Here is a 57,671-nt window from a genome sequence, read left to right on the forward strand (position 1 = left end):
TCGGCACAGAGTATGGATGGCGGCGCCGCCAGCCTGCAGCATTTCGTCCAGCAACTGGGCATGCAGATGACCAGCTGGCTGGCCACCACCTTTCTGATCGGCGAATATCTGGCGCCGGAGGCAGAGTCCAGCCCGGTGTTTACTGTGGCTGACGGCATCATCTGGATGTCTCAACAGGTACACCGCGACGCGCTGGTCCGCAAGATCCAGGTGGTCAAGATGCGCGGCCAGGCGCAGGGACTTGGCATACATACCTTCCGCATCAGTGACAGCGGCGTCGATATCTTCCCGCGCGCCATGCTGACAGCAACTGCCAGCAGGGTCAGTATCGACAGCGGACAGCGCCTCTCAACAGGTGTACTGGAACTGGACAGGATGATGGGCGGTGGCGTACCGGCTGGCTATTCACTGCTCGTGGTCGGGCCATCCGGCTCTGGCAAATCGGTGCTGGCGACGCAGTTCCTGGCCGAGGGCGTGCGCAATGGCGAGGTTGGCGTAATTGCGGCGTTCGAGAAGAGTCCGAACCAGCTACTCAGCCATCAACTCAATACCTTGATCGAATCCGGCAAGTTGGGTGTGATCAATACCCGCACACTGGACTTGTCGATCGACGAAATCCTGCACGACTTGATCGTCATGATCAGGCAGATGGGGGCAAAGCGGGTAGTGATTGACTCTTTGTCCGGCTTCGAGCTGGCGCTGGCGCCATCGTTCCGCGACGATTTCCGCGAATCGCTGTATCGCATGATAGCTGTGCTGACGGCAATGGGCGTGACCGTACTGATGACCGCCGAGCTGGAGGACCGCTACGAGATGTTGCGATTCAGTTCCTATGGCAACGCCTTCCTGGCCGACGCCATCGTCATGCAGCGCTACGTGGAGCTGGAAGGCCAGCTAAAACGCGTGATCTCGGTAGTCAAGGTACGTGCCAGCGACCATAGTAAAGACATTCGTTTCTTTGACATCACATCTGATGGCATATCCATCGGGCATCCTTCGACTCAATACGTGGGCATACTCACGGGCAGGCCTGTTCCCTCCCCGGCCGTATCAGGAATTTAGGCACGAATTTGGCTACGCTTCATCGTGGCGATAATCGTACGCAGACAGCCAGCAGAAATTTGGCGTAAAAAAGCCGCATCAGTCCGAAGTCGGATGCGGCTTTCAGCTAACTAAATAAAGCGATTACTTCTTCGCCGCAGTAACAGGCTTCGGATACTTGATCGTCATTTCCTTGAGCAAGTTGTCGGCATGGTCGACTTTTTTCATGACCCACAGCATGTAGCGGATATCGAGGTGGATCGCGCGCGTAATCGCCGTGTCAAAGTACCAATCCTCGGCTTGCGCATCGATGGGCGGCACCTTGCTCGCCTCGATTTCACAGATGAAATCCGCGACATGGGGATTAAAAAGCGGCAGGCTTTGGTTGCGTGGCAGGACTTTGTCGTTAGGCATTTTGCAGGCAAGCAAAGAAATGCAGCACAAGAAGATCAGCGACGCGAGGCGCCGTCTCGTGGCAGCCATGCTGGATTGATTCCTGTCCATTGCGCCCTCCATCGCTGCGGTATTGCGTTACCCAAGATCAGGAATGGAGGCCTCCATCAAATGCCACGTCACCTCGCCCTCTGGCAAATCCAGCAGCCAGTCGCGGCGCGGCTGCGGGAACGGCGCGCCCTGGGTCAGCCAGGCCTGGCGCCAGTATTGATTGACGATGGCCTGCAGCGGATGGTCGGCCGAAACCCACGGTTGCCAGACGCCACTGACCGGACACGCTTGATCGCAAGCGCAGCTCAACCATGGCTCGGGGCGCTCCACCTCGCGCAGCAAGCCGTGCACCGCACGCGGCTCCACTGCCCCATGGTTGTGCCGTAGCGTCAGGCACTGCTCCCACGTTACGGGGCCGTAACGGCTGTTGCCAGCGACATCGAGCACGCTGAAATGGCGGAACGCTTCGCCTTTACGCAACAACCGGGCCGGCTCCGTCAAACCCTGCCCAGCGGCGGGTTGCCAGTATGTCGAAAATGGCGCAGCCGGCGCATCGCTGTGCAAGCCGGCAGGACGCAAAGCATAGTCGACGGGCAGGAAATACGGTTCTTGTAACAGTGAGGCGGAGCTTGGCTTTGGGATGGCGGGCGGCGGACGAACACCCATGGCTGCTTCAAGCAAGCTCTTTCTTTGGCCATCCCAGGGCGGCAGATCGGCCGGTGGCAATGGCAAGATTTTATCGAGGTTCGGGAAGCGGCGATTGGGGTTGAAACCGAGGGCATCACCCAATATTCCATATCTTACGCCGCGAGCCTTATCGATGTACGGAGTAAACATATTAGATAAATCAAAAGGGTGGTCAAATTCTATTTGCAATGCGTTAGCACAATCTTCACAACCAAATTTGACACCTTCATGCAATACCTCTAAAGCACGCGCTTTTGCTTCTGGAGTACTGTCTCCATTTGCGGTCCCATCTGATGATCTTAAAACCACATACAAATAATGTAAATCAAATGCAGCTTGGCCATACCCTTGTGCCAGCGCGCACTCGAGCATTTTGGTCGCCACAGGAATATTGCCCCACATTCCGATACTTGGATGATCCTCTCCAGAGGTCAATTTCTCGCCTAAAAATCCCAGCGATTGAGGGTTTCCCATCTGCGCCGCCTTTTGCCAGAACGCATAAGCCCGGGTGGTATCGCCTGTCACGCCCGTGCCATTCGCATAATACGTCCCCATCCTGTCATAAGCCGCCGGAATGCCCAGTCGCATCGCCTTTTCCACCAACAGCACCGCCTCTTCTTCACCATACAAAGGGTCGCGCCCTTCCACATACAGGCTGGCCAGATTGAGCATCGCCTTCCAGTGCAATCGCTCCGCTGCTTGACGCGTCAGATCAACGATTTTTTTGTAATCGCGGTCTTCCACGAAAATTTCAGGATCTTCCAGGGCGCGCGCTTCAAGAAACCAATCCTCGGCTTGCGCATCGATGGGCGGCACCTTGCTTGCCTCGGTTTCACAGATAAAATCCGCGACATGGGGATTGAAAAGTGGCAGACTTTGGTTGCGTGGCAGGACTTTGTCGTTAGGCATTTTGCAAGCGATTAAAGAAATAATTAAGAGAACTGCCAAGCTGAAAAATGGCAGGTAAAAAAAGTATTTTTGATGACCTTTCATGCTTAGCCCAAACGTATTGTGGAGCTGCGTTTGTCTTCGAGCGGCAGCACAAAGCCTCTCATTTTTTTGAAAATTGCATTTTCAGATTTATCAAATTTTTTCTTGCGATTATTTTTCATCAAGTTAGTCCAATCTTTGAATGCCGTGACAATCTCCGCCTTCGTCCCTCCCCCGCCATCGACCAGCCCGCCGCTATGCATGCGCCATACCCGCTTGCGCAAGTCCCGGGCCACGCGGCAGTCGACGGTAGCGATATTGATTTCGCTGTCGACGGCCATGCTGCGCTGGTTCAGGTTGGCGCTGCCCAGCGTCATGAACACGTCGTCGACCAGCATCAATTTGGAATGGATATAGATTTCACGGTAGCGCCAGCGGTCGTTGTCAAACGCGCTCACATTGAGCATCGCCACCGACACTTTCAGCCCGAATTCGCTCTCGAGCGTCATCGCGCCGGGCTTGTTGATACCGTTGGCATGCTTCACCACGTCGGGCAACTGGACTGCCACCTCGGCGGAAATGCCGAATCCCGCCCTGACACGCTGGGTTTTCGGTCGCTTGTTGTAGTCGTCGATCATCTTGTTTTGCCCCGTCATGCCATCATGCTGCCCCAGCGCCGCCAGCGTATCGTGGGTGCGCGGCACCATCTGCGCCCGCTCGGGGACCGGGATGACGATGAACACGTGCATGACCGGCATGTCTTCAAGACTCTTGCCCGCCTTGGCACTGCCCGCCTTCCAGGCGGCAACGACTTTTTTGCGCTCGTCCAGCAAATGCTGCGCCCAATCTTCATACTGGAAATACTGGTTTTCCACGTACAGGTAGCCGGCCGCCAGGCTGGCCTGGGTCACGGCGCGAAAGTAGCTTTCCCTGATGGTCTTGTCTTGTTCCTCGGGCTGCGTCAGGACGATTTGCACGGTGGAGTCGCCTGGGCCGGCCTCGCGCAACAGCCGCGCCGGTGGGCTGCCCCGTGGCAACTCCCGGCTCACGCTGGCATTGGAGGCCGCATGCGTGCGGTCGCCGGCCGCGCGGTCCCATGCCTTCACGAAATTGTTGTACAGCGCGATGAGCGCCCTGCCGCCGTCGATGCGGCAGGCGTAATCCTGATAGGGCTTCAGCGTGGCGAACCCGCCGTCTGCGGCCATACCCTGCAAGCACTCGCGCCGCGTATCGTCGAGCAGATGGGCCGTCGTATCCCAATAATCGGTCACCGAGTTCAGGCCCATCACATAACCGACGGCCTTCGCCCCTTCCTGGTGATCGAAATCGATCAGGACCGGTTTCTGGTGATGCGTGCCCAGGTATTGCATGCCGGGCTTTTCGATTTCCCCCATCGTCAGGCCGCGCGGCCGGTTTATTTCGGTCGCGATACTCTTGCTGATCGCCGCGCTGTCGCCGTGCCGCAAACGTATCTCCAGGCCGCCAAACAGGCCCCTGAACGCGGCCGCATACCAGCTGTGGCAATATTCTTCGCGTGCCTTCATCGGAATATCCTCGGCCCGGATGAATTCGCCCCAATAACGGTGGCTAAAAACAGGTAGCTTTTTTTTGACCGCCTCCTGCAACATCGCCAGGCTGCTTTTGGCGCTGATATCGTCGGCACGTTGTCCACCAGTTTTCCATGGCGAAGTGCCGTGCGAATAGCCTGGCATGGTGCGCGCTATCGGCGAACCGATATGGTCATACCAGACCAGCAGGCGCACCCTGACGTGACGCCGCGCGGCGGCGATCAGCAAGTCGCCAAAAGTTTCGCCGCGCGGCCAGGTGGCGCTGTTGCCGCGCACCAGTTCCATCCCTGGATCGAAACCCCAGCAGCACAGGTCGATGGACTTTTCCGCCCTGGCGATCTCGCCGGCGATATCGGCGAACCCTTCCTGTCCGCAAATGAACAGCGTCAGCTTGTTGTTATGCGTAATCGGATGAGTGGCCTTGCCCTTCAGGTTGCGGTTTTCCAGCAGCCACTGGAGCGAACTGGTCGCACTGCGGCCGACTTCGTCGATGTGGGTGGTTTCGATGCGGCCGCTCGATTCCGGCATGGTGCTCTCCAGTTTGCGTTATCCAAGGTCAGGAATGGAGGCATCCATCAAATGCCACGTCACCTCGTCCTCTGGCAAGTCCAGCAGCCAGTCGCGGCGCGGCTGCGGGAACGGCGCGCCCTGTGTCAGCCAGGCCTGGCGCCAGTATTGATTGACGATGGCCTGCAACGGATGGTCGGCCGCTACCCACGGTTGCCAGACGCCGCTGACGGGACAGGCCTCGCCGCCAGCGCAGCTCAACCATGGCTCGGGCCGCTCCACCTCGCGCAGCAAGCCGTGCACCGCGCGCGGCTCCACTGCCCCATGGTTGTGCCGTATCGTCAGGCACTGTTCCCACGTTACGGGGCCGTAACGGCTGTTGCCAGCGGCATCGATCACGCTGAAATGGCGGAACGCTTCGCCTTTACGCAACAGCCGGGCCGGCTCCGTCAATCCCTGCCCGGCGGCGGGTTGCCAGTATGTCGAAAATGGCGCAGCCGGCGCATCGCTGTGCAAGCCGGCAGGACGCAAAGCATAGTCGACGGGCAGGAAATACGGTTCTTGTAACAGTGAGGCGGAGCTTGGCTTTGGGATGGCGGGCGGCGGACGAACACCCATGGCTGCTTCAAGCAAGCTCTTTCGTTGGCCATCCCAGGGCGGCAGATCGGCCGGTGGCAATGGCAAGATTTTATCGAGGTTCGGGAAACGGCGATTGGGGTTGAAGCCGAGGGCACGACCAAGTACGCCATAACGTTCCGCCCGCGCTTTATCAATGTACGGAACCAGCATATTTGCAAGATCAAACGGATCGCCGAATTCAATCTTGAGTTTGGTTGCGCATTTCCCGCAGCCGAATGCTACTCCCTCATGTAGCACTTTAAGAGCAAGTGCTTTAGTTTCTGGCGTACGCGGCCCGCTAACTCTCCCTGTAGTCATTCTCGGGGAGGCATACATATAAGATAGATTATATGCAACCGGTCCGTACCCTTGGGAAAATGCACATGCCATCATTTTTATTGCGACGGGAATATTAGCCCAATACCCTGCGCCTTCATTTGCAGGCCCCACATTTAGTTTATCTGACAAAAAATCCATCGCTTGCGGATTTCCCATCTGCGCCGCCTTTTGCCAGAACGCATAAGCGCGAGTGCTATCGCCGTTGACGCCCGTGCCATTCGCGTAATACGTTCCCATCCGGTCATAAGCCGCCGGTATGCCGAGCAGCATCGCCTTTTCCACTAACAGCACCGCCTCTTCTTCACCATACAAAGGGTCGCGCCCTTCCACATACAGGCTGGCCAGATTGAGCATCGCCTTCCAGTGCAATCGCTCCGCCGCTTGACGCGTCAGATCGATAATTTTTTTGTAGTCGCGGTCTTCCACGAAAATTTCAGGATCTTCCAAAGCGCGCGCTTCGAGAAACCAGTCCTCGGCTTGCGCATCGATGGGCGGCACCTTGCTTACCTCGATTTCACAGATGAAATCCGCAACATGAGGATTGAAAAGGGGCAGGCTTTGGTTGCGCGGCAAGACTTTGTCGTCTGGTATTTTGCAGGCAAGCAAAGAAATGCAGCACAAGAAAATCAGCGACGTGAAGCGCCGTCTGGTGGCAGCCATTCTGGATTGATTCCTGTCCATTACGTCCTCCATCGCTGCGGCATTGCGTTACCCAAGATCAAGAATGGAGGCATCTATCAAATGCCACGTCACCACGTCCTCTGGCAAATCCAGCAGCCAGTCGCGGCGCGGCTGCGGGAACGGCGCGCCCTGTGTCAGCCAGGCCTGGCGCCAGTATTGATTGACGATGGCCTGCAACGGATGGTCGGCCGCTACCCACGGTTGCCAGACGCCGCTGACGGGACAGGCCTCGCCGCCAGCGCAGCTCAACCATGGCTCGGGCCGCTCCACCTCGCGCAGCAAGCCGTGCACCGCGCGCGGCTCCACTGCCCCATGGTTGTGCCGTATCGTCAGGCACTGTTCCCACGTCACGGGGCCATAAAGGCTGTTGCCAGCGGCATCCACCACGCTGAAATGGCGGAATGCTTCGCCTTTGCGCAACAGCCGGGCCGGCTCTGTCAATCCCTGCTCGGCGGCGGGTTGCCAGTATGCCGAAAATGGCGCAGTCGGCGCGTCACTGTGCAAGCCGGCAGGGCGCAGGGCATAGTCGGCGGCCAGGAAATACGGTTCTTGTAACAGCGACGAGGCGCTTGGTTTTGGGACCGCTGGCGGCGGACGCACGCCCATGGCGGCATGCAGCAAGGTATCCCTGTCGCCATTCCAGGGTGGCAGATCAGCAGGGGGAAGTGGCAAGACCTTGTCCAGATTAGGAAAGCGTGCATTGGGATTGAATCCCAGTTCACGATTTAGCACCGCGTAACGTTCGCCGCGAGCCTTGTCCACATATGGCGCCAGCATATCGGCAAGATCAAAAGGAGAACCAAATTCAATTGCCAGTGCACTCGCACACTCTGCGCAGCCAAACTTGACTCCCTCATGCAATACATTTAGAGCACGCTGTTTGGTTGCGGGAGTTCGATCACCTATCTCGTCCCCATTCGCAGCTCTTGGGATTGCATATAAATAGTGTAAGTTAAACGCAGCAGGCCCGTATCCTTGAGAAAGCGCACACGCCATCATTTTTACCGCCACAGGAATATTGGCCCAATAGCCAGAAATAGCACCGTCTGTCCCCGCTCTTAATTTTTCTCCTAAAAAAGCCATTGCATGAGGATTGCCCATGACAGCGGCCTTTTGCCAGAAGGCATAAGCCCGGGTGGTATCGCCGTTGACGCCCGTGCCATTCGCGTAATACGTTCCCATCCTGTCATATGCCGCAGGTATCCCGAGCCGCATCGCCTTTTCCACCAATTGAACCGCCTCTTCATTACCATATAAGGGATCGCGCCCTTCCACATACAAGCTGGCCAGATTGAGCATCGCCTTCCAGTGCAATCGCTCTGCCGCTTGACGCGTCAGATCGACAATTTTTTTGTAGTCGCGGTCTTCCACAAAAATTTCAGGATCTTCCATCGCACGCGCTTCGAGAAACCAGTCCTCGGCTTGCGCATCGATGGGGGGCACCTTGCTTGCCTCGATTTCACAGATGAAATCCGCGACATGGGGGTTGAAAAGGGGCAGGCTTTGGTTGCGTGGCAGGACTTTGTCGTTTGGCATTTTGCAGGAGAATAAAGAGATACACAGTAAAACTAACAATACAAAACATGGCAGGCGAATAAATATGCTTTGATGCTGTCTCATGATCACCCCAGACGCATGGTGGAACTTCGACTATCTTCTAATGGCAACAAAAACCCAGTCATTTTTTTGAATTTTGCGCCGCCTTGTTTTGCCAATTTTTTCGTCCGATTGGCCTTCATTAAATTTCCCCATTTCTCAAAAGCATCCACAATCTCCGCCTTCGTCCCTCCTCCCCCATCGACCAGCCCGCCGCTATGCATACGCCATACCCGCTTGCGCAAGTCCCGGGCCACGCGGCAGTCGACGGTGGCGATATTGATTTCGCTGTCGACGGCCATGCTGCGCTGGTTCAGGTTGGCGCTACCCAGCGTCATGAACACGTCGTCGACCAGCATCAGCTTGGAATGGATATATATTTCACGGTAGCGCCAGCGATCTTGGTCAAACGCGCTCACATTGAGCATCGCCACCGACACTTTCAGCCCGAAGTCACTCTCGAGCGTCATCGCACCGGGTTTGTTGATACCGTTGGCGTGCTGCACCACGTCAGGCAACTGGACTGCCACCTCGGCGGAAATGCCGAATCCCGCCCTGACACGCTGGGTTTTCGGTCGCTTGTTGTAGTCGTCGATCATCTCGTTTTGCCCCGTCATGCCATCGTGCTGCCCCAGTGTCGCCAGCGTATCGTGGGTGCGCGGCACCATCTGCGCGCGTTCGGGAACCGGGATGACGATGAACACATGCATGATCGGCATATCGCGCATGGTCTTGCCCGCCTTGGCACTGCAGGCCTTCCAGGCGGCAACGACTTTTTTGCGCTCGGCCAGCAAGTGCTGGGCCCATTCTTCATACTGGAAATACTGGTTTTCCACATACAGGTAGCCGGCCGCCAGGCTGGCCTGGGTCACGGCGCGAAAGTAGCTTTCCCTGATGGTCTTGTCTTGTTCCTCGGGCTGCGTCAGGACGATTTGCACGGTGGAGTCGCCTGGGCCGGCCACGCGCAACAGCCGCGCCGGTGGGCTGCCCCGTGGCAACTCTCGGCTCACGCTGGCATTGGCGGCCGCATGCGTGCGGTCGCCGGCCGCGCGATCCCATGCCTTCACGAAATTGTTATGGAGCGCGATGAGCGCCCTGCCGCCGTCGATGCGGCAGGCGTAATCCTGATAGGGCTTCAGCGTGGCGAACCCGCCGTCCGCAGCCATACCCTGCAAGCATTCGCGCCGCTCGTTGACACCGCCCTGTTCGCGCAGCGTGTCGTCGAGCAGATGGGCCGTCGTATCCCAATAATCGGTCACCGAGTTCAGGCCCATCACATAACCGACGGCCTTCGCCCCTTCCTGGTGATCGAAATCGATCAGGACCGGCTTCTGGTGGTGCGTGCCCAGGTATTGCATGCCGGGCTTTTCGATTTCTCCCATCGTCAGGCCGCGCGGCCGGTTTATTTCGGTCGCGATACTCTTGCTGATCGCCGCGCTGTCGCCGTGCCGCAAACGTATCTCCAGGCCGCCAAACAGGCCCTTGAACGCGGCCGCATACCAGCTGTAACAATATTCTTGGCGCGCCATCATCGGCATATTCTCGGGCCGGACGTACTCACCCCAATAACCGTTGCCTAAAATATGTTTCTTGTTTTTGACCGCATCGTGCAACATCGCCAGGCTGGCTTTGGCGCTGATGTCATCAAAGCGCGGCCCATCGCTTCTCCATGACGAGGCGCCGTGCGAATGGCCCGGCATATTGCGCACCATCGGCGAACCGATATGGTCATACCAGACCAGCAGGCGCACCCTGACGTGACGCCGTGCGGCGGCGATCAGCAAGTCGCCAAAAGTTTCGCCACGCGGCCAGGTAGCGCTGTTGCCACGCACCAGTTCCATGCCGGGGTCGAAACCCCAGCAGCACAGGTCGATGGACTTTTCCGCCCTGGCGATCTCGCCCGCGATATCGGCGAACCCTTCCTGTCCGCAAATGAACAGCGTCAGCTTGTTGTTATGCGTAATCGGATGAGTGGCCTTGCCCTTCAGGTTGCGGTTTTCCAGCAGCCACTGGAGCGAACTGGTCGCACTGCGGCCGACTTCGTCGATGTGGGTGGTTTCGATGCGGCCGCTCGATTCCGGCATAGCGCTCTCCAGTCAGTGTCGTGCATCATTGAACCCAGCGACCGTCGCTGGTATCGTCGAACGCGCGCAAACCGCGGTTCGACAGCGTCTGTTCGCTGTCCGGCGCCGCGCTCGGGTCGAAGCGCGCGCTCGCCTGCAATGAAAACTCTTCCCCATTGCCAAGGACGATGCGATAGCGCGGCGTGCCGTCCTGATGCTCGATCAGGATGCGGCCGAATTCGTCGGTCAAGCCTTGCTCGACTTTGGCATCGCCCTTGTACAGCGTGTAGGGCACGTTGGCATACTGGCCGCCATCCGCGTGGGCCTGGATGGTATGTTGCAACTGCCCTTGCACCGGCGCGACGGACGGTTCCATCTCCGGTTACGGCCGGTTTTTCGGCGCCAGTGTTTCGAGGTTTCCATGAAACAGCGTTGGCGACGCGGTAAAAAACTGCACCTTGTCACTAATTTCAAGCATGCAATTGGCGCCATGCAGGCGCACGCCTTTGCGGCCACGAATATTCACCCAGTCGGCCTGGCTGATCAGCTCCAGCACTTTATTGGCAACGATCTCGACCGCATCGGTTTGCGCCGCGATCTGCACCGGGCCAGCTGCGGCGATCAGTTTCATGCCGGCCTTGTGGACGAACAGGCGCAGCGCTGCGCCTATGCTGGCGAACAGGCCGCCGCTGGCCGCCAGCGAGAGGTTGCGCCCGGAGGTCAAGGCGGTATCCTCGGCGCTGGCGATATGCGTCGATTGCGCGGTCGTCGTTTCGATGCCGGCCGGGCTGGCCAGCACCAGATGGGGCTTTGACAGTTCCGGAAATACGTTTTCGCCACCACCAGCTGCGCCCTTGATCGCCGCATGCTGGGCTTGCAACACATCGGCGGCGGCGCCCTGCTGGGCCGCGCTTTCTTGCGCGCCATGATGCTGCGCCAGGGCGGCAAGCGCCTTGTGCCGTTCAGCAGCCTCGGCCAACCGGCGCAAGGTTTCATCCATGCTCTTGATATGCGAGGCGGCGCCCGGGCGCGCTTCGGTGGTCAGCAACATGCCGCGCCCGGCGCGCGCCACGCCCCAGGCGTCCGACGCCAGTTCCCAGCCCTCGCCACGCGCATCCTTGCGCCCGTTGGCGTCTTCGATGCGGCTGATGCAGCCTAGCGACAATTGGCTATGCTGATGATCGCTGTTCAGCTGCGCCTGGATGCGCTGGTGCGTATCGTCCAGTACCAACTGATTGCCGCGCACGCCGTAGCCGCCGCCAGGCATCAGCTCGGCGCTGCGCCAGCCTCCCAGCATGCGTTGCGCCGGCAAATTCCACGGCGGCGCATGGTTGCCGTTGTACACCGCGCCGACAATCACGGGACGGTCAATATTGCCGTCGAGAAACTGGATCAGCACTTCCTGGCCGATGCGCGGCAAGGCGATCTGGCCGAACGCCTGGCCCGCCCATGGCGTCATGACTCTGATCCATGACGAACTGCCCGCGTCGAACTTGCCCAGCCGGTCCCAGTGGAATTGCACCTTCACCCGGCCCAGCGCGTCAGTATGGATGGTTTCGCCTGCCGGCCCGGTGACAATGGCGGTCTGTACGCCGGGCACCGCACAAGGCGTGCTGTTGAACTGCCGTCCCGGATACCAGCGGATGCTCTTGCGGATGCAGCTAAAACGGTTTTCATAATGCGACTTCGCACCCGTGCCTGCCTGGTAATTGTTGCTGGCGACATGATCGACCGACAGGATCAGGTATTCGCGCGAGCGGATGTCCGGGCGCGCCGCTTCACCTTTGGCTGGCATGGCCTGCGTGCCGCTGAAGTGGCCACTCAGCGTGAAACTGCGCCCGGCCTGGGCGCAGCGGTGATTGCCGCCAGCTTCGAAGTATTGTGCCTGGTGGTTATGCTCCTCCAGGCGGCGTTGCGCCAGCGCTTCACCATCGTCCATGCCGGCGTAGCCATAGCCGGTGTTTTGATACAGTTCATGGGCAAACACATCGCCCTGCTGGTGCAGTGCATGGCCGCTGGCGCGACTGGCGTAAGGATGCTTGTAGTTAAAGCTGGCCAGCGTGAGCGAGCCTGAGGCGATTTTCCGTATTGCCTGCCAATCGCGTATGCCATCGCCCTCCTGCGAGCCCGTACCGCTGCGAAACACCATCTCGTCGTCTTCGCCGGCATGGGGGTCGCCTGGGTCGATGCTGTCGCTCAGCCAGGTATTGTCGCCCAGACAAAGTGTATGTCCGTCGACGCGATGTTCATACCAGTAGTGGATGCCCTGGGCTTCCCAGCACCGGTGCAGATGGTTGTAATCGGTTTCATTATGCTGGTTGGCGCAGCTTAATATCGCTACTTCCTCATGCAGCCGGTTTTGCCAGTCGCGCTGCACATAATGCTCGAAGGTCGTTTCGCTGATATCGATGACGTTGCGTTCGTGAAACGAGACGTTGTCCATGCGCAGCCTGGCAAACGCCAGCCAGGGTTGCAGCACCATCTGGTAGACCGCGAAACCGCCATCGCTGCGCAACAAGCTAAATTCGCCGATATAACCGTTAAAATAGCGCAAGCTGGCGTCATCGCGCACCATCGAAATCGTGACCATGCGTCCCATCATGGCGGTCAGGGGAAGGTGGAGATTGTCGGACAGCAGTTCGACCTCGAAACGGAAGTCGCGTGACATTTCTTCGTGTGCCCGCAAGCTGTTGACCAGCAGCGCGGTATCGGGCGGACCATCGTCGCGCGGAAAATCCATACGCAGCAAGCGGCTTTCCTGGACTTGTTTGCCGCTTGCGAAAAGCCGCGCAAGATCGGCTGCCAGCTCGCCATCGCCCATATTGCCTCCTCCGGATTTGTTTCGCTAGACCATGCTAACCATGGTGGAGGCTGGCATATTGATGGAACTCAAATTAGTTAGCCATGCGCAAAAAAGCCGCATCGGCCCTGCGGCGGATGCGGCTTGTTGAGCGTCGAAACTTACTTCTTCGTCGCCGTGGCAGCTTTCGGATACTTGATCGTCATTTCCTTGAGCAAGTTATCTGCATGGTCGACTTCTTTCATGACCCACAGCATGTAGCGGATATCGAGGTGGATCGCGCGCGTGATCGCCGTGTCGAAGTACCAGTCCTTGGTGATCGATTCATAGGTCGAATCGAAGTTCAGACCGATCAGCTCGCCACGCTTGTTCATCACGGCCGAACCGGAATTGCCACCGGTGGTGTCGGCGCTGGTCAGGAAGTTGACGGGCACGGTGCCCAGTACCGGATCGCGGAATTGGCCATAGCGTTTTTCCTTGACCGCATCGATCAGCGCTTGCGGCGCTTCGAATGGCGCTTTGCCGGTGACTTTCTCGACGATGCCTTCCACGGTGGTGAATGGGCCTTTGGTGATGCCGTCGCGTGGCGAGTATGGCGCCACGGTGCCGTAAGTCATGCGCAGGGTCGAGTTGGCGTCAGGATAAACAGGTTTGCCTTGCGACTTTTTCCAGGCGATCACGGCTTGCATGTATTGCGGAATCACGCGTTCCAGGTTGCCATCGATTTCCTTGCGGCGCTCTTCCAGCGCTTGCGCCACTGGTTGCAGCTTGATCGCCAGCTGGATGAATGCATCGTCGGACTGCTGCATCGCCGCCACGTCCTTGCCCATCCAGGCCAGGCGCTTGGCCGTGTCGGCCAGTTGCGTCTGCTGGTACAGGACAGCGACGGCCGTTGGCGCAGGCAGCAATGCATCCAGGCCTTGCGGATGGCTCTTCGCCACCAGTTGGGCGTAGCGCTTCAAGCCAGCTTCAAAACGTGCCTGGTCGACCTTGTTGACATACGACTGTTCCAGGCGCGCCAAACGGGCCTTGATGAAGGCCAGGTCGCGCTGCTGGTAGCCCGATTCACGTTCTGCATCCGGCTTTTGCTGCTCTTGCGCCAGGCGGTACAGGGTGCGCGCGCTTTTCAGCAGATCGCTATTGGTGGCCACCGACCAGGCAAACTCTTCGTCGCTGAGCGCCATGTCGTTGGCGATCGCCGCGTCCAGTTCGGCCAGCATGGTGTTCGATACATTCGGCTGTTTGGCGTACCAGGCGCGGAACTCGGCATCCTGCACATCCTTGATGGCGGCGATATCCTTGCGCGCGAAACCGTCGAGCAAGCCCTGGGTTTTCTTCAGCACGTTATTGATGCTTTTCACCACACTGGCGTAACGCACGGCGGCCGCTTCGTCACCGGCAGTGGCGTCAGCCATCACGGCCAGGTCGGCTTGCAGCTCAGCTACTTTCAAGGGGAAGGCCGAATCGCGCGCTTCGCGGATTTCCGCTGGCAGCTTGTAGCGGCTGGTGCGGCCAGGGTAGCCGGCCAGCAAGATGCCGTCGCCAGCCTTGATGCCTTCCGCCGAGACCACCAGGAAGTCTTTCGACTTGTACGGCACGTTGTCTGGCGACGGGTCGGCCGGACGGCCATCCTTGCCCACGTAGGCGCGCAGGAACGAGTAGTCGCCCGTGTGGCGTGGCCATTCGTAGTTGTCGATATCGCCGCCGAAGTTGCCGATCTTGTCCGATGGTGCGTACACCAGGCGTACGTCGCGTATCATCATCTGGCGGATGCGGTAGTACTCCAGCCCACGGTGGAAGGCTGGCACGGAGCAGCGGTACATCTTGTCCGTCTCGCATTCGGCGATCAAGTCCTTGATGCGCTTTTCCACCGCTTCGTGGCGGGCGCGGCCCGTCATGTCGGCCGTCAAGCCTTTGAGCACGCGGTCGCTGACGTTTTCCACCTTGTCGGTCACGTAGACCAGGCTGTTCGGGCCGCCCGGCAGCTCTTCGGCGCGGGTCTTGGCCAAAAAGCCGTTGGTGATGTAATTGTGTTCAGGCGTGGAATTACGCTGGATCGCGCCATACGCGCAATGGTGGTTGGTCACCACCAGGCCGGAATCGGATACGAAGGACGCGGAGCAGCCGCCCAGCGACACGATGGCGCTCATCGGATGCTTGCTCAGGTCAGCCAGTTTTTCGGCGGGGATCTCGATGCCCACGCGCTTCAATTCGGCTTTCAGTTGCGGCAGCTGGTACGGCTGCCATTGTCCTTCGTCAGCGTGCGCGACGGTGAACGCGCCCATCAGGGCGATGGGTAATAATAATTTTGTCAACAAAATATGCCCCTCCATAAAAAGCAGGCGAAAGTATAGCCTGTCCCGCCGTCGCAGGGCAGGCAAAAAATTCTCCTGCGACAATTATCAACTTGTTTTCAAGCGCGCTTTCAAGCCGCCGGCCGCAAGGGGATTTGCAGCGATAAACGGCAACCGCTGCCCGAGGCCGGCGCACCGATCACGAACTGCCCACCCAGCGCCGTGACGCGCTCGGCAATGCCGATCAGGCCGAAGCACTGGCTCTTGCGCTGTTGCTGCGGCGTAATGCCGACGCCGTTGTCACTGATCACCACATGGATGGCCCAGGCGTCGACACTGAATTCGATCTCGACAGCGCTGGCCTGCGCGTGGCGCATGACATTGCTGAGCGCTTCTTGCACGATGCGGAACAACACGATTTCAACCTGGCCGTCGATGGCCGTAAACAGCGCTTCGTCGCCGATGCGCAACTGGCAGGCAATGCCGCTGCGCTTGCGAAAATCGCCGACCTGCCATTCGATGGCGGCCTGCAAGCCCAGGTCCAGCGCCATCGGGCGCAATTCATTCATGATGCCGCGCACGCTCTTGATGGTCGTGTCGACATTGCTGAGCACCGCGCCGACGCGGCCATGCAGGCGCGGATGCGAGCCCTCCGTACGCGCGCTGAGCATGGAAATATCGATGCGCAGGGCCAGCAGGTTTTGTCCCAGCTCATCGTGGATATCGCGTGAAATGCGCTTGCGCTCGTCTTCCTTGGCCGTTTCCAGGTGCAGCGCCAGCTGGCGCAGCTGGGCGTGCGACTGGCGCAGCGCGCCATCCATCAACTTGCGCTCGGTGATGTCGCTGTGGGCGACCACCACCCGCAACGGACCTTCGCCCAGGAAACGGCTGACCCTGGCCTGCGACCAGCGCGCGCCGGCTGGCGTGGAAAATTCATACTCGAGAGTGTAGGTATCGGCCAGGCCGGCGATCACCGCGCGGATGCCGCTGGCCAGTTCCTGTCCCGACTTGCGTTGCCAGCGCCTGTCCGTCTCGCAAAACTGCAGATACTGCACCTCACTGGCCGCATGTCCGGCAAACGCGATGCACGCCTGGTTGGCGTGCACGATTTCACCTGCCTGGTTGAGCACCAGCACGCGGTCCGTCAGCGAATCGATGGTGGAGTGAAAAAAGCGTTCCGCATCGCGCAAGGCCACTTGCGCCTGTTCACGCTGGTGTACTTCCAGCTGCAGGTGCTGGTTGGCACGCACCAGTTCGGCGGTGCGGTCGATCACGCGCTGATCGAGTTCGCGGTGCAGTTCGCGCACGGCCGCCTCGGCCAGCTTGCGCTCGGTAATGTCGGAAAACACGCCCACGAAATGGCTGGTCGCACCGTCCTGCGTGCGCATCGGCGTGATCGACAGCGACTCGACGAAGCGTTCGCCATTCTTGCGCCGGTTGACCAGTTCGCCAAACCAGCTACCCTCCTGGCGCAGGCTTTGCCACATCGATGCATAGAATTGCGCTGGATGCGTGCCGCCGCCCAGGAATGACGGGTCGCGCCCGATGGCTTCTTCGGCCAGGTAGCCGGTGATGCTGGTAAAAGCGGGGTTGACGGAAATGATGCGGTTATCGCTGTCGGTCACCATCACGCCTTCGCGGATGGTATCGAGGATGAGAAAGGCGCGCCGCAAGGCCGAGTCGCGCGCCAGCTCGTCGCCTAGTTCGGTCACCATCATGCGCACGGTCGCGCTGTGCGCATCGACATTGGCCTCGATGCGCACAATGACGCCAGTGCGCCCCGGCTCGCCGTCGAACAGCTGCGCCTCCAGCACCTGCCGCGCACCGCTGTCAAACACGGCAGCAAGAAAACGCCGGAACGCGCCTTGCGCCTGAGGTGCAATGAATTGTTCAAAATGCCGTGCCAGCAAGCCATCCTTGTCGCGCCGCAACAAGCCGCAAGCGGCCACGTTGACGCGCGTGATCACGCCTTTGCGGCTCAGCGAGAAATAGCTGACGGGCGCCTGCTCATACAGCTGGGAATAAAGGTCGCGGCTGATTTCAAATGCATTCTTCAACTGCTCCAGTTCAGCCAATGCCACATTCTGCATTTCCAGCTCGATCTGGCTCACTTGCAACTCATGCAGCTGACGCATCATCTCTTCATTCGACAACGATGACGCCGCGGACACCAGTTGCTCCGCCGCCAATTGCTCGGCCTGCTCACGCAACTTCGTGGGGCCAATCCCGCTGTCGAATGCGTCATTCATGACACGCTCTCACCCGTTTCTCCGCCCATGACGACATCGGACTGCATCTGCCGCAGTTGTGCTTCGAGCAGCTTCGATTCCGTGATGTTAATAAAGGTCACGATCACGCCGTCGATCACATTTTCGATGGTCCGGTAGGGCATGATGCGCACGTCGTACCAGCGCCCCGTCTTGGTCGATACATGCTTCTCAGAAAACACCAGGCTACGGATGACTTCCAGTGCATCGTTTTCCAGTTCCGGGTAATCAAGGTCATTGACGATATCGCTCAAGGGGCGCCGCAAGTCTGTTTGAATCAGCTTGTAGATTTGCGTGGCCGGCGCCGTGAAGCGGCGGATGCGCAAGGCGCTGTCGAGGAAAATGGTGGCGATATCCGTGCTGTTGAGCAGATTCTTCATGTCGCTATTGACCAGCGACAAGTCATCGACCTTCGATTGCAGCTCGGCGTTGACCGTGTACAGCTCTTCATTGAGCGACTGCATCTCTTCCTTCGAAGTGGTCAGTTCCTCGTTCGTCGATTGCAGCTCTTCATTGGTCGATTGCAATTCCTCATTGGCCGACTTCAGTTCTTCGCGCGAGGTCTGCATTTCATCGCGCACGGCCTGGATTTCATTGCGCGCCTGCGTCAGCTGCTGCTCCAGTTCCAGCACCTTGGGATTGGGCGAGCGGATACGGCGCGGCTCGGCTACCAGCGTCATGCTGGAAAACGTCACGAAGACCATGCCGCGCAAGGAATCGGGCTGGCTCAGCGCCTCGGCGCTCACATCCACGCCCAGCGACTGGCCAAGATGGTCTTTCACCACCAGCCCCTTCAGGCGCACCACGCCATCGCTTTGCAGCGCCTGCTTGATCAGGCCGGCCAATTCATAGCGCAGGCCTTCGCGCGCCATGGCATGGATATTCCAGTTGGCCTTGCCAGCTGCCGGCTCCAGGAAAGCACCCGTGCGGCCATTGATGTACAAGATGTCCCCATCCTGGTTTAGCAGTGCCGCCGCCGGTGAATACTTCTGGAGCAATAACTGCTCGACATGGGATTGTATCTTTCCAGGCATGCTAGCTTCTCTCGTATCGCTGGGTATGGGGGGCGACACCAATGATACCTTGGTGGGGAAATACGTAGGCAGCCGCTGGCGCGCCAGGTTATCAAGCCGGCGGTACAGCCGGCTCGACGTGATCAGCGGTGCAAATAATTCGGAAAAATGGCCAGGCGTATCGGCGGTACCCAGCAAGAGCAGGCCGTCACGGTTCAAGGCATAATGAAACAAGGGGATCAGCCGCTGCTGCAGCTTGGCGTTCAGATAAATCAGCAGATTGCGGCAGCACAGGATATCGAGCTTGGTAAAGGGTGGATCCGAAATGATATTTTGCTGCGCAAAGATGATCATATTGCGTATCTCTTTTTTCACGTGGTATTCACGCTTGCCAGCCATAAAAAAGCGTTCCAGGCGCTCAGCCGAGACATCGCTGCTGATCGTTTCAGGAAACCTGCCCTGGCGCGCACGGTCGATCGCGTCGCCCGACAGGTCGGTGGCGAAAATCTGCAGGCTATACTTGGACGGCGGATTGATGCTGGCCACCACCTCATGAAACACCATGGCCAGCGAATACGCCTCCTCGCCCGTGGAACAGGCCGGTACCCAGGCCTTGAAAGCGCGTCCATCGGGATGGGCCTCCAGCAATTGCGGCAAGGCCACGGTCTTCAGGTATTCCCACACTTTCTGGTCGCGGAAGAAACTCGTCACGCCGATCAGCAATTCCTTGAACAGCAAATCGATTTCCGCAGGGTTGCTGCGCAAATACACGACATACTCTTCCATCACGCCCATTTGATGCAGGCTCATGCGCCGCTCAATACGGCGCAGCACCGTATTGATCTTGTAATCGGTAAAACTGTTACCCGTATGTTCAGATAGCAGCGCGACGACTTCCTGCAGCGTGTTACGCCCGTTAGGCCCACTACCCGGTGAGCGCAGAAAACTGCTGCGCAACAGATAGGCGACGATCTTTTCCGGCATTTTATCGGGGAAATCGATCAAGTCCACCAATGCGGCGCTAATGGCGCTTTGCGGCATCATGTCGAACTTGGCGGTATCGGGATGCTGGGCAAGGGTCAGGCCGCCTGCCCGCTTGATCGCCTGCAAGCCGCGCGTGCCATCGCTGCCCATGCCGGAAAAGATCACGCCTACGGTCAATTTGCCCCATTCGGCTGCCAGGCTCTCGAAGAAGATATTGATCGGCAGGCGATGCCCGCGCAGCTGCACCGGTTCGCTGAGCACAAAGCATCCATTGAACAGGGTCAGGTCCGCATTCGATGGAATAACGTAAATATGATTTGGCCGCATTTCCATATGATGCGTGATTTCCATCACGGGAATGCTGGTGGCCCGCTGCAACAGTTCAGGCAGCATGGCTTTTTGCGTAGGATCGAGATGCTGGATCACCACATAGGCTATGCCGCTTTCTTGTGGCACATTGGCCAGGAAAGCAACGATGGGATCGAGTCCGCCAGCGGAAGCGCCGATTGCCACCACAGGGAAGATGATGGGAGCGGCCTCGGTAGTCGAAGCAGTGCTATGTTTGCTGCGTGTCATCATCTGCAAGATAGCCACCCTGCCTGATGGAAGGATAGACAAAGATTAATCTTGCATTCTAGCACCCAAGCACTGTATCAAAACCGAATTCGACACAGGCTTTCATGCCTGTGTCGGCTACCACAGCGCCCTTACTGTGCCGGCTGTGCTTGAGCTTGTGTCCCCGGCACATGCCAGCCGCCGCCCAGCGCCTGGATCAGCGCCACGGCCGTGGTCTGGCGGTCCGCTTGCGCCTGCACCAGCGAACGGCGCGCCGACAGCGCCGTCACTTGCGCCGTCACCACGTCCGTATAGCTGACCTGGCCCGCGTTATAGCGGTTCAGCATCTGCTGCTCTACCTCATCGGCGGCGCTCGACGCCACCTTGCGCAACTCGATCTGTTCAGCCAGCGCGCGCGTGGCCGACAACTGGTCTTCCACCGCGCCAAAAGCAGCCAGTACGGTCTGGCGGTAGCGCGCCACGGCCGCATCGCGGCCGGCCTTGGCCGCATCCACGCTGGCTGTGGTAGCGCCCGCATTGAACAGGGTTTGCGTGGCCGACAAACCGAGCGACCACAGGCTGCTCGATGCATTGAACAGGTCGCCCAGCTTGCTGGCGCCGCCGCCATAGGAAGCACTCAGGTCCAAGCTCGGGTAATACGCGGAACGGGCAATGCCGATCTGCTCGTTGGCCAGCGCCACGCGGCGTTCGGCAGCGGCGATGTCGGGGCGGCGCTCGAGCAAGGTCGATGGCACGCCCAGTGGCACGTCCGGCACGACGATATTCCACGGCGCCACGGCCAGGCTGAAATCGGCCGGCGCACGGCCCAGCAAGATGGCGATCGCGTGTTCCAGCTGGGCGCGCTGGCGCACGGCGGTGGACAGGTCGATCTGCGCATTGGCCAGCTGCGTCTGCGCCTGCAGCAGGTCGGACTTGGCGGCAACGCCCGAATTGAAACGGTTGCGCGTGATGTCGAGCACGCGCTGGTAGCCGTCCAGGGTGGAGGTCAGCAGCGCAATTTGTGCATCGGTCTGGCGCAGCGAAAAATAATTGGTCGCCAGCTCACCCTGCGCCGACAGGCGCGCCGAGGCCAGGTCGGCCGCGCTGGCGGCGGCACTGGCTTCCGCACCCGTCACGCCGGCGCGCAGCTTGCCCCAGACATCCGGTTCCCAGCTGGCGCCGATGGAGGCACGGTAATTATTGCTGACGCTTTGCTGCCCGACACCGGCACCGCCACTACCACTGCCATTACCTGAACGCGTACCGCTACCCGTCAGGCTGACGGTAGGAAACAGCGAGGCGCGCTGTTCGCGCACCAGCGCGCGCGCCTGTTCATACGAGGCGATGGCTTCAGCCACGTTCTGGTTCGAGATCTCGATACTCTCGGCCAGCTGGTTCAGCTGGGCGTCGCCAAACAGCGTCCACCAGGGGCCCCGCTCCAGCGCATCGGCAGGTGCGGCAGGCTGCCAGCCAGCTGCTTCCTTGAACGCTTGCGGCGCGGGCGTGGCAGGCACTTCATACGTGGGGCTGACGGCGCAGCCGGCCAAAAGAACAAAAGCGGCGGCGCTGGCCAGCGGCAGCAGGCGGCGTGCAGGAACGGTGGACTTGACTTGTTTTACTTGAATCATGATTGTGTGCTCGGGTTATCTGGCCCTGGAATGCGGCTCAATTGCTGCTCGTCGGCGCTGCGCGTGCGCAGTTTGTCGAGCAGGATGTAGACCACCGGGGTGGTCAGCAATGTCAACAACTGGCTGGCAATCAGGCCGCCGATGATGGCGACCCCTAAAGGCTGGCGTAGCTCGGACCCCTCGCCAAAGCCTATCGCCAGCGGCAAGGCGCCAAGCGCCGCCGCGACGGTAGTCATCAGGATGGGACGGAAACGCAGCAAACATGCTTCGCGCACCGCTTCCACCGCTGTCAAGCCGCGCGATCGCTCGGCCTCCAGCGCGAAGTCGATGATCAATATAGCATTTTTCTTGACGATGCCGATCAACAGGAACACGCCGATCAGGGCGATGATGGAAAACTCCATGCGGAACATCAGCAGCGCCAGCACGGCGCCCACGCCCGCCGACGGCAGGGTCGACAGCACGGTGACCGGATGCACCAGGCTTTCATACAGGATGCCCAGCACGATGTAGATCACCACGATGGCCGCCAGGATCAGCAGCGGCTGCTCCTTGTTGTTGTCTTGCGCGCTCTTTGCCGTCCCCTGGAAGCTGCCCCGTACATTGACCGGCATGCCGATTTCCGCTTCCGCCTGGGCCACGGCCGCCTGGCCATCGCTCAGGGTGTAGCCATCGGTCAGATTGAACGAGACGGTGGTCGCCAGCTCGCCGCCCTGGTGATTGACGGAAGTAGCGGTCGAGCTTTCGGCAAAGCGGCTGAACGACGATAGCGGCACCATGCTGGTCAAGGTGTTGCTGAGCGCATTGCCGCTGGACGGATCGCGCGAGGCCGTGATGTTGGCTACCGTGGCGCCCGCCGTGGCGGCCGTGGCTGGCACATAGACGGCGCTCAGTGCTTCCGGGCTTTGCGCGTAGCGGGGCGCCACTTCCATGATCACGTGATACTGGTTCAGTTCATCGTAGATGGTCGCCACCTGGCGCTGGCCAAAGCTGTTGTACAGCGCATTGTCGATGTCGCGCACCTGCACGCCCAGTTCGGTGGCGCGGTCCTTGTCGATATGGACATAGGTTTCCACGCCATTTTCCGCCTGGTCGGTGTCCACATCGATCAGGGACGGCTGCATCTTCATCTGGTCGGCCAGCTTGGCCGCCCATTTTTTCAGGTCAGCCTGGTTATCGCTGATCAGCGTGTACTGGTAGGTGGAGTTCGATGAACGCCCGCCCATGCGCAAATCCTGCACCGGATTGAGGAACAGGGAGACGCCCGTCACCTTGGCCAGTTGCGGACGCAGGCGTGCGATCACGGCTTGCCCCTTGTCGGTGCGCTGGCCCACGGGTTTCAGGTCGATGAACATGAAGCCGCCCCCTGCCCTGCCGCCGCCGGTAAACCCGACCACGGTGGCCACGGCCGGATCTTCCTTGATGATGTTGACCAGTTCACGCAACTTGCCCTGCATGGCCTGGAACGAGATACTCTGGTCGGCGCGCATGCCGCCGCTGATCTGGCCCGTATCCTGCTGCGGGAAAAAGCCCTTCGGCGCCGCCGCGAACAGGTACACGTTCAAGCCCACCACAAACACCAGGATGGCCATCACCAGCGGTGCGCTGGACAAGGCCCAGTCCAGGCAATGCTCATAGATCGTCAGCATGCGCTGGAAGCCACGCTCGAACCACTGCGCGATCCTGCCCGGTTGCTTGTGCTGTTCGCCATTCTTCAGCAGCCAGGCGCACATCATCGGCGTGGTGGTCAGGGAAATCACCAGGGAAATCATCACGGCGGCCGACAAAGTGACGGCAAATTCGCGGAACAAGCGCCCCACCTGCCCCCCCATGAACAGCAGCGGAATGAAGACGGCCACCAGCGACAGGCTGATCGACAACACCGTAAAGCCCACTTCGCGCGCACCCAGCAGGGCCGCCTTGAAGCGGTCCATGCCCGCCTCGATATGGCGCTGGGTGTTTTCCAGCACCACGATGGCGTCATCGACCACGAAGCCGGTGGCTACCGTCAGCGCCATCAAGGACAGGTTATTCAGGCTGAAGCCCAGCATGTACATCACGCCGAAAGTACCGAGCAGCGAAACGATGGTCGCCACTGCCGGAATGATGGTGGCGCGCACGCTGCGCAAAAAGGCGCTGACCACCAGCACCACCAGCACGATGGAGATCAGCAGGGTAAATTCGATCTCGTGCAGAGACGCGCGAATGGAGTTCGTGCTGTCGGACGCCACCTGCAGCTTGATGTCTCCCGGCAGTTGCGCCTGCAGTTGCGGCAGCAGTGCGCGCACGCCGTCGACCGTGGCGATCACATTGGCGCCAGGCTGGCGCGTGATCAGCACGATGACGGCCGGCTGGCCATTGAACAGGCCCAGGGTGTTGGTGTTTTCCACGCCATCGACCACATCGGCCACGTCGTCGAGGCGAATCGCGGCGCCGTCGCGCCAGGCCACCACCAGGCTGCGGTAATCGGCCGCGCTGCGTCCACCCGAGGCCGTGCTGGCGCCCGAATAGATTTGCAGGCTGCGGTCATTGCCCGTAATGGCTCCTTTGGGACGATTGGCGTTGGTCGCCTGCAAAGCCGCCCGCACATCGTCCATCGATACGGAATAATGATTGAGCTGGAACGGCAGCAGTTCCACACGTACGGCCGGCAGCGAACCGCCGCCCAGCTCCACCTCGCCCACGCCCTTGACCTGGGCTACTTTCTGCTGCACCAGGTTAGAGACGGCGTCGTAGATCTGGCCCGGCGTGCGCGTTTTCGACGTCAGCGCCAGGATGATCACAGGCGCATCCGATGGATTGGCCTTGTTGTAGGTCGGGTTGCTGCGCAAGGTGGCGGGCAAATCCACGCGCGAGGCGGAAATGGCCGCCTGTACTTCGCGCGCGGCCGCATCGATATTGCGGTTCAGGTCGAATTGCAAACTGATGCGGGCCGACCCGGTGCCGGACGACGACGTCATTTCATTGACGCCCGAGATCACGCCCAAGCGCCGCTCCAGCGGCGTGGCCACCGAAGTGGCCATGGTTTCCGGACTGGCACCCGGCAAGTTGGCGCTGACGGAAATGGTCGGGTAGTCAACCTGCGGCAGCGGCGAGACGGGCAGCACGAAAAACGCACCGATGCCCGCCAGCGCGATGCCGATGGTCAGCAGCACGGTGGCGATGGGCCGCTTGACGAACGGTGAAGACAGGTTCACGCGGCGCTCCCCGCATCCGTTTTATCCAGATTCACGCTGGCGCCGCTTGTACCACCAGTGGTACTGCCAAAGCGGCGGCCCAGGCGGTCGAAGGCCAGGTAAATCACCGGCGTCGTGAACAAGGTCAATACCTGGCTGACGATCAGGCCACCAAAGATGGCCATGCCCAGCGGACGGCGCAACTCGGCGCCCTCGCCCCAGCCCAGCATCAGCGGCACGGCCGCAAACAGCGCTGCCAGCGTCGTCATCAGGATAGGACGGAAGCGCAGCAGCGCAGCCTGGTGGATCGCTTCCTGTGGGCTCTTGCCCTCGTCGCGCTCGGCCTCGATGGCAAAGTCGATCATCATGATGGCGTTCTTCTTGACGATACCGATCAACAGGATGATGCCGATGATGCCGATCACGCCCAGATCCTGGCCGCTCATCATCAGCGCCAGCAAGGCGCCCACGCCGGCCGACGGCAAGGTCGACAAAATCGTCAGCGGGTGGATATAGCTTTCATACAGCACGCCCAGCACGATGTAGACGCAGACGACGGCCGCCAGAATAAGCCACAGCTGGTTCGACAGCGATTTTTCATAGGCGCCGGCCGCCCCCAGGAAAGTCAGGCTGACCGATGGCGGCAAGGCGATATCCTTGGCCGCCTGGCGGATCGCATCGACCGCGCTACCGAGCGCCACGCCATGGGCCGTATCGAAGCCCAGGGTGGTGGCCGGATACTGCGCCACGTGCGTAATTTGCAGCGGCGCCTGTTTTTCCGTGACGCTGGCAAACGCCGACAGCGGCGTGGACTTGCCCGAACCGGTGCGCACCTGCAGGTCGCCCAGGTCCGATGGCGTGGTGACGATGCCCGGCTGCGCTTCGAGAATCACTCGGTACTGGTTGGTTTCCGTGAAAATGGTCGAGATGATGCGCTGGCCAAAAGCGTTGTACAGCGCATCGTCCACGGTGGAGGTGGTGACCGACATGCGCGCGGCGCTGTCGCGGTCTATGCCCACGCTGACGGCGGCCCCCGTGGCGCCTGCATCGGTGGTGACGTTGCGCAGCTGCGATTTCTCGCGCATGCGCGCCGCCAGCTTGCCGGCCCATTGCGTGACAGTGGCCGTATCGGCGCCTTCGAGCGAGACGCGGTACTGCGTCGGGCCCGATTCGGCATCGATGGTCAGGTCTTGCGTCGGCTGCAAATACAGGGTCACGCCGGCCACGTGCGAGACGCGTTCGCGCAGGCGCTCCATGATCTCTTCCTGGCTGCCGCTGCGCGAGCGCTTCAGGTTGATCAGCATGCTACCCGTATGCAGCATGGTGTTGTTGGCGGCATCGACACCCACCAAGGAACTCAAGGTATCGACGGCAGGATCGTCCAGCACCGCGGCGGCTGCCGCTTGCTGCAAGGCTGCCATGCGCTCGTAGGAAACGGCTTGCGAAGTTTCGATGCGCGCCTGCAGCTGCCCCGTATCCTGGGTGGGGAACAAGCCTTTTGGGATGGTGATATAGAGCACCACCGTCAGCACCATGGTAGCCAGGGCGACCAGCATGGTCAGGCCCTGGCGTTTCAAGACCCAGACCAGGGCTACGTCGTACCGCGCGATGACCTTGTCGAAGAAAACCTGGATGCGGTGGCCCATGGCGCTGACTTTTTCATCGGCGTGGCTTTTCAGCCAGCGCGCCGACATCATCGGCACCAGGGTCAGCGAAACCACGGCGGAAATCAGGATCGTGATGGCCAGGGTCATGGCGAATTCGCGGAACAGACGCCCTACCACGTCGCCCATGAACAGCAGCGGAATCAGCACGGCGATCAAGGACACCGTCAGCGAGATGATGGTAAAGCCGATTTGCGACGCGCCTTTCAGGGCGGCGGCCATCGGCGTTTCGCCCTCTTCGATATAGCGCGCGATATTTTCGATCATCACGATGGCGTCATCGACGACGAAACCGGTGGCGATCGTCAGCGCCATCAGCGACAGGTTATTCAGGCTGTAGCCCAGCAAATACATGACGCCGCAGGCGCCGATCAGCGAGATCGGCACGGACAGGCTGGCGATCACGGTAGCGCGCAGGCTGTGCAAAAAGGCGAAAATCACCAGCACCACCAGCAGCACGGACAGCAGCAATTCCATTTCCACGTGTTCCACCGACGCGCGGATGCCCGTGGTGCGGTCGCTCAGCACGTCGAGCTTCATGGCTGCCGGCAGGCTGGCCTGCAGCTCGGGCAACAGCGCCTTGATGGCGTCTACCGTCTTGATGACGTTGGCGCCAGGCTGGCGCTGCACGTTCAGGATAATCGCTGGCTGCTTGCCAGACCAGGCGCCCAGGCGCGTGTTTTCAGCGCTGTCGACCACATTGGCCACATCGGACAGGCGCACCGGTGCGCCGTTTTTATAGCTGACGATCAGGCTTTTGTAATCTTGCGCCGTGACCAGCTGGTCGTTGGCGTTGATGGTAAACGAACGCGTAGGACCGTCGAAACTGCCCTTGGCGCTATTCACGTTGGCGGCGGTAATGGCCGTGCGCAGGCTGTCGAGGCCCAGGCCGTACGAGGCCAGCAATTTGGTATCGCCCTGGATGCGCACCGCCGGACGCTGGCCGCCGGACAGCGACACCAGGCCCACGCCCGTCACCTGGCTGATCTTCAGCGCCAAACGCGTGTTGACGATGTTTTGCACCTGCGTCAGCGGCATGGTGTCGGACGTAATCGCCAGGGTCATCACGGGCGCATCGGCCGGATTGATCTTGGCGTAGACGGGCGGCGCCGGCAAATCGGTCGGCAGCAAGGAGCCGCCCGCGTTGATGGCCGCCTGCACTTCCTGCTCGGCCACGTCCAGGGTCTGGCCCAGCGTGAATTGCAGGGTGATGATGGAAACGCCGGCCGCGCTGGTGGAGCTCATGCGCTGTAAACCCGCCATCTGGCCGAACTGACGCTCCAGCGGCGCCGTGACAGTTTGCCCCATGACTTCCGGGCTGGCGCCCGGATACAGGGTCTGTACCTGGATGGTGGGGAAGTCCACTTGCGGCAAGGCCGCCAGCGGCAGGAACTTGAAGCCCACCAGCCCCGCCAGCACAATAGCGAGCATCAGCAGCGCGGTGGCGACCGGGCGCTTGATAAACGGTGCGGATGGACTCATGCTGCCGGCCCTTTCAATGTGAGGCCTGCACTCATTGGGCCGCTCCGCGGGCTGGCGCTGGTGCTGCCGGTGCTATCGGCGCCGATGCTGCCGGCGCGGACGCCGATGCGCTGGCATCAGCGTCACGACGGCGGTGATGGCGTTCACCGCTTGCACCGTCGGCACCTGCAGCACCGGCACCGCGTTCGCCACGCTGGCCACGCTGGCCGCCCTGGCCACCCCAGCCGCCGTGCATGCCAGCTGGTGCGTCGCCCGGCAAGGTTACTTTCGCACCTTCCTTGAGGCGGTCCGCGCCTTCCGTAATCACTTTTTCGCCCGCTGCCAGGCCGGCCTTGATTTCTACCATGTCGATGGTGGCCTGGCCGCGCGTGACCGGGCGCACGGTGACGGTCTTGTCTTCCTTGAGCACGTAGACGAAGTCGCCCGTATTGCTGTGGCGCAGCGCCGTGACTGGCACCAGCACGGCGCCCGTGATATTGCCCAGCTCCAGGCGCACGTTGACGAACTGGCTCGGGAACAGAGCCATCTTGTCATTCGTATAGCGGGCCTTGGCGCGCACGGTGCCGGTCTGTACATCGACCTGGTTATCGAGCGCGCTCAAGCTGCCCTTGTCCAGGGTAATCGTGCGCGTGCGGTCCAGCGCCAGCGCCGACAGCGCCACTTTTTGCGCCTGGCGTTCCTGGATGGTCTGCACTTTATCCTGTGGCACCGAGAAGACGACGTCGATCGGCGACAGCTGCGTAATGACGACCACGCCGCCCACGTCGCTGGTGCTGACCAGGTTACCGATATCGACCACTTTCAAGCCTGCGCGGCCGCTGATCGGCGACACCACCTTGGTGTAATCGAGATTGAGCTTGGCCGTGCCTTCGGCTGCGCGGTCAGTCAGCACCGTGCCTTCGAGCTGCTTGACCAGCGCCGCCTGGGTATCGACGTCCTGGCGCGCGATCGAATCCTGGGTCAGCAAGGTTTCATAGCGCTTCAGGGTCAGGCGTGCATTTTCCAGCTGCGCTTCATCGCGCAAACGCTGGCCCTTGGCCTGCATCAGGGCCATTTCAAACTGGGCTGGGTCGATCAGGGCCACCACATCGCCGGCCTTGACCATGGCGCCTTCCTTGAAGCGCAACTCCTTCAGGATACCCGACACTTGCGGGCGCACGGTCACGGTGGCTGCCGCCGTCACGGTACCCAGCGCGTCCAGCGTCACCGGCAAATCGGATTTCACGGCAGTGGCCACGCCGACCGTGGTCGATGGACCGCCCCTGCGCCCTCCCGGCCCGCCGGGACCGCCAGGGCCGCCGGGTCCACCCATGCCAGGACCACCCTGGGCGCTGAGGCCCGAGTGGGTCAGATACCAGGCGCCGCCTCCCAGGGCGCCCATCACGGCCAGCGCGATAACGCTACCGACAATCTTCGAACGGCGGCTGCGCCGTGGGGTATTTGCTGCTGTCTGCGAATCCATCGCTATCCTTTATAGGCCGCTGGCACGGCGATTGTGTGGCGCCGGCCGAGGTCTGCATGCACTCGGGCCGGATGATCGTTTGTTCTTACAGGTTAATGGGAAAACAAGAGCTGAAAATCAGCTGAAAAAACAGCGTTTTCCCATGCTGCGACGACTCTAGCATAGTCATGTATCCATTTCATTTCTAGCTGAAACATTTTATGCACGCAACAGCAAGCGCCATCGGGACACCGGCGGATGTCCATGCACAACTGAAAGGGGAAACGGCGGAAAAATCAGGCTTGCAAGGGCGCAGGCCGCAGCGGGCGGTCGTTTCAAGCGACTGGCATGCAGATACAAACTCGCTACAATTTTCCCGCCAGGGACCTTGACCAGCGGATATTTGGCGGCATATCGGCAATCCATTAACAAAACAAGCCGGACAAAGCCGGCTTGTTTAACAAACGATGGAACCGGCATGGCCGGCCCGTCGTGCCGTGTTATTTGCCGTCCAGCGGCACCGTGCACAGGCAGTGCGTCAGCGCCATGAAAGGCTTGTGCTCGCGCGTCAGGCTGGAGAGCCAGCTCAAATCGTTGGCGATCCCCAGCGCGGCTCCGGTCGGCAAGCCGGTGCTGGCCAGGCCCAGTTTCACGTGTTCATCCAGGCCCAGCGATGCCATCGCCCTGGCGCCGAACATGCCGATCAGGCGATCGACGTTCGAGCTTTCCTGTTCCAGGTAAGCCACGCGGTAGCCGGGGCTCAGCTTGGCCAGCTTGGCTGCCGAGGCCAGCGCATCGCCATAGCTGCCGATACGGTCAACCAGATTGCGGTCCTTGGCTTGCAAGCCAGTCCAGACACGTCCCTGCGCCACTTCATTGATTTTTTCCGGGGTGGTCTTGCGCGCCTTGGCGACCAGGCTGAGGAAATCGCCATATACGTGATTGATCGAACCCTGTATCACTTGCGCGAAACGCGGATCGAGCGGACGCAATGGATTACCCGAATCGGCCAGCCAGGTGGTCGGCGAGCCGGCCGTGTGGATGCCCAGCTTTTCGATCACCTTGTCGGCCGTCGGCAAAATCGCAAACACGCCGATCGAACCGGTGATGGTGGCTGCGTCGGCGATCACTTCATCGGACGAGGTGCTGATCCAGTAACCGCCCGAAGCGGCTACGTTGCCCATCGAGACCACCACCGGCTTGCCGGCGGCGCGCGTCAATTCCAGTTCGCGCCGTATCAGTTCAGAACCGAAGGCGCTGCCGCCCGGCGAATCGATGCGCAAGACCAGCGCCTTGATTTGCTTGTCTTCGCGTGCCTGGCGGATCAGGCGCGAAGTGGACAAGCCGCCGATGGCGCCTGGCGAGGCCACGCCATCACCGATTTCACCGGAAGCGATCACCACGCCGACGGCGTCGCCCAGGTGGCTGGGGCGCAAACGGACCAGGTAGTCGCTGTAGGAAATCTGGCGGAAGTTGGTGCCTTCGGCATTCTTGACGCCGCGCTCCATCATCAGGGTACGGAGTTCATCGCGCGTCTTCAAGCCGTCGACCAGCTTGGCGTTGACGGACAGTTTCGCCAGATCGCCGCCGGCGGCCGTCAGCAAGGCCGGCAAGTCATTAATCGATTGCATGATGGCGCCGGCTGGCAGTTTGCGCGCCTTTTCCACATCGTTCGTGTAGGTGGTCCACAGGCCGTTATTCAGGTAGCGGTCCGCCTCGGCGGCCGCTTCGGACGGGCCGTTGGCGATAAACGGCTCGGCCGCGCTCTTGTAGGTGCCCACTTTCAGCAGGTTGACCGTCACGCCGACCTTGTCGAGCGCATCGCGGTAGTAATTGCGGTAGCGGCCAAAACCTTCGAGCATCACGCCGCCCATCGGGTGCACATACACTTCGTTGGCCCTGGACGCTATCAGGTACTGGCGCTGGTTGTAGCTGGCGCCCCAGGCGACGACCTTCTTGCCGCTGGCGCGGAAACGCTCAACGCCAGCCGCCACTTCGCGCAAAGAAGCCAGGCCGCCGCTATCGAGGTCATCGAGTAGCAGGACCATCCCGCCGATGTCGCTATCCTTGCTGGCCGAGTCGAGCACCGCCAGCACGTCGCGCAGCTGCACGCTCTTCTTGGCGTCGCCGCTGACATTGGCCAGCACCGCTTCGCGCACGCCGCCCGGCGTTTCTTCCACCAGCGGGCCTTGCAGGTCGAGCACCAGGGTGGTCTTTTCCTTGAGCGGCTTGACGCCGCCGCCAAAGATCGCCACCAGGATGGCGATCAGGATCAGCAAAAAGATCAGGTTGAAGACGACGCGCCGGGTGGCGTCCAGGGTACGCCAGAATACGCCAAAGCCACGGCGCAGGGCCGGGAACGGATTAAGTGACATCGATACTCCATGAGGTTAAACCTAAAGGAAACCAATATAACTGAAAATTCAGCCGAGCTAATGTTTTTACAAGTTCTTTACGCCCGATGCGTCAGAGGAAGCGGGCGTGGAAATCAGGAACAGTCCCGCCATGACCAGGGCGCCGTTGAGTATCAGCAATTCCAGCCCGATGCGGTAGTGGACGAACAGCTGTGCTTGCTCCTGCTCAATCAGCGCGCACAGCAGCGGCCCCGCCACCGCCACCAGCGGCACCCAGCGGTCGCGCACGCCCCGGCGCGTCAACAAGCCAAACGCAAACAGGCCCAGCAAGGGACCATAGGTATAGCTGGCCAGTTTCAGGATCACGCCTATCATGCTGGGACTGTCCATCCATTTGAAGGCCATGATCAGGATCAGGAACAGTGCGGCAAAGCCCAGGTGCACGCGGCGGCGCCAGCGCATCTGCTGCGCAGGCGCCAGGTCGGCACGCCGCTGCAGCCCCAGGATATCGATGCAAAAGGTGGACGTGAGCGCCGTCAGCGCGCCATCCACGCTGGGAAACAAGGCAGAAATCAGCGCAATGAAAAAGATCAGTTGCACCACGGCCGGGAAGTGGCCCAGCACCACCGCCGGGAACAGTTTATCGCCGGTGGCCGTCACGCCGGCGATCGGCGCATACAGGTGCAGCAAACCGCCCAGGAACAAAAACAGCAGCAGCACACCAGTGAGCACCACGGTCAGGCTGAGCATATTCTTTTGCGAATCGCGCAAAGTACGCACCGAGATATTCTTTTGCATCATCTCCTGGTCCATGCCCGTCATGGCCACCGTGATGAAGATGCCGGCCACGATGTGTTTCCACACATAGGCGGGACTGTCCGGGTCCAGCGTAAAGATACGCGCCAGGCCCTGCGAGCGCATGCGTTCCAGACTGTCGATCACGGAAATATCCATGTCGCGCAGCAAAAACACCACGCAAATGACAAGGCCCGCCAGCATGCAGGCCGTTTGCAGGGTATCGGTCCAGACGATGGTCTTCACGCCGCCTTCATAGGTGTAGAGCAAGATCAGCAGCAGCACCACCAGCGCCGTCAGCCAGAATGGCACGCCGAAGCTGTCGAGGATAGTCGCCTGCAAGATATTAACCACCAGATACAGCCGCGCCGTGGCGCCCAGCAAGCGCGACAAAATGAAAAACGCCGCCCCGCTCTGGTAGGAACGCCGCCCCAGGCGCAATTCCAGGTAGCGGTAAATAGACGTCAGCTGCAAGCGGTAATACAGCGGCAGCAAGATAAAGGTAATGACCAGGTAGCCCAGCACATAACCGATCATCAGCTGGATGTAGCCAAACCCATCGCGCCCCACGGCACCCGGCACGCTGATAAAGGTGACACCGGTCAGGGTGGTGCCCACCATGCCAAACGCCACCAGCATCCAGTGGCTGCTCTTGTTACCGATAAAAAAGCTGTCATTCGTCGCATGGCGCGAAGTGCGCCAGGCCACGCCCAGCAGGATCAGGAAATACGCGAGAACGACGGAAAACAAGACGGCTGGGGACATGAGATTGAGGCAACGAACGATGATCAGGGCAGGAATATACAGCATGGTGTGCCCTCATGCCGCAGCCAGAATCTCTTGCCTGGCGATCTGCACTACCAGCACAAGCCGCAATCGCCCCCGGCAATGAACTAATTGTCCTGCACCTCAAAATACATCAACGTTTCTGATACAGGCTGATCATTGCATTCCCCTGTGCCGCGAAGCACTACCGTTTTACCCGCAGCAAACGCCATGAGCAAGCCTGCATAATATTCCTTGGCACGGGGCCGCTTCATGGAAAAAGACAGGTAATTACCGTTCCCGCCATGGCAAGCTGGAGCATCCTTCACCCCGCCCGCCGGGAAGACATAGACAAGGTCGCCCTGCTCATACACCAGAATGGAGCCGATCTTGGCAATGGTTAAACCGGCGCAGGCCATGCTACTGAGCGATAAACCGAATATCACTCCCAACATTTGCAGATAAATTTTCGTCATACCCATCCTTATTTGAAAAATATCATTATAATATTTTCAAAAGAGAAATAGTAAGATAAGGAGAATATTACTCCGCTGCAGCATAAATCAGATATCTCTGCTTAATGCCCTGCCGCGTGGATTGATTTTTCGCCGCCTGCCCGTACGGTTATCGGATAAAGCCGATCCAGCCTGCCGCTCAGGACCGTCAAACCAAATGCCCCCAGTACTACCAGCGCGCCGATCCAGCCCGTGTGGATCAAGCCCAGGTGTTCGACGATCAGGCCGCCACCCCAGGCGCCGCCGGCAATGCCCAGGTTAAACGCGGCAATGTTCAAGCCCGAAGCCACGTCGACGGCGCGCGGCGTGAAGTGTTCGGCTTGCCGCACCACATACACTTGCAGGCCAGCCACGTTACCGAAGGCGACGGCACCCCACAGCAGCACGGTGGCCACTACCAGCCACGGATACGGTGCGGTAAAGGTCAGCACCAGCAATACTGCAGCCAGCAACAGGAAGATCAACTTCAGGGCGTTGACAGGCCCCCGTTTGTCGGCCAGTTTGCCGCCCCAGATATTGCCGAAAGCTACCGACAGACCATACACCAGCATGACCAGGCCCACGGCGCTGGCGCCAAAACCCGACACCTGCTGCAATATCGGCGCCAGATAGGTAAAGGCGATAAACGAGCCGCCGTAGCCGACCGCCGTCATCGCGTACACCAGCAGCAAGCGTGGCTGGGCCAGTACCTGCACTTGCTGCAGCAGGGAAGCGGGCTTGCTGTGTGCGATGGTGGACGGCACATACAGCAGGCTGCCGACAAAGGCGAGCAAGCCCAGCGCCGAGACAGCCAGGAAAGTTTCGCGCCAGCCGAAATGCTGGCCAATAAAGGTGCCCAACGGCACGCCTGTGACCAGGGCAACGGTCAGGCCGGTAAACATGATGGCGATCGCGCTGGCTGCCTTGTCCTTGGGCACCAGCGAAGTGGCGATGGTGGAACCGATGGAAAAGAAAACGCCATGCGCCAGGCCGGTCAGGATGCGGGCGATGATCAGGGATTCATAGCTGGGCGCTTTCCAGGCCAGCAAATTACCCAGGGTGAATAGCACCATCAGCGACAAGAGCAAGGTCTTGCGGGGCACCTTGCCCGTCAGTGCAGTCAGCACAGGTGCGCCGATGGCCACGCCCAGCGCGTACAGGCTGACCAGCAAGCCGGCCGATGGCAGGTTCACGCCCAGGTCGGCGGCGATGGTGGGCAATAGCCCGACGATGACAAACTCGGTGGTTCCGATGGCAAATGCGCTGATGGTCAGCGCGAGCAGGGCAATAGGCATGACAGACTCCGAAAAGATAATGTCATGCAGTATCGGGGTTTTCTTTGTTTCGAAAAACACTTCATCAGGCAGATGATAATTGCGCCAAAATCAACAATAGAACGTTCTGCTACACTGGCTACATCACGACGGAATCCCCACCATGAATTCAGAAAAATTGGCGCTGCTGGTCGCGCGCGAAATGCCCTATGGAAAATACAAAGGAAGGCTGCTGGCGGACTTGCCTGGCCATTACCTGGGCTGGTTCGCGCGCGAGGGTTTCCCCTCGGGCGAACTGGGCAGCCTGATCGCACTCATGTACGAACTCGATCACAACGATCTGCGCAGCTTGCTGGACCCGCTGCGCACGCACAAGTCGCCCTGGCGGCCTGGGGAGTAAGGAGCCGCTTAAAATTCGCGGATTTTCTTGGCCAGCATCGCGCTGAACTCGCCATTTTCCACCAGCTTTTGTAATTCGCTGGCGCCACCGACCAGCACGCCGTTGACGAAGACCATCGGGAAAGTCGGCCAGCCCGACCACATCTTGAGGGCATTGCGGCGGTGCCACTGGTTCAGGTAGCTACCATATTGCAGGTACTGATACGGCGTGCCCAGCACGTCGAGGATCTTGCGTGCCTTGCGCGGGTAGGGATTGAGCGCCATGCCGACCACTACCACCTGGTGCGCGCTGATCGCTGCCTGCACTTCGCGCACGATATCTGCGTGCTTGCTACCGATCAATGGGCGGGCGGCGGGATGAATCTGGCTTTCGTCGAGTATGGCGCGGGTCATGGAAGTCCTGTAGAGATGGGCACCTGAGGGTGCGAATCACACATTGTGCCATGCCGATGCGCTGCTCTGCTTAACTGTCACCCAGCGGCACATATTGCCCCACTTTCAGGCAAGTCAACGCCACCGAGGTGCGGAAGCGCCGCACATTGTCGTCGCCACCGAACAATCGCTCCGTCAGCGCTTCGTATTCGGCCATGGTGCTGGCCGTGATCACCAGCAGATAATCGGCTTCGCCGGTAATGCCATAACACTGCTGTATGGCAGGCTCGGCCAGTATGCGGGCGCGCAAGCCCGCCGTGCGCTGCGGGTGTTCGTCGTGCAGATGCACTTCCACCGTCAAGGTCAAGGGGCGGCCCAGGCGGCTGGCGTCGAGCACGGCCACCTCGGCGCGGATCACGCCGCTTTCACGCAGGCGCCGGATGCGCCGCTGCACGGCCGGCGCCGACAGATGCACGGCCTGGGCGATCTCGCGCTGCGAAATCATGTTGTCGCGCTGAAGGATTTCCAGGATGGCCAGGTCAAAGGTATCGAGGGCGGCGAGCGAAAGTTGCGTCATGGGTGTGTAAATGCAGTGCAAATATCGGGATAGACACAATAAACTTTCGGCATTGCACTTTCAACCTATTTCACCGATGACACTTTCACGCTATTCCGCCCTGATTCCCTTTCTGGCCATCCTGGCCTCTGTCACCTCGCTCGGCCTGGGCACCTCGTGGGCCAAGCACACGCTGTTTCCACTGGTCGGTGCGCAGGGTACGACGGCCGTGCGCGTGGGGTTTTCGGCGCTGTTGCTGCTGCTGTTCTGGCGCCCGTGGCGCTGGTCATTGCGCCGCGCGGACGCCCGTGCGGTAGTCTTGTATGGCGCGGCGCTGGGCGCCATGAACCTGTGTTTTTACCTGGCCCTGCGCACGATCCCGTTTGGCATTGCCGTGGCGATCGAGTTTGCCGGACCGCTGACGGTGGCGCTGCTGTCCTCGCGCCGCCCGCTGGACTTCGCCTGGGTGGCGTTGGCCATCACGGGACTGGGAGTGTTGCTGCCGTTCGGACACAATGTCAGCGGCCTGGACCCGACCGGCGTGGCCTTCGCGATGGCGGCCGCCGTGTTCTGGGCTAGTTATATCGTGTTCGGCAAGCGCGCCAGCCACTTGCATGCGGGGCATTCAGTGTCGCTTGGCCTGCTCGCGGCCGCCGTGGTGGTGGTGCCGGTGGGTGTGCTCCATGCCGGCAGCGCCCTGCTGTCGCCCACGGTGTTGCTGGTGGGGCTGGGCGTGGCGCTGATATCGAGTGCGATTCCGATTTCGCTGGAAATGGTGGCGCTCAAGCGCTTGCCACCACAAGCTTTCGGCATCATTACCAGCATGGAGCCGGCCGTGGCCGCCATCCTGGCTTTGATACTGCTGGACGAATACCTGAGCACCGTCCAATGGCTGGCCATCGCCATGATCATGGCGGCGTCGATGGGCAGCTCGGTGACGGCACAGCGCAGACAAGATCCCGCCGTCACTGCCTGATTAATGGACTAATGCGCGCCCGCTCCCGCCACATGCGAGGCCAGGTTCTTGCGGGCCAACCAGGCCAGCGGCAGCAAGGCCAGCAGCGCGGCGACCATGCCGGCCCAGGGTGAAGCGGCCATCAGGTGGCGCGACACCATCAGCGCACCCAGCATGGACCCAAACGAGATACCCAGATTAAAAGCCGAGATATTCAGGCCGGAAGCGAAATCCACCGCTTTCGGCGTGTAGCGCTCGGCCGTGGCCAGCATGCCGGACTGCAAGGCCGGTGACAGGCCAAAAGCGAAGAAGCCCCAGATAAACAGCATCACCGGCATCAGCCATTGCGAGCTGATGCTCAAGGCCAAGGCCACTTGCGTAACCGCCAGCGCCAGCAAGATCATGCGCAGCGCCTTTTGCCAGCCGTAATGACTGGTCAGATAACCGCCAGCCAGATTACCGGTAAAGGTGGCGGCGCCAAACACGATCAGCAAGGCACTGGCGACAGTGGCAGAAAAGCCCGTAATATCGGTCAAGATCGGCGTAATGAAGGTAAAGGCGGCAAAGCTGCTGCCAAAGCCGAAGGTGGTGACGGCCATCATGGTCAGGATGGGGCCGCTACCCAGGGCGGCCAATTGCGTTGCCGCCTTGCCGCCAGCGCCTTGCGGCAAGCCGGTCGGCAACCAGCGCGCCATGGCAGTCAAGCCCAGCGCAGCCAATACCACGACGGCAAAGAAAGGCAGACGCCAGCCCAGCAAATTGCCGAGGAAGCTGCCCAGCGGCACGCCGACCACCATGGCCAGGGTCAAACCCGCAAACATCACGGAAATCGCCCTGCCCGCCTGCGCCTTCGGTACCAGACCAGCTGCCACCGTGGCGCCGATGGCAAAGAAAGTACCGTGCGCCACGGCCGTGATGACACGGCCAAACAGCAGGATTTCAAAGCTATGCGAAAAGGCCGCCAGCAGATTGCCGGCCAGGAACACCGACATCAGCCCCAGCAAGGCGCCCTTGCGCGGCAGGCGCGACATGGCGATCACCAGCAGCGGCGTGCCGACGGCCAGCGCCAGCGCATACAGGCTGACCAGCGAGCCAGCCGATTCAATCGAGATGCCCAGGTCTTTGGCAATCGCCGGCAAGATGCCGACGACGATAAATTCGGTTACGCCGATGGCGAAGGCGCCGACGGCCAGCGACAGCACGCCGGGCGGCATTCTGGTTGAAACAGGGCTTACAGGGATTGCGGTAGTCATTACTCTTCTCCGGCAGATCATTCAAGCCGGACAGTGTATCGACCTCCCGTCTTTTGATATAGACTCTTATAATGGAAACACCTGTGAAATGGATTCAATAATGGCGCGCCAGGATATCAACCGCTCGTTCGAAATGGCGGTCTTCGCGGCCGTGGTGGAAGCCGGCGCGTTTTCCGCTGCGGCGCGGCGCCTGGAACTGACGCCATCGGCTGTCAGCAAACTGGTCAACCGCCTGGAAGCGCGGCTCGGTACGCGCTTGCTCCAGCGCAGCACGCGCCAATTGCACACCACGCCCGAGGGCGACGCCTTTTACGTGCAATGCAAACGCATCCTGGACGATATCAACAGCGCCGAACGCGAGGCGGCGCACGGTGCGGCGCCGCGCGGGCGGCTGCGCATCAATTGCTTCGTGCCCTTTGGCGTGCACTATCTGCTGCCCATCCTGCCCGAGTTCAGCGAGCGTTACCCCGACATCCTGCTCGACGTGGTGGTCAGCGATGCCGTGGTCGACTTGCTGGAAGACCGCACCGATATCGCCATCCGCACGGGCCGCCTGAAGGAATCGAACCTGGTCGCGCGCAAGCTGGGCGAAGATTGCATGATCGTCGCTGCGTCGCCCGCTTATCTGGCGCGCCACGGCACGCCACGCACGCCGCAGGAACTCACAGGACACAAACTGCTGGGATTTAATTTCCGGCACCAGAAGGAAGCCTGGCCCTTCCGCGATGGCGCGGGCGGCAGCGTCCACATCACGCCGCAGGGTGGCATCCTGGTCAGCGATGGCGAAAGCATGCGCCAGCTGGCGCTGGCCGGCATGGGATTGGGACGCTTCATGAGCCAGCACGTGCGCGACGATATCGCCCAGGGCCGGCTGGTGCCGCTGCTGGAAGACTACAGCACCGGCGATGGCGAAATCGTGCACGCCGTCTTCATGGGGCCGGGCTTGCAAGTGCCGGCCCGGGTCCGGGTGATGCTCGATTTCCTGCTGGAAAAGGTCAAGCTATCGCGTCCGTGCTAGTAAGCGGGCTCCTCACCCAGCAGCAAGCGCTTGTCTTCCAGTAGCATGGCTTCGAATTCCGCTGCGGGCACGGCGGGGCTGAACAGATAGCCCTGCAACTGATCACAGCCCAGTTCGCGCAGGAAATGCATCTGCTCGGCCGTTTCCACGCCTTCGGCGACAATTTCCTGGCGCAACTGCTGCGCCATGGTGACGATGGCGCGGGCGATAGCGCAATCGTTTTGCTCGAACGGCAAGCCGATGACAAACGAGCGGTCGATCTTGAGCGTGCTGATGGGAAATTTCTTCAGATAAGCCAGGCTGGAATAACCGGTGCCGAAATCATCCAAGGCCAGCGCCAGCCCCATGGCCACCAATTCATTCATGATGCCGATCACCGTGTCGGCGCCGCGCATCAGCAGGCTTTCGGTGATTTCCAGCATGATCTGCTGGGGCCGCACGCGGTGCCGCGCCAGCACCGCCGCTATGCGCGCCGGCAATTGCGCATCGAACTGGCGCGCCGACAGATTGACGGCGATGGCCGGCATCTGCAAGCCGCGGTCTTCCCAGCTGCGGATCTGGCGGCACGCTTCGTCCAGCACCCAGGTGCCCAGTTCCAGGATCAGGCTGGTCTCTTCGGCGACGGGAATGAACACGCCGGGAGAAACCATGCCGCGCATCGGATGCTTCCAGCGCAACAAGGCTTCCGCGCCCACGATACGCCCTGTGGCCAGGCTCACTTTCGGCTGGTAATGCAGTTCCAGCTCCTTGTCACCCAGCGCCAGGCGCATTTCGCTTTCCAGGCGCAAATGTTCCTTGGCGCGCCGGTTCATGTCTTCGCGGTAAAACAAAAACGTCGACTCGATATTCTGCCCCGCCTTGGCCACGGCCACGTCGGCAAAGCGGAACAGGGCCGGCGCTTCCAGGCCATCTTCGGGATACACCGTGATGCCGATGCTGGCGCCCACATGCAAGGCGTGCGCATCGATATTGATCGGCGCTTCCAACAGGTTCAGCAACTTTTGCGCCACATTGGCCGCATGCTCGCGCTTTTCGATATGCAGCAAGGCGACGACGAATTTATTGTTATCCACGCGGGCCAGGATGTCGGCGTCGCGCAGGGCTGCGCGGAACAGCTGGCCGATGGCGATCACCAGCTGGTCGCCCACTTCATGGCCCAGGGTATCGCTGATCGAACCGATGCGGTTGATATCGATCACCATCAGCGCGCCATGCGTGCCCTGCCGCTTGGCTTCGGCCAGGCCCTGGTCCACCAGTTGGTTCAGCAGGCAGCGGTTGGGCAAGCCCGTCAGGCTGTCGTAATTGGCCATGCGCTGCATGCGCGCTTCGGCATCCTTGTGCACGCTGATATCGGAAAACAGGGAAAACACATGGCTGATTTCGCCGAACTCATCGCGCACCACGCTGATGGTCACGTCTTGCGGAAACAGTTCGCCATTCTTGCGCTTGCCGATGATCTCGCCGCGCCAGGAACCATGACCGCGCATGGCGGCGCGTACCTTGGCGCGAAAATCCGGGTCGTGCACGCCCGAGCGCAGCAAGTCCGGCGTGCGGCCGATCGCTTCGGCCGGCGAATAGCCGGTAATGCGGGAAAACGAACTGTTGATCGAGACGATGCGCTCTTCGGCATCCGTGATCAGCACGCCCTGCTCGCTGTCTTCGATGATGCGTGCATGCAATTTCACCTTGTCGACATCGGACAGCGGCTCGCTCAGCGCGCACAGGCGCACGGCCATGCCGGCCACCTTGCCCGCCTGGTCGTGCATCACATGGCGATGCATGCGCAGCCAGGTGACCATGCCCGACTTCTTGCGCCGGCGCACATCGGTAGCCACATCGCCCTGCATCGAATGGAGCTCCAGGATGCCCTCTTCGGCATTGTCTTCCGGATACAAAAACAGGATGTGCTGGCCCAGCGCTTCAAACTCGGAATAGCCAAACATTTGCTCGGCGCCGTGATTCCAGCCGATCAGGAAACCATCGAGGTCGATTTCGAACAGCGCATCGGCCGGCGCCACGCGCACCACCGGACGGCTGGCGCCGCGCAGCAATTCAAGTTCACTATGCAAACGCGCCAGGGTGGCTGCCTGCTGGGGACCGGCCTGCTCACGGGCTTCCTGGCTCAGGCGCAAACACAGGGCAACTTTGGTTTCAAGCATGACGCCCCCGTTCGTCAACCGGGACAGAGAGGAAATTCAAGGGCGCTACAGTCTGTGTAATCATCAGAATCCCACTATGGGGCTTGGGGGTCGGACAAGAAATACTGTGATTATGTTACCCTGAAAATGTTGGCTTATGTCAACATTTTGCAGCACCCGCAGAATAGCTGGCTGACCAGCCTGCATGGCCGCTGCTTCAGGCATGGGCACGGCCGGGCAGATGCTGCGCCAGCCGGGCAAACACCTCTGGCTCGCGCATGCGCGCCATCCACCAGCGCAGTGCGGCGCCATCCTCGCCCACCCGCCAGGCCAGATAAAACGTTTCCGACGGCTTCGGCTCTTCCACTTCTTTTTCCACCAGTTGGCCACGCGCGATGGAGGCGCGGGCGCAAGGGCCGGGCAAGAAACCAAAACCCAGGCCCAGCACCTGGTAATCAAACTTGATCTGCATGGTCGGCACGCTCAAGGCATCCTGGCCCAGCAACAGCCCTACCGTGCGCGGCGCCAGCTGGCGCGCCGAATCGGCCACCACCACGGCGCGGTGCTGTTGCAAGTCGCTGCGGCTAAGCGGCCCCGGCAGCTGGGCTAGCGGATGCGTAGGCGCCACGGCAAACACGAAATCCATTATGCCGATCGGCTGCGAAATATAGCCGCCACCAGCCGGCCCATCGCCGGGCGCGCCCACCAGCAAGTCCACCCTGCGTTCCAGCAGCGCTTCCCAGGTGCCGGACAAGGTTTCCTGCACCAGCCTCAACCGCGTCTGCTGTGCCGCGCCGTAAAACGCCTGCACGTCATCGGCCAGCGCCACGGCGGAAAACATGGTGTCGAGGCCGATGGCAATTTCCGTCTCCCAGCCCGAGGCCACCCTGCGCACACGGTGTTCCAGGTCTTGCGCGGCTTTTAACAGGTAGCGCCCTTCTTTCAGCAATTCCTGGCCAGCCGCCGTCAGCACGACTTTGGGGCCATGGCGCTGGAATACCTGCACGCCCAAATCATCCTCCAGCTTGGCGACCGTGTACGAGATAGTCGATGGCACTTTGTGCAATTGCTTGCCGGCAGCCGAAAACGAGCCCCGGCGATCGATGGCGTCGACAATTTGCAGCGCTTCCAGGCTCAGTCTTAACATTCGATTTTTTCGATAATTAAACGGTAGATTTTCCGTTTTTCTTTCACGATATGGGCGCCTATACTGTCTTCATCGTGCAGAGAAGGTGCATCAGGCAATAGTCCTTCGAAATTATCGCACATTAACTCATAGAAAATGGAGTCCACCATGTTACAGATACGTCATAGCGCAGAACGCGGTGCAGCCAACCATGGCTGGCTCAATTCCCATCACAGCTTTTCCTTCGGCCATTACCACGATCCGAAACACATGGGCTTCGGCCCCTTGCTGGTCATCAATGAAGACCGGGTAACCCCAGCCCAGGGTTTCGGCACCCACGGCCACCGCGACATGGAAATCATTTCCTATGTGCTCGAAGGCGCGCTGGAACACAAGGACAGCATGGGCACCGGTTCCATCCTGCACTATGGCGACGTGCAGCGCATGAGCGCCGGCAGCGGCGTGCGTCACAGCGAATTCAATCCTTCGCCCACCGAAGGCGTGCACTTCCTGCAAATCTGGATACAGCCGAACGTGACGGGCATCGCCCCCAGCTATGAAGAGAAACATTTCGCGCCGGAAAGCAAACTGGGCAAGCTGCGCCTGATCGCTTCCAGCGATGGCCGCCAGGGTTCCGTGAAAATTCACCAGGATGCGGCCATCTACGCCAGCATCCTGCGCGAAGGCGAGCAGCTCGAGCATGCGCTGGGGGAAGGCCGCACAGCCTATGTGCACCTGATCCGTGGCAGCCTGGTGGTCAACGGCGTGCCCTTGAAAACGGGCGATGCGCTGAAACTGACACAGGAAGCGGTGGTGACCCTGTCGCAAGCGGAAGAAGCAGAAGTATTAGTCTTTGACCTCCCATACTAACGGTATTGCAAAAGGCGGCCCCGGCCACAAGTAAGATGCCTGGCAATGGCAATATCAGGCGGGGGAAATCGTTTTCCCTGCTTTTTGGTATGATGACAGGGCGCGCCAGCACCGCAGTGGTCAGGCGCGCCTTTCTTTTTGAACCTTACTTATATGAGCACAACCATGCAAAGCGGCGCGGACATCCTGACCACAGGCCAATTGGACTACACGACTTCCTGCGCACTGCCGACGCCGTGGGCCCAGTTCACGCTGCACGCCTTTATCGAACACGCAACGGGCAAGGAACACCTGGCCATGGTGCTGGGCGACGTGGGCAACGGCGAACCGGTACTGGCGCGCGTGCATTCCGAATGCCTGACGGGCGACGTGCTGTTTTCGCAACGCTGCGATTGCGGCGCCCAGCTGGAAGGCGCGCTGAAACGCATCGCCGAAGAAGGCCGCGGCATCTTGCTGTATCTGCGCCAGGAAGGACGCGGCATCGGCCTGATCAACAAGATCCGCGCCTACCGTCTGCAAGAAGCGGGCGCCGACACGGTGCAGGCGAATGAACAGCTGGGCTTCAAGGCCGATGCACGCAACTATGCGCTGTGCAAACCGATGTTCGGCCAATTCGGCATCGCCAGCTTGCGCCTGATGACCAATAATCCGCGCAAGATTGCCGCCATGGAAGCGCTGGGCATCGTAGTGGCCGAGCGCGTCCCCCTGCTGGTCAACCGCAATGCCTTCAATCAGCATTATCTCAATACCAAGGCCAGCAAACTTGGCCACATGATGACGCCGGCAACGGCGCCCGCGCTGGAAGACGGCGCCCTGTAATGCCCTGGCCGGCTGCTGGATCACCCCAGACGCCGGCCTGCCCTGGCTTCGCTCCTGCTCACGCTCGAAGGATGCATGAAATACTCACAATTTGCCTTGCTGCTGGCCAGCCTGACCTGCGCCAGCGTCTTCGCCGCCCCGGCCACCACGGCCGCCAAGGCGGCCGTCACCACGCCAACCCCAAGCACTGCCGCCGCCCCGGCCTCCGCTGCGCCTGACCACGCCGCCTTGCCGCCGCCCTCGTCGGCTGCGCAAAAGCTGTACACGGCAGCGCGCGCCGATATCCTGCAAATACGCGTGCTGCTGAAAAACGGCCGCACGCAATCGTCGGTCGGCTCGGGCTTTTTGATCGGCACGGGCAACCTGGTGGTCAGCAATTACCACGTGGTCTCGCAATTCGCGCTCGACCCGGACACCTATGTGGGCGAATGGGTCGACACCAGCGGCCAGCGCGGCAATGTCGAATTGCTGGCCGTCGATGTGCTGCACGACCTGGCCGTGCTGCGCGTGAACCGCCACGGCACGGGCTTTTTCAAGATGCCGGCCCAGCTGGCGCAACTGACGCAAGGCCAATATTTGTATTCGATGGGCAATCCGCTCGACCTGGGTTTTGCCATTTCCGAAGGCGCTTACAACGGCGTCGTCACGCGCAGCTTTTATGACCAGCTGATGTTCACGGGCCCGATCAATGCCGGCATGAGCGGGGGACCCAGCGTTACCGCCAGCGGCGACGTGGCCGGCATCAATGTCTCCAAGCGCCTCGATGGCGAGCTGGTGAGTTTCCTGGTGCCCGCGCGCTACGCCCAGCAATTGCTGGACAAGGTCGCCCACCAGGACAAGCCGCCGAAAGATTTCAAGCCGCTGGTCACCGCGCAATTGCTGGCGCACCAGGAAGTCATGATCGATCGTCTGCTCGACACCCCATTGAGCCTGAAAGCCATGGGGCCGTACCGCGTGCCGGTGCGCGAATCGGACCAGATGCGCTGCTGGGGCCGCTCGAACGCGAAGGCAGACAAACCTTACACGGTAGACAACACCAGCTGCGCCATGGAGTCGGCCATCTATATTTCCGGCGCGCTGCAAACGGGGCAGGTGTCAATGCGCCATGAATTCCTGCGCAGCAGCGACCTGGGCGCCCTGCGCTTTGCACAACTGGCCAGCACCTCATTCAAGAATGAAAGCTTTGGCAGCTACAAAAGCACCCAGCTGACGGGCCCACAGTGCACCGAACGCTTCGTCAAAAATGCCAGCCTGCCGCTGCGCGCCGTACTCTGCGTGCGCGCCTACCGCAAATTCCCCGGCCTGTATGATTTCGCCCTGCTGGCCGCCAGTACCGATGAACCATTGATGAATCTGCAAAGCCGCATCGACGTGCGCGGCGTGTCTTACGACAACGGCATGCGCGCCACCCGCACCTTCCTCGAAGCCTTATCGCGTGACAAGGGGAGCAAATAATGCGTGCCCCTTACTTCATTGAAATCCTGGCCGCCAATGGCGAAGTGCAGCAGCGCCAGCGTATCGAAACATTGCCGATACGTTTAGGGCGCGGCTATGACAACGACTTTATCCTCGACGACGCCCACACGGCAGCCGAGCACGCCATCATCGAGGACGATGGCGAAGGCGGCTTGCTGCTGCGCGATCTGGGCAGCCACAATGGCGTGATCCACCAGGGCAAGCGCCAGCTGCAAGTAGCCTTGACAGGCAACAGCATCGTGCGCCTGGGCCATACCTTGCTGCGCGTGCGCGCCGCCGACCACCCGGTTGCGCCCGAACAAAGCGACACCACCATGCATGGCTGGGAAGGCACCAAGCCCGCGCTGACGGGCCTGGCCATGATCGGCCTGTCGGCCATCTTCAGCAACTGGCTGGGCGACGCCGAGAGTTTCGATCCGATTTCCTATTTGCAAATCCTTACCTACGCGCTGGCTGCCGGCCTGGTGTGGGCCTCGATCTGGGCCGTGGCCAACCGATTGTTTGGCCAGGTGGCCCGCTTCGGCCGCCATTTGTTCATCATCGGCTGCGGCCTGGTGGCGATGGAAGTGTGGGAACTGGCCAGCAATATGGTCGCCTATTCGCTGTCGCTGGAAACACTGACGCGCTATGGCCGGCATATGTTCATCGTCATCGTCTGCTGCATGATCTACTTCCATCTGTGCACGATCAAGCCGCAGCATCCGCGCCGCTTTGCCGTGACCAGCGTGGTGCTGGCGATACTCGGCTCGGCCCTGGTGCTGCTGAGCAATCTGCAACTGAATGGCCGCCTGGCGGACGAACTGTATATGTCGGAACTGTCGCCGCCAGCGCTGCGTCTGGCGCCCGACCATACGACCGAGTCGTTCTTCAAGGATGCCGCCGCCCTCAAGAACAGCGTCGATGCCGAACGGGGCAAAGGCAGCAAGGGCGATGACGACGACGAAGGCGAAGATGATGGCGGCGATGGCGGCAGCGACGGCTGATACGTGTGCAGCCAAGGTGTCAGAAAACTAACAGTTGGCAACCAGTGCCAAGGTCTGAAGCTCCTCGAAATACCTGGGGACCTTCGGCTTGATAATATCCTCGTTGATTTGCAACACGATCGATTTCATCAGGTCAGTTTTGTTCAAGCTGGTAGTTTTCATCACAGCGGCGATTTCATCGGCCATCGCTTGCGTCACCTTGATGGACAGTCGCTTGCGCGCAGGCTCTGCCAGCACCTCAAACTCGGTTTTTTTCTTCAAGGCCCCCACCAGCCGCGCAGACCAGGCTGCGCTTTTGCTGGACTTGCTGACGTAATACATCAATAAGCGCTTCCTGAAATCCGGACTCACGGATGGATCAACACGGTAGCAAGCCAAATCCAGGGCATCTATATAAATCGCCGGGAGCTGCGCTTCAACTGGCACCATCGCCTTGTCACGGCTCGCCTTGATTGCGGGCGTCGATTGCGCAGGAGTCGACACTACCCGATCACAGAGATCACAAACCCCTGCCAGAATATCTTTCGCGACACCCACGCCATCGCTGAAAGGAACATCCCTGCGCTGATAGGTGGTGGCAACCAACGCCTTGCAGTGATAGCAAATCGCTTGGCTCTTGTCGCCTGCCTGCAAAAGTTTCATGATTTCCTCACTGATGTACGCTGATAAAGACCGTGTCCGGATCAACAAAATAAAACTTGATATACCACTTCCTGCATCGGATGACGTGTACCTCGACACTTGGCACGACGTGATGCATGCTGCTTGAGTAGTCCGCTCCCGAACTCGATTCAATCAAGCTAATCACTTCTTCCGGAGTAATGTCACCCCGATGTAAAAGATTCTTGACGTCGATAGCATGACGGACTTCGTGAGAGTAGGCACGCAGGTTCAGGGCCTGCAACACTTTCTGTCTCGCGTATTTGTAGCCCATTCGAGTTTTCATTATACGACGATCCTCGTATTTCGTTTGAGTTTTTACGAAAATATTCGTAACTCCTACATTTCACCTCACCTCACAAATAGTGTCTGATAAATAACCAATAGAGGCCGGCAGAGCACATGTGCCTGCACTCCAGCGATGCTAATCCCCGGCCGCACATCCGATACAATTATCCGCAAACTACAGCTGATTTCTGCGCCTACTCTCCGCACTGGCCAGACAGCAAAAAGCCCGCGCATGCAGTACTGCATGCGCGGGCTTGGTCAATCTGGAGCAGTGGCGCTCAGGCCTTGAACTGGACCGAACGGGTGCGGCGTGCCGTAAAGCCCAGCAAGCCCAGGCCGATCAGCAGCATGGCGTAGGTTGATGGTTCCGGAACGATCGACACCAGGCCGTCGGAAGCGCCGAAACTGGTGAAGTTACCCTTCCCGTACTGGAACTGCACTTGCTGGCTGCCATCGCAGCAGCCTTCCACGCCATAAATGCTCAAGACATGGTTGCCTGGACTCAGGCGCACTGAAGCGCTCAGATATTGGCCGGCATCCGCATAGCTGCCATCCCAGGCCATATCACTCGACTTAAAGTCCAGCGCCACGCCGTCGATGAACATCGCGCCGCCCTTGGCGAAATCCATGCCGGCACGGAAGTTCCACACTCCCGCCTGGGCCGAACCGACGCCGAAATTAATGCTCGACTTGAATGCAACGTTGGCGCCACTGCCGAACACCTTGCTGTTCTTGACGTTATCGTAGCTGCTGATCATGGTCGTACCGTAACCCTTGCCAGGCGCGGCGATAGCGGCGTTCACCACCTCTTGATAGGCGGCGGCACTGGCTTGCGGACCGGCTTCCGAAAAGCCGGTGGAGAGCAAAATGGTGCTGGCGTTGGCATGGACAAACGCAGCGGCGGCGATCAGGAAGAACGCGGCTTTGGAAAAATTTTTCATGATGGTATCCAATAAGGGCATGGAAGCGCTTCAGCTGAGCCACGCTATGTTGAGGCGTGTCAGCGCTGCGCTGGCAATGTCAAAAAGGATGAGCGGCCGGTGGCATGATTTCCCATTAGAAAAAACGGGCTACGGCGCAGAGCGCTGCATTGTCCTGGCAAGGGTTCGGGTTACCGGGACAAAATCAAACGGTTGACGGGTCGGAAGAAACAATGACTCCATTCTAGCCTAATTACTTCTTAAGAAAATTATTTTTTATCATTAAATATTCTTTTGAGGCAAGTATTGCTGCTATGTCGACAGGCTGTTTTCAGATGGCACATTGTCGTTTTCGCACCACAAGAAATGGTGTCGCTGCCGCAAGGTGTGTCTTTCTTTTCACACCAAGGCGCACCACACAATGAAACAGCATGGCAAAATGCATATACGCTACGATTCGTCTGCGAGGAGAAAGAGGAAATGGTTGATCTGGAAGAACTACGCTATCTGGCACTGTCGTTCCCCGACACCACCGAGGAAGAGCACCACGACCGGCCCGCCTTTCGCGTGGGTGGCAAGATCTTCGCCACCCTGCCCGACGACGACCACATCAACGTGCTGCTCGATGCGGAAGCGGCGCACATCGCCACCGTCATCACGCCGTCCGGCTGCGAAAAACTCTGGTGGGGCGAACGCCTGGCCGGCATCACGGTGCGCCTGGCCGATGCGGAACTGGACATGCTGGCCGTGGCCCTGACGGCCGCCTGGCGGCGCAAGGCTCCCAGCGACCTCGCGCGCAGCATCGACTAAAGGAGTTACAAAGGCCAATTCCTGAGAAGCAAAGCCACCATCTCGTGCAATTGCGTCCGCGACACACCGGCCGCTGCCTGGATGGCCATGCCCTGCGACAGGGTCACCACAAAGCGCGCCTGCTGTTCCGGGCACGAATCGGCAGGCAAATCCCCTTCATCCCTGGCGCGCTGCAAGCGCTCGCGCAACTTGATCTCGCCGCGCAGCCGGCGCGCAAACAATTCGTCGCGGATCGGCAAGGCATCGTCGCTGCAAGCGAGCGCCGCATTGACACCCATGCAGCCATGCGGGCCATCGGGCGCCGTCTGTGCATCGACATACTGGGTCAGCAGCGATTCGACCACCTGGCGCGCCGTCGGCTGTTCCAGCGCCGCATCGAAAAACTGCATGCGCGTATCGCTGTAGCGCTCCAGCGCCTTGTGAAACAACTGCTCCTTGTTGCCAAACACGGCATATAAACTGGGCCGGTTCATGCCCATGGCGCGCGTCAGCTCGGGCAGTGAGCTGCCTTCATAGCCTTTTTCCCAAAACACTTTCATGGCGCAATCGAGGGCCTCGTCTTCATCAAAAGTGCGCGGCCGGCCTGTCTTGGCCTTGATGGTCTCTGTTTTTTTATCTTGTTTCATAGTCTGAATTTATATATTCGTTTTTTACCGATCAGTAAAAAATTAATTGACAACGACGTGCGACTTGCCCGATTATATACCGACCAGTTAAAAACACTATCACTACCAATCTGCTTCCTGGAGTATCACATGCAACTACCCTCTTCCCCGTCCACGCCTGGCAGCGCGACGGACAACAAGGACGATACCGCACTGGGGCCCTGGCTGTCCGTCTTGTCGGTCGGCATCGGCGCCTTCGCCCTCGTCACGTCTGAATTCCTGCCAGTCGGCCTGCTGCCAGCCATGGCGGCCGAGCTGGCCATCAGCAAGGGCCAGGCGGGGCTGATGGTCACCACCCCCGGTATTATCGCCGCCTTTGCCGCCATCTTCGTCACCGTTGGTTCGGGCCGCCTGGACCGGCGCATCGTGCTGCTGTCGCTGACAGCCTTGCTGGTGGCATCGAACCTGCTGGTGGCGCTGGCGCCCTCGTATGGCTGGATACTGCTGGGCCGCGCCATGCTGGGCGTGGGCGTCGGTGGTTTCTGGGCCATCGGCACTGCCATCGGGCCGCGCCTGGTATCGATGCAACATGCGCCGCGCGCCATGTCCATCATCTTTGCAGGGGTCTCGCTGGGCACGGTGGCGGGCGTGCCGGCCGGCGCGCTGGTCGGCGAACTGGTGGGCTGGCGCGTGGCCTTCGGCGCGGCCAGCGCCATCGCCGTGCTGGTGTTCATCGCGCAACTATTCCTGCTGCCCAAGCTGCCGCCCACGCAAGCGATCCGCCTGCGCCAGTTGCCGATGATCTTCGGCATCCGCAAGGCCAGGCTGGGCTTGATCGCCACCGCCATGCTGTTTACGGGCCAGTTTGCCGCCTACACCTATATCGCCCCCTTCCTGACGCAAATCTCGCACCTCTCGGCCGGCACCATCAGCGCCATGCTGCTGGTGTATGGCGCGACCGGTTTCATCGGCAACATTATCGGTGGCTGGGCGGCCGGCCGCAGCGAAAGGATGACCTTAACCCTGACGGGCGCCCTGCTGGGCCTGGCTACTCTGGCGCTGGCCGGCTTCGGTAGCAACCAGCTGGCCGCCATGCTGATCGTGGCCATCTGGGGCTTTGGTTTTGGCGCCATGCCGATCGCCGTGCAAACCTGGATGTACAAGGCGGCGCCGCATTTGATGGAAGGCAGTAGCGCCCTGTTCGTCGCCATCATCCAGGTCTCGCTGGCTTGCGGCGCGCTGGTCGGCGGTATCTCGGTAGACCGCCTGGGCGTGGCCAGTGCGATGGTGGTCGGCGGTGTGTTCGCCCTCGGCTGCGCGCTGGCGATCTGGCGCTTTGGCAAGGAACGGGTCAGCACGCAGACAGCCGACTGCACGGCCTGCGAAGCCTGAGTCTACATGCGCTAAATGCGGCCGCGCTTGAATTCGCCGAGGAATTTTTTGACTTCGGCCGGCGTCATGGGCACGTCAGCGTCGCCGTGATAGGCGTATAAAAAAGGCGGGCCGCCCAGGCGGTCCGTCAGCTTGGCCAACAGTAAAAAACGGCTGCCCAAGGGATAAACCTCCAGGTCGCTCAGGCGACGCGAGCACTGCACAGTCAGCTCAGGCGAAAACGCCTGCCCCGGTACGGGGCGAATTTCCACTCTGCCCCTTACTTCGCGCGATTCCACCGCCACCTGCCGGTATGCATACGTATCACGGGCCATGCCGCCACCTCTTTTTTAACAAAGGCGCCATCTTAAGCGAAGACGGCGCCCATGGTCAGCTACTGCGCAACAATGCGCAGCAAGCGGCCATTGTCTTCATCGGTCAAGGCATACAGATAACCGTCCGGCCCCTGCTTGACGTCGCGCACGCGCGCACCGATGTCCAGCCTGTCTTGCCCGATGACATTGCCCTTGGCGTCCAGTGCAACGCGGCGGATATCCTTCGATGCCAGGCCGCCGCTGAACACGCTGCCGCGCCAGGCGGGGATCTTGTCGCCCGTGTAAAACGCCAGGCCGGAAGGTCCCGGCGACGGCACCCAGGCCACGGTCGGATTGATCATGCCGGCCACCTCATGCTTGCCCACCGGCTCGTGCGTCTGGTAATCGGCGCCATACCCCTGCAAAGGCCAGCCATAGTTGCCGCCAGCAACGATCAGATTCAACTCGTCGCCGCCACGCGGGCCATGCTCGGTGGCCCACACGCGGCCCGAGACGGGATCGCGCGCCAAACCCTGTACATTGCGGTGGCCATACGACCAGATTTCCGGCACGGCGCCTTTTGCGGCCAGCGGATTGCCCGGCGCCGGCTTGCCTTCATCCGTCAGGCGCAAAATCGAACCGAGGTGCGTGGCCAGGTTTTGCGCCTGGTCGCGCGCCAGGCGGTCGCCGATGCGCAGCGGTGGATTGCCGCCATCGGCCACGCTCATCAGTAAAGTGCCGTCTGGCAGCCACAGCAGGCGCGAACCGAAATGCTGGCCGCCGCTCTTGTCGGTGCCCACCTTGAACAGGGTCTTGATACCCATTACCTGCTTGCCATCGAACACGCCTTGCACCAGGGTCGTGCGGTTGGCCTCGTTGGTGCCCGTCGACACCGTCATGTAGATGCGCGGATTCGGTTTGTCCGCATCTTGCGGATGGATCACGATATCGAGCAGGCCGCCCTGCCCGCCCGCAAACACGGCCGGCATGCCGAGCAACGGCACGGCCTCGAATTGCTGGCCATTCAGTATATGCAAGGTACCCTGCTTGCTGGTGACCAGCGCGCGGCCGTCGCCCAGCCAGGCGATACCCCAGGGCTGGCGCACGCCATCGGCCACGGTGACGGCTTTCCAGGCTTGCTTGGCGGCAGGCGGCTCGCCCGTGGCGGCCAGTTCGGCGTGGGCCGGCATGGCGGCAAGCCCAAAGGCTCCCAGCAGCAGTGCGGTGGCGAAGTGTGCGCGCTTGATCGTTGGCATCCCGAAATCTCCTTGTCCATATCAATAAAAAAGGCGGCAGGGATGGTTATTTCCATCCCGCCGCCTTCTTAACATAGCATAAATTACAAAGCTGCCGCGCAGGCAACTAATTCATCAACGATAGATCAGGTAATACTTGGCGCGTGCCGTGCTTTTCAAGGCGCCGCCCGTCTGTACCAGTGCCACGGGATCGCCGGCAACCGTATGGAAAATGCCGATACCGTAGCTGGCTTCGCCACCGATCACAGGCAAGGCAACCGTACCTGCAGGGAACAGCAAGTCACCACTGTAGCGGCGGTAGCTGTCCTGGTAGGACGGATCGTTGTAAAAACCCGGGTAATTGTTCGACGCTTCCATTACCAGCGCCTCCGACTTCACGGCCGAATGGCTCATAGACAGCAAGCTGTTATTCAACACAAAACGGCCCACGTATTTCAGTGTCTCGCTGTCGAAATACGTGCCGCTGGACGTAAACACCAGATCCTCCTTGGCCGACAGGAAAAGTGGCGCATTCACCGGGTAGTCCCCATAATTGCCATATGCGCTGCTCAGGATGGCACCGGTTTTTGGATCAATGGTAAAAGTCGACGGAGCATACGACGAACCGACCTGCATGACAAACGCCTTGTTTTTTATTGCCGAAAATACGCCACGCACGTTGCCATAGGCGCCAGAAAAATAATCCAGGCCTGGCAAGAACTGGCCTGTACGCGCATTCAGTACGTTGACATTGGATCGCGACGTACCGATCGATTGGCCGGTCAGGAAAGTCAGACCGTCATTGGTGACAAACACTTCCGTCTGCGAACCTGCGGTGCCGGTCGAGTTCACAAGCTGTCCTGCTACCAGATCGACCAGGCTCACCACGCCCTCATGCAATACGGCGGCCAGCTTGCCGTCCGGGCTCAGATTGAAGGACTTGACCGAGGCAGGCAAACTGATGCTGGTGATCGTCCCGTCGGTCGGATTGATGATTTTCAGGGCATCGGGATTGGCGGCGACCACTACCAGGCGATCGAGTGCCTGGTTGTAGCGCGCTTCCAGCGGAGCAAACGGCAGCGCTACCACGCTCGATGTCGAGGCGTAGGCATTGAGCGTCAGATAGGCAACTGCCGTCTGACGGCCGTTATTGACCGTCAGCGACAATACATACGCGCCTGCCACATCGGGCGTAAACGAAGGAAGATAGGTCGTTGCCGCTGCCAGCACGGCAACCGAACCGGCAGGCCGGCTGTCAACCGCCCAGGAGTAGCTCAGCTTGGCGCCGCCTTCGTCGTAGCTCAGGATGCCACTGGTGACCACTGGCTGGCCAACCGGCACGCTTTGATTGTCGCGGCTGATCACGGCAACCACGCCCCGTATCACGTTGGTCGGTGCCTTGGTGGCGGCGTTCAACTGATACACCGTCTCGGCATATCCGCCTTTGCCATCGGCGCCACGGGCGCGCACTTTGTACAGGCCCAGCAAATCGGCCGAGAAGCGGGCCGTCTGACCGGTGACGACCAGCGCAGCGGTGCTGCCCTGCGGTTTTTCAAACAGTTCCCAGGTGGTCGCGACGACATCGCCATCGGCATCGGTACTGCCCGAGGCATCGAGCACGATGCTCGAACCGGCATACACGTTCAGGGCCGGCTTGACGACCGGTGTCGCCTCATACGTGGCATTGACCACGACAGCCACGTTCGGCACGGTGTTATTGATCAATACCGTGGCATTTTTTTCCGCAGAACCACCCTTGCTATTGGTCACGCGCAATTTGAATACATAGCTGCCCAGCACATCGGCCTGGAAGCTCAGTTTGGCGGCGCTGGCGGCATTCAGGCTGAGATTGCTGCCAGCCGGTTTGGAAACGATGCTCCAGGCAAAGCTCAGCGCATTACCGTCCACATCCTTGCTGCCGCCTGCATCGAGTTCGATCAGGCCGCCCATGCTGCCAGTGGCGTCGGCGCCGGCAACAGCAGCTGCTACGGCGCCGCCAAACAAGATGGCAGGCTGCGGCGCTGCGGCCACTGGCGTGGTGATGGCAGGGTCGCTGCCGCCGCCACCGCAACCGGCCAGCATCGAGATGGCCAGCAAGCTCGCTGCCAGCCATCGCAGTACTGGTCCATGCATATTACTTTTCATAAGACTCCGTTTTCTCGGTATTTCCCGTGGTTATAAAGGTGACGTCTGCGCGTCTCAAAAAATATCAGATCGGCATTATCTCAAAGATAATTAATAAAACGAAATATTATTTCAGAAAAACTATTGATGTCTGATCGGCAATTCCAAAGACAACATTAAAAAACTTTAATGCAATGCAAAGGCTGGGGTAAGCGGGGGACAGGCATAGTGCAATGCAACAAAATCCCGTTACCACCACGACTCTGGAATCGCGTCTATGCCTGCCTTGCTCCGCCTTCGCCCCGTCCTTGTTCCCTGCCTGTGCCTGACCGCGCTGGCAGCCTGCAGCCCTGCCCCGAAAACTGCCACCAGCACCACGCCAGAAGTGACCGTGTTGACGGTGCACCATGGCGCCGTGCCGCTCAGCGTAGAATTACCGGGCCGTACCGCGCCATTCCTGATCGCCGAAGTGCGCGCCCGCGTCGATGGCGTGGTCTTGCAGCGCAGCTATACGGAAGGCGCCGATGTGCGCGCCGGCCAGGCGCTGTACCAGATCGACCCAGCGCCCTACCGCGCCACCCTGGCCAGCGCCGAAGCGGCGCTGCAAAAGGCCGAGGCCAACCTGGCCACCAACGATGCCCAGCTGACCCGCTACAAGGTGCTGATCAAGGGCAACGCCATCAGTCAACAGGCATATGACAACGCACTGGCGGCGCAGCTGCAATCGGCTGCCGACGTGGCCGCCGCGAAAGCAGCCACCACCACCGCCCGCATCAACCTGGGCTACACCAGCGTGGTGTCGCCAATCGCCGGGCGCAGCAGCGTGTCGCAAGTGACGCAAGGCGGTTATGTGCAGGGCGGCCCAGCCACCCTGCTGACCACGGTGCAGCAGATCGATCCGATGTACGTCGACGTGCAGCAGTCGTCGGCCGAAGGCCTGGCGCTGCGCGATGCACTCGCTTCGGGCCGTTTGAAGTCCAACGGTGCAGAGCAGGCGGAAGTGAACCTGACCCTGGAAAACGGCAGCACTTACGCCCACAAGGGCACCCTGGAGTTTTCTGGCGTGACCGTCAACCCGGCCACCGGTTCGGTGACCCTGCGCGCGCGCTTCCCGAATCCTGAACACCTGCTGTTGCCAGGCATGTTCGTGCGCGCCGAAGTGGGCCAGGGCTTGCAGCAGAATGTCATGCAAATTCCATCCTCGTCCGTCACGCGCGACCCGCAGGGCCAGGCCACCGTGATGCTGGCCAATGCCGAGGGCAAGGCGGAGGTGCGCACCGTGGTGGCAAACACCTTGCTGCACGGCCAGTGGCTGGTCGAGAGCGGCTTGAAGGATGGCGAACGCGTGATCATCGGCGGCACGCAAAAACTGGTGCCGGGCGCTGCCGTCAAGGTATTGCCTGAAGCGGCCACGACAGCTCCAGCGGCAGCGCTGGCGCAGAAATAAGGCTGGCACCATGTCACGTTTCTTCATACGCCGCCCCATTTTCGCCATCGTCCTGTCGCTGATCCTGATGCTGGTCGGCGGCATCGCCGTCTTCAAGCTGCCGGTCGAGCAATTCCCGCCCGTTTCGCCGCCAGTGGTGCAGATCGCCGCCACCTTCCCTGGCGCCTCGGCTGAAACCATGCAAAACACGGTGATCCAGGTCATCGAGCAGCAGATGAGCGGTATCGACAACCTGCTGTACATGTCGTCGATCAGCGATGACACCGGCCAGTCGACCACCACCATGACCTTCGCGCCGGGCACCGATCCCGACATCGCGCAAGTCCAGGTGCAAAACAAGCTGCAGGTGGCAACCTCGCGCCTGCCGCCTGAAGTGCAGCAAACCGGTTTGCGCGTGAGCAAGTCCACCAACGATTTCCTGATCGTGGCCGGCTTTGTTTCCGACGACAACAGCATGACCAAGTTCGACATC

At 60.4% G+C, this 57,671-nt stretch carries 41 protein-coding genes and 1 pseudogene (2 of these 42 cut by a window edge); 12 read left to right on the forward strand and 30 right to left on the reverse strand.

All coding sequences use genetic code 11. The features are described 5' to 3' along the window. Positions 1-1,062, forward strand: the 3' portion of a protein-coding gene (locus HDE75_RS03905; RefSeq protein ID WP_183676132.1) for an ATPase domain-containing protein. The gene continues 402 nt to the left of window position 1, outside the view; 1,062 of the gene's 1,464 nt are visible here — the last part of the coding sequence; its start codon lies beyond the left edge, outside the window; its stop codon occupies positions 1,060-1,062. Positions 1,063-1,185: 123 nt separating this feature from the next. Here HDE75_RS03905 and HDE75_RS03910 read toward each other — a convergent pair whose 3' ends face one another. The 19 genes and pseudogenes from HDE75_RS03910 to HDE75_RS04000 all read right to left on the reverse strand — a co-directional run bounded on the left by HDE75_RS03910 (position 1,186) and on the right by HDE75_RS04000 (position 35,481). Beyond that, positions 1,186-1,557: a S46 family peptidase gene (locus tag HDE75_RS03910; protein ID WP_183676131.1), complete on the reverse strand. Its 372-nt coding sequence runs from the start codon at positions 1,555-1,557 to the stop codon at positions 1,186-1,188. A gap of 15 nt (positions 1,558-1,572) precedes the next feature. After that, a complete protein-coding gene (locus HDE75_RS03915) occupies positions 1,573-3,165 on the reverse strand; it encodes a tetratricopeptide repeat protein (RefSeq protein ID WP_183676130.1) in 1,593 nt (530 codons plus the stop codon). A 2-nt stretch (positions 3,166-3,167) separates the two neighbouring features. Then, entirely contained in the window at positions 3,168-5,198 is a 2,031-nt protein-coding gene (locus HDE75_RS03920) for a phospholipase D-like domain-containing protein (RefSeq protein ID WP_183676129.1), read from the reverse strand. An 18-nt stretch (positions 5,199-5,216) separates the two neighbouring features. Next, entirely contained in the window at positions 5,217-6,815 is a 1,599-nt protein-coding gene (locus HDE75_RS03925) for a tetratricopeptide repeat protein (RefSeq protein WP_183676128.1), read from the reverse strand. A gap of 636 nt (positions 6,816-7,451) precedes the next feature. After that, positions 7,452-8,435 (reverse strand): annotated as a pseudogene (locus tag HDE75_RS27020) (tetratricopeptide repeat protein); the annotation flags it as partial. A gap of 2 nt (positions 8,436-8,437) precedes the next feature. After that, positions 8,438-10,495, reverse strand: coding sequence for a phospholipase D-like domain-containing protein (locus HDE75_RS03935; protein WP_183676126.1), 2,058 nt, complete (start codon positions 10,493-10,495; stop codon positions 8,438-8,440). 25 nt (positions 10,496-10,520) lie between these two features. After that, positions 10,521-10,817 carry a hypothetical protein gene (locus tag HDE75_RS03940; protein WP_183676125.1) on the reverse strand — a complete coding sequence of 99 codons (297 nt, stop codon included), beginning with the start codon at positions 10,815-10,817 and terminating at the stop codon, positions 10,521-10,523. A 39-nt stretch (positions 10,818-10,856) separates the two neighbouring features. Continuing rightward, positions 10,857-13,214: a type VI secretion system Vgr family protein gene (locus HDE75_RS03945; RefSeq protein WP_260173889.1), complete on the reverse strand. Its 2,358-nt coding sequence runs from the start codon at positions 13,212-13,214 to the stop codon at positions 10,857-10,859. A gap of 221 nt (positions 13,215-13,435) precedes the next feature. Further along, a complete protein-coding gene (locus HDE75_RS03950) occupies positions 13,436-15,607 on the reverse strand; it encodes a S46 family peptidase (RefSeq protein ID WP_183676123.1) in 2,172 nt (723 codons plus the stop codon). Between the two features lie 92 nt (positions 15,608-15,699). Beyond that, entirely contained in the window at positions 15,700-17,817 is a 2,118-nt protein-coding gene (locus HDE75_RS26915; protein WP_311735063.1) for a sensor histidine kinase, read from the reverse strand. After that, positions 17,814-20,411, reverse strand: a complete 2,598-nt coding sequence (locus HDE75_RS03960; RefSeq protein WP_260173671.1) for a chemotaxis protein CheB — start codon at positions 20,409-20,411, stop codon at positions 17,814-17,816. The genes HDE75_RS26915 and HDE75_RS03960 overlap by 4 nt, the downstream gene beginning before the upstream one ends. 128 nt (positions 20,412-20,539) lie before the next feature. Next, a complete protein-coding gene (locus HDE75_RS03965) occupies positions 20,540-22,015 on the reverse strand; it encodes an efflux transporter outer membrane subunit (protein ID WP_183676122.1) in 1,476 nt (491 codons plus the stop codon). Continuing rightward, positions 22,012-25,212, reverse strand: coding sequence for an efflux RND transporter permease subunit (locus tag HDE75_RS03970; protein WP_183676121.1), 3,201 nt, complete (start codon positions 25,210-25,212; stop codon positions 22,012-22,014). Before HDE75_RS03970 ends, HDE75_RS03965 begins: the two co-directional genes overlap by 4 nt. Beyond that, on the reverse strand, positions 25,209-28,337 hold the full coding sequence (locus HDE75_RS03975) for an efflux RND transporter permease subunit (RefSeq protein ID WP_221291749.1): 3,129 nt from the start codon (positions 28,335-28,337) through the stop codon (positions 25,209-25,211). Before HDE75_RS03975 ends, HDE75_RS03970 begins: the two co-directional genes overlap by 4 nt. 31 nt (positions 28,338-28,368) lie before the next feature. Next, entirely contained in the window at positions 28,369-29,799 is a 1,431-nt protein-coding gene (locus HDE75_RS03980) for an efflux RND transporter periplasmic adaptor subunit (RefSeq protein WP_183676120.1), read from the reverse strand. A gap of 479 nt (positions 29,800-30,278) precedes the next feature. Further along, positions 30,279-32,153: a signal peptide peptidase SppA gene (sppA, locus tag HDE75_RS03985; RefSeq protein WP_183676119.1), complete on the reverse strand. Its 1,875-nt coding sequence runs from the start codon at positions 32,151-32,153 to the stop codon at positions 30,279-30,281. Between the two features lie 66 nt (positions 32,154-32,219). After that, on the reverse strand, positions 32,220-33,737 hold the full coding sequence (locus HDE75_RS03990; protein ID WP_311735064.1) for a sodium:solute symporter: 1,518 nt from the start codon (positions 33,735-33,737) through the stop codon (positions 32,220-32,222). Positions 33,738-33,820: 83 nt separating this feature from the next. Then, on the reverse strand, positions 33,821-34,168 hold the full coding sequence (locus HDE75_RS03995; RefSeq protein ID WP_221291750.1) for a hypothetical protein: 348 nt from the start codon (positions 34,166-34,168) through the stop codon (positions 33,821-33,823). A gap of 101 nt (positions 34,169-34,269) precedes the next feature. Then, the gene (locus HDE75_RS04000; protein ID WP_183676118.1) at positions 34,270-35,481 is read right to left on the reverse strand and encodes an MFS transporter; all 1,212 of its coding nucleotides are present in this window, start codon (positions 35,479-35,481) and stop codon (positions 34,270-34,272) included. Between the two features lie 142 nt (positions 35,482-35,623). Here HDE75_RS04000 and HDE75_RS04005 point away from each other — a divergent pair, with 142 nt between their 5' ends. After that, entirely contained in the window at positions 35,624-35,860 is a 237-nt protein-coding gene (locus HDE75_RS04005; RefSeq protein WP_183676117.1) for a DUF3820 family protein, read from the forward strand. Positions 35,861-35,868: 8 nt separating this feature from the next. Here the strand turns inward: HDE75_RS04005 and HDE75_RS04010 are convergent, their stop codons facing one another. Both HDE75_RS04010 and HDE75_RS04015 read right to left on the reverse strand, forming a co-directional pair. Beyond that, positions 35,869-36,252 (reverse strand): glutaredoxin domain-containing protein, encoded by a 384-nt coding sequence (locus tag HDE75_RS04010; protein WP_183676116.1) that lies wholly within the window; start codon positions 36,250-36,252, stop codon positions 35,869-35,871. Between the two features lie 70 nt (positions 36,253-36,322). Then, entirely contained in the window at positions 36,323-36,808 is a 486-nt protein-coding gene (locus HDE75_RS04015) for an Lrp/AsnC family transcriptional regulator (protein WP_183676115.1), read from the reverse strand. A gap of 76 nt (positions 36,809-36,884) precedes the next feature. On the opposite strand from HDE75_RS04015, the gene HDE75_RS04020 reads away from it, so the two are divergent. Further along, a complete protein-coding gene (locus HDE75_RS04020; RefSeq protein ID WP_183676114.1) occupies positions 36,885-37,763 on the forward strand; it encodes an EamA family transporter in 879 nt (292 codons plus the stop codon). A gap of 8 nt (positions 37,764-37,771) precedes the next feature. Here the strand turns inward: HDE75_RS04020 and HDE75_RS04025 are convergent, their stop codons facing one another. Beyond that, complete coding sequence (locus HDE75_RS04025) at positions 37,772-38,995, reverse strand: MFS transporter (protein ID WP_183676113.1); 1,224 nt, start codon at positions 38,993-38,995, stop codon at positions 37,772-37,774. An 88-nt stretch (positions 38,996-39,083) separates the two neighbouring features. On the opposite strand from HDE75_RS04025, the gene HDE75_RS04030 reads away from it, so the two are divergent. Beyond that, positions 39,084-40,013, forward strand: a complete 930-nt coding sequence (locus HDE75_RS04030) for a LysR family transcriptional regulator (protein ID WP_260173674.1) — start codon at positions 39,084-39,086, stop codon at positions 40,011-40,013. Here HDE75_RS04030 and HDE75_RS04035 read toward each other — a convergent pair. After that, positions 40,010-42,172 carry a putative bifunctional diguanylate cyclase/phosphodiesterase gene (locus HDE75_RS04035; RefSeq protein ID WP_183676112.1) on the reverse strand — a complete coding sequence of 721 codons (2,163 nt, stop codon included), beginning with the start codon at positions 42,170-42,172 and terminating at the stop codon, positions 40,010-40,012. The genes HDE75_RS04030 and HDE75_RS04035 overlap by 4 nt on opposite strands. Positions 42,173-42,368: 196 nt before the next feature. After that, positions 42,369-43,298, reverse strand: coding sequence for a LysR substrate-binding domain-containing protein (locus HDE75_RS04040; protein ID WP_183676111.1), 930 nt, complete (start codon positions 43,296-43,298; stop codon positions 42,369-42,371). A 147-nt stretch (positions 43,299-43,445) separates the two neighbouring features. On the opposite strand from HDE75_RS04040, the gene HDE75_RS04045 reads away from it, so the two are divergent. The 4 genes from HDE75_RS04045 to HDE75_RS04060 all read left to right on the forward strand — a co-directional run bounded on the left by HDE75_RS04045 (position 43,446) and on the right by HDE75_RS04060 (position 47,425). Beyond that, positions 43,446-44,147, forward strand: coding sequence for a pirin family protein (locus HDE75_RS04045; protein ID WP_183676110.1), 702 nt, complete (start codon positions 43,446-43,448; stop codon positions 44,145-44,147). Between the two features lie 153 nt (positions 44,148-44,300). Further along, complete coding sequence (gene ribA, locus HDE75_RS04050) at positions 44,301-44,966, forward strand: GTP cyclohydrolase II (protein ID WP_260173675.1); 666 nt, start codon at positions 44,301-44,303, stop codon at positions 44,964-44,966. Positions 44,967-45,041: 75 nt separating this feature from the next. After that, complete coding sequence (locus HDE75_RS04055; RefSeq protein WP_183676108.1) at positions 45,042-46,421, forward strand: S1 family peptidase; 1,380 nt, start codon at positions 45,042-45,044, stop codon at positions 46,419-46,421. Next, a complete protein-coding gene (locus HDE75_RS04060; RefSeq protein WP_183676107.1) occupies positions 46,421-47,425 on the forward strand; it encodes an FHA domain-containing protein in 1,005 nt (334 codons plus the stop codon). Before HDE75_RS04055 ends, HDE75_RS04060 begins: the two co-directional genes overlap by 1 nt. Before the next feature lie 27 nt (positions 47,426-47,452). Here the strand turns inward: HDE75_RS04060 and HDE75_RS04065 are convergent, their stop codons facing one another. Both HDE75_RS04065 and HDE75_RS04070 read right to left on the reverse strand, forming a co-directional pair. Next, complete coding sequence (locus tag HDE75_RS04065; protein WP_183676106.1) at positions 47,453-48,067, reverse strand: hypothetical protein; 615 nt, start codon at positions 48,065-48,067, stop codon at positions 47,453-47,455. Between the two features lie 584 nt (positions 48,068-48,651). Further along, a complete protein-coding gene (locus HDE75_RS04070; protein ID WP_183676105.1) occupies positions 48,652-49,314 on the reverse strand; it encodes a CCXG family PEP-CTERM protein in 663 nt (220 codons plus the stop codon). 459 nt (positions 49,315-49,773) lie between these two features. Between HDE75_RS04070 and HDE75_RS04075 the strand changes: the two genes are divergently transcribed. Continuing rightward, positions 49,774-50,103 carry an MmcQ/YjbR family DNA-binding protein gene (locus tag HDE75_RS04075; RefSeq protein ID WP_183676104.1) on the forward strand — a complete coding sequence of 110 codons (330 nt, stop codon included), beginning with the start codon at positions 49,774-49,776 and terminating at the stop codon, positions 50,101-50,103. 5 nt (positions 50,104-50,108) lie between these two features. Here the strand turns inward: HDE75_RS04075 and HDE75_RS04080 are convergent, their stop codons facing one another. Further along, the gene (locus HDE75_RS04080) at positions 50,109-50,729 is read right to left on the reverse strand and encodes a TetR/AcrR family transcriptional regulator (RefSeq protein ID WP_183676103.1); all 621 of its coding nucleotides are present in this window, start codon (positions 50,727-50,729) and stop codon (positions 50,109-50,111) included. A gap of 129 nt (positions 50,730-50,858) precedes the next feature. Here HDE75_RS04080 and HDE75_RS04085 point away from each other — a divergent pair, with 129 nt between their 5' ends. Next, positions 50,859-52,100: an MFS transporter gene (locus tag HDE75_RS04085; protein ID WP_183676102.1), complete on the forward strand. Its 1,242-nt coding sequence runs from the start codon at positions 50,859-50,861 to the stop codon at positions 52,098-52,100. Between the two features lie 11 nt (positions 52,101-52,111). On the opposite strand, the gene HDE75_RS04090 is transcribed toward HDE75_RS04085, so the two are convergent. The 3 genes from HDE75_RS04090 to HDE75_RS04100 all read right to left on the reverse strand — a co-directional run bounded on the left by HDE75_RS04090 (position 52,112) and on the right by HDE75_RS04100 (position 55,773). After that, on the reverse strand, positions 52,112-52,414 hold the full coding sequence (locus tag HDE75_RS04090) for a hypothetical protein (protein WP_183676101.1): 303 nt from the start codon (positions 52,412-52,414) through the stop codon (positions 52,112-52,114). A gap of 59 nt (positions 52,415-52,473) precedes the next feature. After that, positions 52,474-53,649 (reverse strand): PQQ-dependent sugar dehydrogenase, encoded by a 1,176-nt coding sequence (locus HDE75_RS04095; protein WP_183676100.1) that lies wholly within the window; start codon positions 53,647-53,649, stop codon positions 52,474-52,476. A gap of 114 nt (positions 53,650-53,763) precedes the next feature. Next, positions 53,764-55,773: a PKD domain-containing protein gene (locus HDE75_RS04100; protein ID WP_183676099.1), complete on the reverse strand. Its 2,010-nt coding sequence runs from the start codon at positions 55,771-55,773 to the stop codon at positions 53,764-53,766. A gap of 256 nt (positions 55,774-56,029) precedes the next feature. Between HDE75_RS04100 and HDE75_RS04105 the strand changes: the two genes are divergently transcribed. Beyond that, positions 56,030-57,199 carry an efflux RND transporter periplasmic adaptor subunit gene (locus HDE75_RS04105; protein WP_183676098.1) on the forward strand — a complete coding sequence of 390 codons (1,170 nt, stop codon included), beginning with the start codon at positions 56,030-56,032 and terminating at the stop codon, positions 57,197-57,199. A 10-nt stretch (positions 57,200-57,209) separates the two neighbouring features. Next, a protein-coding gene (locus tag HDE75_RS04110) for an efflux RND transporter permease subunit (protein WP_183676097.1) crosses the window boundary here: on the forward strand, positions 57,210-57,671 show its 5' portion. It continues 2,709 nt past the right edge of the window; the window shows 462 of its 3,171 coding nt (coding positions 1-462); it begins with the start codon at positions 57,210-57,212; its stop codon lies off the right edge, out of view.

The organism is Janthinobacterium silvisoli, assembly GCF_014200725.1.
In the GTDB taxonomy this organism is placed as follows: Bacteria; Pseudomonadota; Gammaproteobacteria; order Burkholderiales; family Burkholderiaceae_D; genus Janthinobacterium.

Excerpts from the sequence above, each read along its gene's own strand:
- HDE75_RS03910 (WP_183676131.1), bottom strand. The coding sequence starts at position 1,557 with ATGGAGGGCGCAATGGACAGGAATCAATCCAGCATGGCTGCCACGAGA.
- HDE75_RS03915 (WP_183676130.1), bottom strand. The coding sequence starts at position 3,165 with ATGAAAGGTCATCAAAAATACTTTTTTTACCTGCCATTTTTCAGCTTG.
- HDE75_RS03920 (WP_183676129.1), bottom strand. The coding sequence starts at position 5,198 with ATGCCGGAATCGAGCGGCCGCATCGAAACCACCCACATCGACGAAGTC.
- HDE75_RS03925 (WP_183676128.1), bottom strand. The coding sequence starts at position 6,815 with ATGGACAGGAATCAATCCAGAATGGCTGCCACCAGACGGCGCTTCACG.
- HDE75_RS03935 (WP_183676126.1), bottom strand. The coding sequence starts at position 10,495 with ATGCCGGAATCGAGCGGCCGCATCGAAACCACCCACATCGACGAAGTC.
- HDE75_RS03945 (WP_260173889.1), bottom strand. The coding sequence starts at position 13,214 with ATGGATTTTCCGCGCGACGATGGTCCGCCCGATACCGCGCTGCTGGTC.
- HDE75_RS03950 (WP_183676123.1), bottom strand. The coding sequence starts at position 15,607 with ATGGAGGGGCATATTTTGTTGACAAAATTATTATTACCCATCGCCCTG.
- HDE75_RS26915 (WP_311735063.1), bottom strand. The coding sequence starts at position 17,817 with ATGAATGACGCATTCGACAGCGGGATTGGCCCCACGAAGTTGCGTGAG.
- HDE75_RS03960 (WP_260173671.1), bottom strand. The coding sequence starts at position 20,411 with ATGATGACACGCAGCAAACATAGCACTGCTTCGACTACCGAGGCCGCT.
- HDE75_RS03965 (WP_183676122.1), bottom strand. The coding sequence starts at position 22,015 with ATGATTCAAGTAAAACAAGTCAAGTCCACCGTTCCTGCACGCCGCCTG.
- HDE75_RS03975 (WP_221291749.1), bottom strand. The coding sequence starts at position 28,337 with ATGAGTCCATCCGCACCGTTTATCAAGCGCCCGGTCGCCACCGCGCTG.
- HDE75_RS03980 (WP_183676120.1), bottom strand. The coding sequence starts at position 29,799 with ATGGATTCGCAGACAGCAGCAAATACCCCACGGCGCAGCCGCCGTTCG.
- sppA (WP_183676119.1), bottom strand. The coding sequence starts at position 32,153 with ATGTCACTTAATCCGTTCCCGGCCCTGCGCCGTGGCTTTGGCGTATTC.
- HDE75_RS03990 (WP_311735064.1), bottom strand. The coding sequence starts at position 33,737 with ATGCTGTATATTCCTGCCCTGATCATCGTTCGTTGCCTCAATCTCATG.
- HDE75_RS03995 (WP_221291750.1), bottom strand. The coding sequence starts at position 34,168 with ATGACGAAAATTTATCTGCAAATGTTGGGAGTGATATTCGGTTTATCG.
- HDE75_RS04000 (WP_183676118.1), bottom strand. The coding sequence starts at position 35,481 with ATGCCTATTGCCCTGCTCGCGCTGACCATCAGCGCATTTGCCATCGGA.
- HDE75_RS04005 (WP_183676117.1), top strand. The coding sequence starts at position 35,624 with ATGAATTCAGAAAAATTGGCGCTGCTGGTCGCGCGCGAAATGCCCTAT.
- HDE75_RS04010 (WP_183676116.1), bottom strand. The coding sequence starts at position 36,252 with ATGACCCGCGCCATACTCGACGAAAGCCAGATTCATCCCGCCGCCCGC.
- HDE75_RS04015 (WP_183676115.1), bottom strand. The coding sequence starts at position 36,808 with ATGACGCAACTTTCGCTCGCCGCCCTCGATACCTTTGACCTGGCCATC.
- HDE75_RS04020 (WP_183676114.1), top strand. The coding sequence starts at position 36,885 with ATGACACTTTCACGCTATTCCGCCCTGATTCCCTTTCTGGCCATCCTG.
- HDE75_RS04025 (WP_183676113.1), bottom strand. The coding sequence starts at position 38,995 with ATGACTACCGCAATCCCTGTAAGCCCTGTTTCAACCAGAATGCCGCCC.
- HDE75_RS04030 (WP_260173674.1), top strand. The coding sequence starts at position 39,084 with ATGGATTCAATAATGGCGCGCCAGGATATCAACCGCTCGTTCGAAATG.
- HDE75_RS04035 (WP_183676112.1), bottom strand. The coding sequence starts at position 42,172 with ATGCTTGAAACCAAAGTTGCCCTGTGTTTGCGCCTGAGCCAGGAAGCC.
- HDE75_RS04040 (WP_183676111.1), bottom strand. The coding sequence starts at position 43,298 with ATGTTAAGACTGAGCCTGGAAGCGCTGCAAATTGTCGACGCCATCGAT.
- HDE75_RS04045 (WP_183676110.1), top strand. The coding sequence starts at position 43,446 with ATGTTACAGATACGTCATAGCGCAGAACGCGGTGCAGCCAACCATGGC.
- ribA (WP_260173675.1), top strand. The coding sequence starts at position 44,301 with ATGAGCACAACCATGCAAAGCGGCGCGGACATCCTGACCACAGGCCAA.
- HDE75_RS04055 (WP_183676108.1), top strand. The coding sequence starts at position 45,042 with ATGAAATACTCACAATTTGCCTTGCTGCTGGCCAGCCTGACCTGCGCC.
- HDE75_RS04060 (WP_183676107.1), top strand. The coding sequence starts at position 46,421 with ATGCGTGCCCCTTACTTCATTGAAATCCTGGCCGCCAATGGCGAAGTG.
- HDE75_RS04065 (WP_183676106.1), bottom strand. The coding sequence starts at position 48,067 with ATGAAACTTTTGCAGGCAGGCGACAAGAGCCAAGCGATTTGCTATCAC.
- HDE75_RS04070 (WP_183676105.1), bottom strand. The coding sequence starts at position 49,314 with ATGAAAAATTTTTCCAAAGCCGCGTTCTTCCTGATCGCCGCCGCTGCG.
- HDE75_RS04075 (WP_183676104.1), top strand. The coding sequence starts at position 49,774 with ATGGTTGATCTGGAAGAACTACGCTATCTGGCACTGTCGTTCCCCGAC.
- HDE75_RS04080 (WP_183676103.1), bottom strand. The coding sequence starts at position 50,729 with ATGAAACAAGATAAAAAAACAGAGACCATCAAGGCCAAGACAGGCCGG.
- HDE75_RS04085 (WP_183676102.1), top strand. The coding sequence starts at position 50,859 with ATGCAACTACCCTCTTCCCCGTCCACGCCTGGCAGCGCGACGGACAAC.
- HDE75_RS04090 (WP_183676101.1), bottom strand. The coding sequence starts at position 52,414 with ATGGCCCGTGATACGTATGCATACCGGCAGGTGGCGGTGGAATCGCGC.
- HDE75_RS04095 (WP_183676100.1), bottom strand. The coding sequence starts at position 53,649 with ATGCCAACGATCAAGCGCGCACACTTCGCCACCGCACTGCTGCTGGGA.
- HDE75_RS04100 (WP_183676099.1), bottom strand. The coding sequence starts at position 55,773 with ATGAAAAGTAATATGCATGGACCAGTACTGCGATGGCTGGCAGCGAGC.
- HDE75_RS04105 (WP_183676098.1), top strand. The coding sequence starts at position 56,030 with ATGCCTGCCTTGCTCCGCCTTCGCCCCGTCCTTGTTCCCTGCCTGTGC.